Here is a 56,468-nt window from a genome sequence, read left to right as displayed (position 1 = left end):
AGGGTCGTCCGCAATCCCTCGGATGCGCCGTACAGCGCCGCTCCGAGCCCCGCCGGGCCGCCGCCGATGACGACGAGATCGTAGAACTCCTCCGACGGCGAGACGGTCAGACCGAGCCGGTTGCCGAGCTCGGCGTCGGACGGTTCGATCAGCGCGTCCCCTTCGGTGGTGATGACCACCGGAAGCTTGTCCTCGGCCACGCCTGCCGCAGCCAACAGTCGCGCGCCCTCGGACTCGTCGGACATGTACCAGCGGTAGGGCAGCTGATTGCGAGCCAGGAACTCACGGATCTCCGACGACCGCGCAGACCAGCGATGCCCGACGATCTTGGTGTCCTCGACGGCTCGGTGGTCGTACGCGCACCAGGCTTCGAGCTGGGCGTCGAGCACGGGGTAGAGCTTTTCCTCGGGCGGATCCCACGGCTTGAGCAGGTAGTAATCGAGATCGATGACGTTGATGGCGTCGATCGCCGCGTCGGTGTCCGCGTAGGCGGTGAGCAGAATGCGGCGGGCCGTCGGGAAAAGGTCCATGGCCTGTTCGAGAAATTCCATGCCGCTCATCTGCGGCATGCGGTAGTCGGCCAACAGAATGGCCACCGGGGTGCCGCGCAGCGTGAGTTCCTTCAGCGCGTCGAGCGCACCGGCACCCGATTCGGCGCGCACGATGCGGTACTGCTCACCGTAGCGGCGGCGCAGGTCGCGGGCGACCGATCGCGATACTCCGGGATCGTCGTCGACACTGAGAATGACCGGTTTCATGACCCTCCAGAACTGATGCTCACCAACGACATGAGCATGCCACCGCGTCGCCCAGAATGGGAGGCAAGCAGTCCTGGAACAGCGGGGTCAGATTCGGCCGCGTCTGATCAGATCGAGTTCCGCAGGGGTGAGGAGTCGTTCGAGCTTCTCGGCCGGCCAGGTGCGTGGGCTTCCGCTCATCCTGGCGGTCTTCAACAGAGGTAGATCACTGCTGGTACGACGCATAATCGACTGTAATTTCACGGTGGATCACTCCGAACAATTTCTTCGTTGGTCCCGACACTCCGCTTGCTACATCGATCAGTGTCCGCTCGGTGTTAACGCCGCGGTGGGATCTCGTGCGGCGTTTCGCAGCTCGAGACAGTTTCCTTCACCTTCGGCCGGGGTAAACGACTGCCCAAATCTACTGATCGGGGAACGCAAGTGAACACGTCGAGCAAATCGGTGGCCGATTCCGTACAGGACAACGGCGCCTTCGAGAAAGCGGCGCGAGCCGGCCACTTCGTCAGCGGAGTGCTGCACATCCTGATCGGCTACATCGCCGTGCGGCTGGCGTTCGGGCAGGCGGGCAACGCCGATCAATCCGGCGCGCTCGCCGAACTGGCCGACAAGCCCGGCGGAAAGATCGCCCTGTGGGTGGCCGTGGTGGCCTTTGTTGCATTGGCCCTGTGGCGAATCGTTGAAGCGATCGTCGGCAAGAAATCCGACGCCGACGAGGGAAGTGCGCTCGATCGTCTCAAGGCCGCGGCGCTTGCCGTCGTCTACCTCGCGTTCGCGTTCTCCACATACGGGTTCGCGACCGGCTCGGGCAAGTCCAGCGGACAGCAGAACGCCGGCTACTCGGCCCGGTTGATGGAATCCGGCGGCGGCAAGTTCGTGCTGATCGTCGTCGCGCTGGTCGTCATCGGCGTCGGCGGGTACCACGTCTACAAGGGCGTATCGAAGAACTTTCTCGACGATCTCGAAGGGCACCAGAGCGGAACCGTGGTCAAGCTCGGTATCGCCGGATACGCAGCCAAGGGCACTGCCCTCGTGGGCGCCGGAATCCTCGTCGTCGTGGCGGTACTGCAGTCCGATCCCTCGAAGGCCACCGGAATCGACGGTGCCGTCAAGACCCTCGGATCTCAGCCCTACGGACAGGTGCTGCTGATCCTCGCGGGAGTGGGCATCGCGCTCTACGGGTTGTACGCATTCGTTCTCGCCCGCCGCGCTCGCATGTGAGTGGGAGTGGGAGCTCGCTTCGCTCTCAGGGGAGCGGTAACTCGTAGCAGGGTACGAAGTTCCGCTCACCTACGTGGTCGGCTGTGTCAGCCACCACATAGGATGCGCACGATTGAGTGTGACAGTCGGTTGCACTTACCTCACCACCGGAGGCCCACGTTGAGCAAGACCCTCGAAGCCACGATCGATATCGCCGCGAGCCCCGAGACCGTCTGGTCGATCGTCTCCGACCTTCAGCGCATGGGCGAATGGAGCCCGCAATGCAAGAAGATGAAGGTCCTCGGCGGGCCGGTAGGCAAAGGCACCAAGACGCTCAACGTCAACCGCAAGGGCATGCTCGTCTGGCCGACCACCTCGAAGGTCGTCACCTTCGAGCCCAACCGTGAACTCGCTTTTCGCGTCGTCGAGAACAAGACGATCTGGTCCTACACCCTGACCCCCACTGCCACCGGGACGACCGTCGTCGAGAAGCGAGAGGCGCCCACCGGGACCTCGACCGTGTCGTCACTGCTGGTCAAGCGCATCCTCGGCGGCATCGACGAGTTCGACATCGAGCTCGTGGAGGGTATGAACAGCACCCTGCGTCGCATCAAGGCCGAGAGCGAGAAGCTGGGGAAAAAATAATTCTTCTCAGGAAGGTTTCAGGTTTGTTTCTCTCGGGCATCCGGCGTTCCGAACAGACCCGTTCAACAAACACGGAAAGAGGGGGCGCAACATGACACCCACACTCGGCTGGATTGCCTGGATCATCATCGGTGGACTCGCAGGCTGGATCGGCAGCAAGATCATGAAGACCGATGCTCAGATGGGTATCATCCTGAACATCGTCGTCGGAATCATCGGCGGACTCCTGGGCGGATTCCTGCTCAGCGCAGTCGGTGTCGACGTAGCCGGGGGCGGCTTGATCTTCAGCTTCATCACCTGCCTCATCGGCGCATGCATCCTGCTGTTCCTGGTCAAGCTCGTGACGGGTCGCAGCCGCGTCTGATCGCACTTGCACTTCCCGACTGCCGGGGCACCTCACGTACGCTGTGAGGGCCTCGGCAGTCGTGCGTCCGCGCCTCGACTGCTCCAGCACCACGACCTGCCAACACCTGTCCGACGAATAGTTAGAGGAGACCGTGGCACGCCGTCCCGCCCCGATTGATCAACCGCCCCGCACCGGAGTGGCTCACATCGTCGACCTGGTCCGTGAAACGGTTCCACCGCTCCACCCCGCAGGACTGCCGTTCGTCGGCGGTCCGCTCGCCGTCGCACTGCTCGGTCGCCGATCGAAGTGGGTTCGCAATGCCGGGCTCGTCGCCGCCGGAGCCTGTGCCACCTTCTTCCGCCATCCATCACGGGTGCCGCCGAACCGCCCCGGCGTCGTCGTGGCCCCGGCCGACGGTCTGGTCACACTCGTCGACACCGCCGTCCCGCCGGCCGAGCTCGATCTCGGCTCCGAGCCGGTCCCGCGCGTGAGCATCTTCCTGTCGGTCTTGGACGTGCACGTTCAGCGTGTTCCGGTCGGCGGCCGAGTGGTGGAGGTCGTTCATCGCCGCGGCCAGTTCAAATCGGCCGATCTCGCCGAAGCCAGCGAAGTCAACGAACGCAACAGCATGCACATCAGGACCGCCTCGGGTCAGGATGTCGCCGTCGTGCAGATCGCCGGTCTGATCGCGCGACGCATCATCAACAACGCCAAGGTGGGCGATACCCTCTCGATCGGCGACACCTATGGACTGATCCGATTCGGTTCACGCGTCGACACCTACTTCCCCGCAGGCACGACGCTGCTGGTCGAACGTGGCCAACGCGCGGTCGGTGCCGAGACGGTCCTCGCCGAGCTTCCGCAGTAGAGACCGACATGATCACCAGACGCGCCAAGCCGCCTGCTGCCATTCGTCTCCTCCCGTCCGTCGTCACGATCCTGGCCCTGTGTTCAGGGCTGTCCGCGGTCAAGTTCGCCCTCGACGGCCAACTCGGCACCGCACTGGCCATGATCGGTGCCGCCGCAATTCTCGATGCGTTGGACGGGCGAATCGCTCGACTGCTCGACGCCACCAGCAAGATCGGTGCCGAACTGGACTCGCTGTCCGACGCCATCTCCTTCGGTGTGGCACCAGCACTGGTGCTGTACGTGACGCTGCTCGAGGGCAGCAGCGGCGGTTGGATCGTCGCACTGGTCTACGCCGTGAGCATCGTGCTCCGGCTGGCGCGCTTCAACACCTTGCTCGACGAGGACGACACCCCCGCGTACGCACGCGAATTCTTCACCGGGGTTCCCGCACCCGCCGGCGCACTCATCGCGCTGGCCCCGATTGCCGCGTTCGAGGAATTCGGCGACGGCTGGTGGGCGTCGTTCTACGTCGTCGCCGGGTGGTCGATCTTCACCGCAGCCCTGATCGTCAGCCGGATCCCCACGTTGGCCCTCAAGACGGTCTCGGTGCCGCCGCGGCTGGCCGCGATCCTGCTGGTTCTGGTGGCTCTGCTCGCCGCCGCACTCATCACCTTCCCACTCGTTCTGCTCATGGGATTGGTGCTGGCATACCTGGTGCACATCCCGTTCGCGGTGCGTTCGCAGCGCTGGACGGCCGCGCGCCCGTACACCTGGGACGCCAAACCGGCCGAACGGCGAGCCGAGCGACGGGCCATCCGACGCGCGCCGGGTAACAATCGGCGGTCGCAGGCTCGACTGGGACTGCGCCGACCTCGTAGTTAGTGCCTCGCAGCTAATGTTGGGAGTGGAGCCTGCGGAATGACCCCAGTAGGTTGGGTGTGTGACCGAATCTCGCTCGACGACGCCTGAGCTCGTTCTCACTGCCCGCCTGAACACCTCGGCCGCCGATGCCAGGCGCGGCGTTGTGCGCCTTCATCCAGAAGTTCTCGCAGCCCTGGGGCTGCGGGAGTGGGATGCGTTGTCGCTCATAGGTTCTCGACGCACGGCCGCCGTCGTCGCCGCGGCTCCCGATGGATCACCTCAGGGCACCGCCTTGCTGGACGACGTGACGCTGTCCAACACCGGCCTTCGCGAAAACGCCTCTGTCGCAGTTGGACCCGTCACCGTCTACGGTGCAAGGAGCGTCACGGTGACAGGCTCGTCGCTCGCCACCGGTTCCATTTCCGACGCCACCCTGCGCCAAGCGTTGCTCGGCAAGGTGTTGACGGTGGGCGATACGGTCTCACTACTCCCCCGCGATCTCGGACCCGGCACCTCGACGACTTCTGCGACGCAGGCGCTGTCGAGGACCTTCGGGGTGGCGTGGACCACCGAGTTGCTGACGGTCTCGGCCGTCGAACCGTCGGGTGGTCCGGTGAGCGTGCAGCCCAATTCGGCGGTCGGGTGGGGGTCGGGAACCGTCACCGCCGCACAGCCGCAGGCAGCGTCGATTCCCGCGCCGAAGGCTGCGGCCCCGCGAGTGAGCGTGGCAGATCTCGTGGGAGTGAGCGCTCAGCAGGCGAAACTCACCGAATGGCTGCGTCTGGCACTGGACGAATCGGAACTGCTGGCCACGCTCGGTGCATCGCCACATCTCGGGGTGTTGATCACCGGTCCGGGCGGGGTGGGCAAGGCGACGTTGGCGCGCGCGGTCATCGGTGAACGCGCATGCGTCGTGCTGGACGGGCCGTCGATCGGTGCGCTCGAGGCGTCGGCCCGGGTCGATCGGGTCACCGCGGCAGTGGACGAACTCGCCGGCTCCGGGGTGCTGCTCATCACCGACGTCGACGCGTTGCTGCCCTCCGACCCCGAACCGGCGTCGACCTTCGTGCTCGATGTGCTGCGCGGGGCCGTCGACACTCCCGGTCTGGCTCTGATCGCGACGACTGCCCATCCGGAGGCGACCGATGCGAGACTGCGCGGTCAGGACCTGTGCGATCGCGAGCTCACTCTCACCCTCCCCGATGCGGCAGGCCGCAAGGGTCTGCTGGAGCATCTGCTGCGCAAGGTTCCGCAGGGCGACGTCGACCTGGGCGAGATAGCTTCACGGACACCAGGTTTCGTGGTCGCCGACCTGGCCGCATTGACGCGGGAGGCGGCGCTGCGGGCGGCGGCGCGTGCATCGAACGATTCGGCCGCGGCCTCGTTGACGCAGGACGATCTGGTGGGCGCCCTTCAGGTGATCCGCCCGCTGTCGCGATCGGGCAGCGAGGAGCTGGCGATCGGCAGCCTCACGCTCGAGGATGTCGGCGACATGGTGGAGACCAAGCAAGCACTCACCGAGGCGGTCCTGTGGCCGCTTCGCCACCCGGATTCGTTCGCGCGCTTGGGAATCGAGCCGCCGCGAGGTGTGCTGCTCTACGGTCCGCCCGGGTGCGGCAAGACGTTTCTGGTGCGGGCGCTGGCCAGCTCCGGGCAGCTGAGCGTGCACTCGGTCAAAGGTGCCGAGCTGATGGACAAGTGGGTCGGCTCCTCGGAAAGGGCTGTGCGAGAACTGTTTCAGCGCGCCCGGGACTCTGCACCCTCGCTGATCTTCCTCGACGAGGTCGATGCGCTCGTGCCCCGACGCGGTCAGAGTTCGGATTCCGGCGTCGGCGATCGGGTCGTCGCGGCGCTGCTGACCGAACTCGACGGCGTCGAACCGTTGCGTGACGTCGTCGTACTCGGGGCGACCAACCGACCCGATCTGATCGACCCGGCACTACTGCGCCCCGGCCGGCTCGAACGCCTGGTGTTCGTGCCGCCGCCGGATTCCGATGCCCGCGTGGACATCCTGAAGGCGTCGGGCAAGTCCATTCCGCTCGCCGAGGACGTGGATCTGGAAGCACTCGCCCGCGATCTCGACGGCTACTCCGCAGCCGACTGCGCGGCACTGCTTCGCGAGGCCGCGTTGACGGCGATGCGTCGGTCGATGGATGCCGCCGACGTCACCGCCGCCGATGTCGCCACCGCTCGGGCGACGGTGAAGCCGTCACTCGATCCCGAGCAGGTGGCGCATCTGCGGGCTTACGGGTCGTGAACGGAAACTCGTAGCAGGCTACGAAGTTCTGTGCACGTGCGGCGAAGCCGCTCTCACTTCCAGCGCGCGAGGACCTCTTCGGCGCGCTTGGCGAGCACCATCTGGAAGATCGGGCCGAAGCTGATGCGTCCGACACCGAGGGACGCGAAGTGCGACAGGTCGCCCTCGGCCGGGTTCGCGATGGCGTTGATCGGCAGTGGGAGCTCCTCGGCGAGACGCTTGTAATCGGCGTCGTTGTGGAAGCCGACGGGGTACAGCGAGTCGGCTCCGGCTGCGGCGCAGAGCTCGAGCCGCGCGATGGCGCGGTCGACGCGATCGTTCTCGTCGCCGATCGCCTTGACGAACAGGTCGGTGCGGGCATTGATGACCACGTGGACGTCGGTGGCGTCGGATGCTGCGCGCAGTGCTCCGACGAAGTCGGCGTGCTCCTGTGCTTCGCGGAGGCGTCCACCCTCGCTGTGCACGGTGTCCTCGATGTTGAGGCCGACGGCTCCAGCCGAGATGAGCCCGTCGATCAAGCGCTTGGGGTCCTCGCCGTAGCCGGATTCGATGTCGACCGAGAGCGGTGCGTCGACGGCTCCGGAGATCTGGGAGATGCGGGCCAGCAGTTCGTCGAAGGTGATGCCTTCGTTGTCCGGCTTGCCGATGGAGTCAGAGACGGGGTGGCTACCGACGGTCAGCGCAGTGAAGCCTGCGGAGACGGCCAGGTTGGCGGACCAGGCGTCCCACACGGTCGGTAGTACGACCGGGTTTCCCGGCTTGTGCAGTTCGAGCAGGGTGGTGGCTTTCTGGGACAGGTTCGTCATGAAGACTCCTTCGCGGTGACCGGAAGAGAACGTACGTTCTCCCGTCACCAACATACGCGCTTCAATCGATCAAATCGAGCGCTTTCATTCGCTCGAACACCATCAGCGACCCCGGAGCGACGTCGGGCATCGCGGCGTACTCGTCGCGGGTGAAGTATGCGATCTCGGCGATCTCGCTGGTCGGCCTGGGATCACCGGACAGATCGGCCAGGAAACAGGTGATCTCGAGCGGCGTCCCCGCCGGGTGCCCCCATGCCTCGCACTCGAATACCCCGAGGAGCCGGGCACCGATCACCGCGGCGTCCAGTTCTTCCCTGATCTCCCGGTGCAGTGCCTGTTCGGCGGTCTCACCGGGGTCGATCTTGCCGCCCGCCATGTAGAACGCGGACTTGCCGACCGATCGCGTCTGGATCATTCGACGATCCCGAACGTAGGCCAATCCGGCAGTCCGAATGAGTCTCGGATTGCTCACCGACGCGCCCCCTCTCACTGACCCGCTTCGACCGTTTTGTACCGCTTGGCACGCCGCCGACCTCGCAAAGTAGGATGGAACTCGACAACTAGCGCGCTGCCGTTCGGGAGCCGCTTCGTTATTTCACAAAGACACACATCGAATTTCACACGGATTTCCAGACCCTACTCATCGCCGCCCTACGACCACCGCCTCGGCCTCGCCGCCGATGCGACCGAGACGACGGAGTGATTTTTGCTCGCCATTCTTCTTGCGCATGCCGCGGCTGCGCTACTTGCGCCGCTCCTCGTCCGGTGGTGGGGGCGTAACGCTTTCTTCCCGCTGGCCCTCGTCCCGTTACTGAGCCTGGTCTGGGTGTTCGGTAACTGGAACACCGAGCAGAAGTTGAGCATCGAATGGGTCCCGGGCCTGTCGATGAACATCGACATGCGGTTCGACTCCCTCGCCGCCATCATGTCGCTGTTGGTGTTGGGCATCGGCGCGTTGATTCTGCTGTACTGCGCCCGTTACTTCGAGGACGACGAGCCGCGCCTCGGGCTGTTCGCCGCCGAGATGGTCGCTTTCTCCGGCGCGATGTTCGGCCTCATCACCAGCGACAACATGCTCGTGCTCTACATCTTCTGGGAAATCACGACGGTTCTGTCGTTCCTGCTCGTCGGCCACTACGCCGAGCGTGCCTCGAGCAGGCGAGCAGCCACCCAGGCTCTGCTCGTCACCACCGCAGGCGGCCTGGCGATGCTGGTCGGCATCATCATCCTCGGGCAGGTGTCCGGCACCTACAACCTCTCCGAGCTGGTCGCGAACGCGCCGGGCGGCTGGTTGCCCGGTGTCGCGATCGTCCTGGTCCTCATCGGCGCACTGAGCAAGTCGGCCATCGTGCCGCTGCACTTCTGGCTCCCCGGGGCCATGGCCGCACCGACGCCGGTCAGTGGTTACCTCCATGCCGCGGCGATGGTGAAAGCAGGCATCTACCTGGTGGCGCGGTTGGCACCCGGTTTCGCCGATTCCGGTCCGTGGCGCGCGACCGTGATCACCCTCGGGCTGCTGTCGATGATCCTGGCCGGATGGCGAGCGCTGCGCGCGTTCGACCTCAAACTGATCCTTGCGTTCGGCACCGTCAGCCAGCTCGGCTTCCTGATGGTGTTGGTCGGAATCGGCTCCGAGAAGGCCATGCTCGCCGGCCTCACGATGGTGATCGCGCACGCGATGTTCAAGGCAACTCTGTTCATGGTCGTCGGCGTCGTGGACCACACCACCGGCACCCGCGACATCCGCAAGCTCGCCCACCTGGGCAAGAAGGCCCCGTGGCTGGCCGCCATCGCCGCGCTCGCCGCTGCGAGCATGGCGGGCCTACCACCGCTGCTGGGGTTCGTCGGCAAGGAAACGGCACTGTCGGCTGTGATCAGCACGCCGACGCTGAACCCCACGGTCGCGGCATTCGTCGTCGCGGGGCTGGTCATCGGCTCGATCCTGACGGTTACCTACAGCATCCGGTTCGTCTGGGGCGCGTTCGCGCGCAAGCAGCTCAAGCGTCCGAGCCCGTCGGTGCGAGCAATGCACGCACCGTCCGCTCTGTTCCTGGCTGCCCCCGCATTCCTGGCAGTACTCGGGTTGATCGCCGGGTTCGCCTCCTCGATCGTCGACCGCATCGTCAGTCCGTACGCACGCACCTTGCCGTCCTACGGCCAGGAGCCCTACCACCTGGCACTGTGGCACGGCTTCAACCTGCCGCTCGCTCTGACGGTCGTCGTCGTCACCGGCGGTGTCGGGTTGTTCATCGCCCACCGCGTGGTCAACCGGCTCAAGTTCGAGCACCCCCCGCTCGGCAACGCAGACCGCATCTACGACAACGTGCTCAAGTCCATGGACACCCTGTCCATTCGCCTCACCGGCACCACGCAGCGCGGTTCTCTCCCCCTCACCCAGGGCACGATCCTGTTGACACTGGTGCTGTTGCCGATCATCGTGCTGATCGTCGGGCAGAAGCCGGATCTGGACTACACCCTGTGGAACACCCCACTGCAGCTGGTCATCGGGGTGATCATGATCGCAGGCGGCCTCGGCGCGACCGTCATGCGTAACCGCCTGGCCAGCGTCATCCTCGTCGGACTCACCGGCTACGGCTGCGGCGTCATCTTCGCCATCCACGGCGCACCGGACCTGGCGCTGACACAGTTCCTCGTCGAAACGCTGACCCTCGTGGTGTTCGTGCTGGTGCTGCGCAAGCTCCCGGCCGAGGTCGACGACCGGGGATCGGCCGGATCTCGCGGACCGCGTGCCGCACTCGCCGTGGCCGTCGGCGCCACGGTCAGTGCGTTGGGCGCATTCGCGATGAACGCCCGCAGCGCCGCACCGGTGTCGTTGCAGTTCCCCGAGGCGGCGTACGAACTCGGCGACGGCAAGAACATCGTCAACGTTCTCCTCGTGGACATCCGCGCCTGGGACACCCTCGGCGAGATCTGTGTCCTCCTCGTCGCGGCCACGGGCGTGGCCAGCCTGGTCTTCCGCAACCGCCGGTTCGGCAGCGCTCCGCGGGTGTCCGACGCCCCCGCATCGAATGCTTCCGCCTCGTCCTCGGATGGGAACTTCGCGGCGGAGACGACGTGGCTGCTCGGCGGTGATCTGATCGATCCCCGGCATCGCTCGTTGATCCTCGAGGTCACCACGCGGTTGATCTTCCCGACCATCATGGTGCTCTCGATCTACTTCTTCTTCTCCGGCCACAACGCCCCCGGCGGCGGTTTCGCCGGCGGCCTCACGGCCGGTTTGGCGTTGGTGCTGCGGTATCTCGCGGGTGGCCGCTACGAGCTCGGCGAGGCAGTGCCGATCGATGCCGGAAAGATCCTCGGTCTCGGGTTGATCTTCGCGGCCGGCACCGCGGTGGCGTCGATGTTCCTCGGCGCGCCTGCGCTGTCCTCGGCGACGTTGGAAGTGACACTGCCGATTCTCGGTGACATCAAGCTCGTCACCGCATTGTTCTTCGACCTCGGTGTCTATCTCATCGTGGTCGGGTTGGTACTCGATGTGCTCCGAAGCCTCGGAGCGCGTCTCGACGCACAGGTGGAAATGCAGAGCCAAGGCCGAGTGAGCGCCCCATGACCGCTGATCTCGGAATGCTCGTCATCGTCGGTGTTCTCGTCGCCGCCGGTGTCTACCTGCTGCTCGAACGCAGCATCACCAAGATGCTGCTCGGCCTCCTGCTGTTCGGCAACGGCGTCAATCTGTTGCTGCTCACCGTCGGTGGGCCGGCCGGTACGCCGCCCATCGTGGGCCGGGACAACTCGCTGAGCCAAAGCATGGCCGATCCGTTGGCGCAGGCGATGATCCTGACGGCGATCGTCATCACCATGGGCATCGCGGCCTTCGTCCTCGCACTCGCCTATCGCTCGTTCACGCTCAACACCAAGGACGACGTCGAGAACGACCCCGAGGACACCAAGGTCTCCAAACGCCGGTCGATGGCCGAGGCACCCGACCGCGACCGCTCCGACGACCCGGTGACGGGCGAGCCGAGCTTCGGCGGCGATGCATTCGACTCGAAGGGCAACCCGATTCCCCTCGAGGAGATCAGGAACCTCGAAGACCTCGAGTGCTACGAGGATCTGCACGACGGCGACTTCGACAACGACGACGACAACCCCCAACTCCGCGGGCTCGACGGTCTCGATACGGCAGAGAAGGACGACAGCCGCCCCGACGACCGCAGCACAGAGGACCACAGCACCGACGACACGAAGGGAGACGACAAGTGACGATCTCCCCGGGCGTGATCGATGCCCTGACTCCACTACCCGTTCTCATTCCGATGCTCGCCGCGGCACTGACGCTGGTGCTGGGGCGTCGACCTCGCGCGCAGCGCTTCATCACGCTCGTCGCGCTGACCGCAGTGGTCGCGATCTCGTCGACGATGCTCTACCTCGCCGATCGCGACGGCACCAGCGCACTTCAGGTCGGCGGTTGGGATTCACCGCTCGGCATTTCCCTTGTGGTGGACCGACTTTCGGCGATGATGCTCGTCGTCTCGTCCATCGTGCTGCTCGCGGTCATGGTGTATTCGATCGGTCAGGGCATTCGTGACGGCAGTGAGAACCAGCCCGTCTCGATCTTCCTGCCGACCTATCTCGCGTTGACCGCAGGTGTGTGCAACGCATTCCTCGCCGGCGACCTGTTCAATCTGTTCGTCGGCTTCGAGGTACTGCTGGCGGCCTCGTTCGTGCTCCTGACTCTGGGAGCCAGCGCCGACCGCGTCCGTGCTGGCGTCTCGTACGTCATGGTCTCGATGGTGTCCTCGCTGATCTTCCTGATCGGTATCGCGCTGGTCTACGGTGCCACCGGAACGCTCAACCTGGCTCACATCGCGGTACGGATGGACGACATCCCGCCGGGCACGAGAACCGCGATCTTCGCCGTTCTGCTGGTCGCCTTCGGTATCAAGGCCGCAGTGTTCCCGCTGTCGACGTGGCTCCCCGACTCGTACCCCACGGCCCCCGCTCCGGTCACTGCGGTGTTCGCCGGTTTGCTCACCAAAGTCGGTGTGTACGCCATCATCCGCGCGCACACCCTGCTGTTCCCCGACGGCTCACTCGACAACGTGCTGATGGTGTGCGGTCTGCTGACGATGCTCGTCGGCATCCTCGGCTCCATCGCCCAGAGCGACATCAAACGACTGTTGTCGTTCACCCTCGTCAGCCACATCGGTTACATGATCTTCGGTGTCGCGCTGTCGACGCAGTCGGGGCTCTCGGGCTCCATCTACTACGTGGCGCACCACATTCTGGTGCAGACGACCCTGTTCCTCGTCGTCGGCCTCATCGAGCGTCAGGCCGGTTCGTCCTCGCTGCGACGCCTCGGAGGGTTGGCCGCGGCCAGCCCGGTGCTGGCGATCGTGTTCCTGGTGCCCGCCCTCAATCTCGGTGGCATTCCCCCGTTCTCGGGCTTCATCGGCAAGGTCGCTCTGCTGCAGGCCGGCAGCGAACAGGGCAGCGTGTTGGCCTGGCTGCTCGTGGCGGGCGGTACCGTCACCAGCCTGCTGACGCTGTACGTGGTGGCCCGGGTATGGACCAAGGCGTTCTGGCGGGCTCGCGCCGACGCTCCCGAGGGCGACCTGGCCGACAACAGCCCGTCCGCTCTCCTCGACGACTCGTCCGACATCCAGTTCGGTGACCGCGAGGACGTCGGACGGATGCCGGCCTTCATGTTGATCCCGACGATCGGGCTCGTCGTCGTCGGTCTGGCGATGACGGTGTTCGCCGGCCGCATCATCGACATCAGCGATCGCGCGGCAGCGGATCTACGCGACCGCTCGGTGTACATCGATGCGGTGCGCGGTGCGGAATTCGTCGGCGATCAGGCCTACGAGCAGTCGCACACGAACGAGGAGGGCACCCGATGAAGATGAACCGCTCCGTTCTGCTTCGCCTGTGGACTCTCGCGTGGCTGACGGCCATCTGGGTTCTGTTGTGGGGCAATGTGTCTGCAGCGAACATTCTCGGCGGTATCGCGGTGGGGCTGCTGATCATGGTGCTGCTGCCGTTGCCGCGGGTGCCGGTCGAGGGCCGAATCCACGTGTTCTCGCTCGTCAAACTCGCGGTTGTTTTTCTGTACTACGCAGCGGAATCGAGCGTCAGCGTGGCCTGGTTGGCGATCAGGCCGAAGGCCCCGCCGGTCACCGGAGTGCTGCGCTGCCGCATCGCGATCAAGTCCGATCTGGTGCTCACGCTGTTCGTCGACGCGATGAACCTCGTGCCCGGAACCATGGTGCTCGAGATCGACCGAACCAGACGCCTGCTCTACGTGCACGTACTGGACATGGGCACCCAGAAGGCCGTCGACGGCTTCTACGCCTACGTGCGGAACCTCGAGAAACTCTTCATCGCGGCATTCGAGCGAGACTCCGACTGGAAGCCGAGCCCGCTGCACTACCAGGAGTACGAGCAGTATCACGGGGTGCTCGGCGACGATCCGGTGTCGAGTGATCCCGCTACCCCACGCGATGACAAGAAGACCGACGACAAGAGGAAGGGGGACTGGACGTGACCGTCGTTCTCGCCATCTCCGGCGCCCTCCTGATTGCCGCCGCGATCCTGACCGCGTACCGCCTGCTCGACGGTCCCAGCACGCTGGACCGACTCGTCGCGATGGACACGATTCTCGCGGTCTCGATGTGCGGCCTCGGCGTGTGGGCCGTCTACAGCCGCGACACCACCCTGGTGCCCGCCATCGTCGCGCTGTCACTGGTCAGCTTCGTCGGGTCGGTCAGCATCGCACGCTTCAGAGTGAGGGACGAATGAGCACCGTTGCGCAGGTCATTGCCTCCATCTTCATTCTGCTGGGGGCACTGCTGGCGTTCACTGCCGCCGTCGGCATCGTGCGCTTCCCCGATACCCTCTCGCGGATGCACGCGGCCACCAAGCCACAGGTGGTGGGGCTGATCCTGGTTCTGATCGGGGCCATCATCAGCCTGCGCGGCAACGTCGACATCTGGATGCTCGTGCTGGTGGGCATCTTCACTCTGGTGACCGCACCGGTCATCGCGCACACCGTCGGTCGCGTCGCCTACCGCGAACAGAGGGGCCGCGACGGCCTGCTGATCGTCAACGAGATGGAACCGAACGAGTCCGATCAGTAGCGAGCGGCCACCGGATCAGGACCGAAGCTCGGCCACCAAGGACTCGACGACGGCCCGCAGATCGCCGTTGGATTCCTCGGCCACCGCACGCTGACGCTGGTACGACGCCCCGCGCCGGGGAATGTCGGCAACGGCAGCCAACTCGTCGACGCAACCGAGCCGGACGGCCGTCGGCGTCAGCTTTTCGAGCAGGTCGTGCAGATCGTCGGTGACCAGGCGCTCGTTGCTGTCCGAGTCGAGGATGATCTCGGCGTCGAGGCCGTACCGGGCGGCTCGCCACTTGTTCTCCTGCACGTGCCACGGCGGGATGGACGGCAGCGTCTCTCCTGCTTCGAGTCGCTCGTCGAGGTGGACGATGAGGCAGTGCGTCAGCGCGACGAGGGCTGCCAGTTCACGCTTGCTCGACGCCCCGTCGCACACCCGGACCTCGATGGTTCCCCACTTCGGTGCCGGTCGGATGTCCCAGTGCATGCCGCCGAGTTGTTCGATGACACCGGTCTTGAGCTGATCACGGACGAATCCCTCGAACTGGGACCAGTCCTCGAACTGGAAGGGCAGCCCTGCCGTCGGCAGTTGCTGGAACATCAGCGCACGGTTGCTGGCGTATCCGGTGTCGTTGCCCGCCCAGATGGGCGAGGACGCCGACAGGGCCAGCAGGTGCGGGTACTGCAGCAGCAGCGAGTTCAGAATGGGAAACACCTTGTGTGGGGACGAGACTCCCACATGTACGTGCACGCCCCAGATCAGCATCTGCCGACCCCACCACTGGGTGCGCGCGATCAGCTCGTCGTAGCTCGGTGAGCTGGTGAGCTGCTGGGTGGACCATTCGGCGAACGGGTGCGTGCCCGCCGAGAACAGATCTATACCCAGCGGGTCCGCGGCGCGCCGTACCAACTCGAGGGAGCCTCCGAGGTCTTCCATCGCTTCGCCGACGTTCTCACACACTCCGGTGACGAGCTCGACGGTGTTGCGCAGCAGCTCTTTCGTCACTCTCGGGGTGTCCCCGGCCAGATCGTGGACGCCGGACATGACCGCCTCGGCGGAGTTGACCAGGTCCCGCGTGTTCTTGTCGACCAGAGCGATCTCCCACTCGACGCCCAGCGTCGGGCGCGGCGAACTCGCGAAGTCGATCCGGGGAGCGCTCAAGCTACTGCAGTACCGCGCACGCTGCCCGAGCACCGGCGTCGCCGGTCATCAGGGTCGTCATGTCCGGCACAGCGGCACCGTCGGGAAGCGTGTACCGCGGCGGGATGTTGGCGAAGTTGTCGGCACCCTCGTGCACGATCACGGACGTTCCGGCACCGCCGGCGCGCAGATCGTCGAGCGTGATCGTGTCGGTGGTGGTGACGAGTCGTCCGGTGCCGTCCTCGCCGACCTGAATGGACGTCAGGTCACCGCTGGCCGGGTGCTCGGTACGGCCGTCGACCTGCAGGTGTCCGCCCGCAGACAGGAACGCGCCCGGCTCGCCGCCGGTCGGTGCCACCGAATTCGGCTCGCAGGCCGCGACGGTATGAACGTGGAATCCGTGGAAGCCGGGAGTCATGCCCTCGACCTCGGCGGTGACGGTGAGCTTGTCGCCCTCGGACGCGAACGAGACCGTGCCCACCTCGGCACCGGCAGCGTTGCGCAGTGTTCCTTCGATGGCATCGGCGGAGCCGGACTCGGCCCGACCGTCACCCGCGACGGCTGCTGCCGACGGATCGGCTTCGCCGCTCCAGACCGGCGGGACCGTACCGGGTACGTCGGACGCCACTTCACCGTTGCTGCAGGCGGAGAGACCGAGCGCTGCGATCGCGAGGACCGGTGCCACGTAACGCAACGATCGGGTCGCAGCAGTGCGTCGCTTGAACTTGTCCATCGGAAATCGCTCCTCTTTCAGGCAGTTTCGCCGGGCTCGGAAAATGATAACGTGCCGCCCGATTCGACCGAACCGGGCACGTCGTCGACGTGCTGAACTACTGGGTCACGAAAGCTACTGGGTCACGATGACGACTACGCCGACCGTGGATTCGAGCGAAGTCGGCTTGGGCTCGGCCGGCACACCGAGTTGGGTGGCGATCGATTGCGCGGCCTGCTCTTCGCCTGCAGCGGTCCCGTAATACACCGCTGTCTGGGCGAACTGCGCTTCGCTGAAGTTGCCCGTCTCGGCGACGTTCCACCCCTCGGCGGTCAACGTGCTCGCTGTGCCGGCCGCCAGGCCGGAGACGTTGGAGTTGTTCAGCACCCGCACTTCGACATCGGCGGGAGTGCCCGACGTGGTGGTGGTCGACGCGGAGCCGGTGGGCGCGGTGCTGGTCGACGCGTCGCCTGCCGGAACCTGAGCTACCGGGGCCTGCGATGTCGGTGCAGCCGCGGCGGGTGTGCTGGTCGTCTCGACTGCGGACGGCTCGGCCGCGGCGTCCTCGGAACCGGAACCGGTGAGCGAGAGCGCGCCGATCGCTGCGAACAGGATCGCGAGCGAGATCAACACCATGGCCAGGGCACGGAGTGGTGGCCCGGTCTGTTCCGGGTTGGGGCTGCTCACGTACTCGACCCTAGCCGACCGTCGACGACGACTCGGAACACGTGAATCGTGAGGCGATCAGACGTCGAAACCGAGCCGCCGCGCCGCACGGGCCTTCTGCCGACTCGCACGCAGGCGTCGTAGACGTTTGACCAGCATCGGGTCTGCCGCGAGAGCTTCCGGACGATCGACCAATGCGTTCAGGATCTGGTAGTAGCGGGTGGCCGACATGGAGAAGAGTTCCTTGATGGCCTCTTCCTTCGCCCCGGCGTACTTCCACCACTGCCGCTCGAAGGACAGGATGTCGTGCTCTCGTCGACTCAGTCCGTCCGCACCGACCTCGTTCGGATCCTGAGAGCTATCCGATTGTCCCGGCTGCTGAGACTGGTTCGAGTCACGCGCTGCTGCGCCGTCCATCCCACTCCTCGACTTCTCGACTCCCCTGGGCCGGATCCATCACCCGCCCCGAGGGAGTCTGCTTCCCCCAGCACTGCCGGCACCCGTACGGGCACCGACCGAATTACACACTTGTACTTCGGAGATCATTCAACCACGTTCGACGCCGGGGACACGGCTCCTACGGACTGCCCGCGCGTGGCGTGTTCCACCTACTCGACCGCGTGCGCGACCCACACCACTGGGTCATTCCGCAGGCTCCACTCCCGCACCACTGGGTCATTCCGCAGGCTCCACTCCCGCACCACTGGGTCATTCCGCAAGCTCCACTCCCTCACCTGCTGGGTCATTCCGCAGGCTCCACTCCCGGTATCCTTGTCGACCATGGCAATTCTTCCCATCCGGATCGTCGGCGATCCGGTGCTGCACACCCCAACCGCTCCCGTCACCGAGTCACCCGCCGAGCTGGCCGAGTTGATCGCCGACATGTACGAGACCTTGGCCGCCGCCAACGGTGTCGGTCTCGCCGCGAATCAGGTCGGTGTCGGCAAGCGTCTGTTCATCTACGACTGCCCCGATCAAGGCGAGGACGGCAAGATCTTCCGCCGCCGCGGCGAGGTCGTCAACCCGGTGCTCGAGACGTCCGAGATTCCCGAGACGATGCCCGATCCCGAAGACGACGACGAGGGCTGTCTGTCGGTCCCGGGCGAGCAGCACCCCACCGGCCGCGCCGAGTGGGCTCGGGTGACCGGCACGGATGCCAAGGGTGATCCCGTCGACATCGAGGGCCGCGGCTTCTTCGCTCGCATGCTTCAGCACGAGGTGGGTCATCTCGACGGCTTCCTCTACACCGATGTGCTCATCGGCCGACATGCGCGAGCCGCGAAGAAGGCCATCAAGCGGGCCGGCTGGGGCGTGCCGGGACTGAGCTGGACACCGGGGACCGTCGACGATCCGTTCGGGCACGACGACGAAGACGAGGACTGACCCGCTCGATGGCCGGCACATGGTGAGCGTTCCGGTGGGAACGCGGGTGATGCTCCGATATCGGTTGCCGCCCGGGCACACCCATCCGATGACGGACGTGATCGGCGAACTGCTGGCACTCGACGCCGATGCGGTCTCGGTCCGCGGCCGGGACGGTGCACTGGTGCAGGTCGCCACCGATCGCGTCGTCGCCTTGAAACCGTTGGGCCCGAAGCCGATTCGAACGTCGGAGATCAGGGCCCTCGAAGCCGCCGCCGCCGACGGGTGGCCGGGCGTCGAGCGCGAATGGGTCGACGGTTGGCAGCTGCGCTTCGGCCACGGTTTCACCGGTCGCGCCAATTCGGCGGCACCCCTCGAACCCGGCGCGTCGACGACGCCCGAGACGCTGGCGAAAATCTCCGATCGATACACCGCACGGGGTGTGACGCCGACGCTCTCGCTTCCCGACCGCCTCGGCGTCGCTCCAGCCGGATGGTCGACGTACGACGAGAGTGCCGTCATGGCAGCGGACATCTCGAATCTCGTTCTGCGCGAAGGCGACTCGGCGATAACGGTCACCGCGCAGCCGACCGAGGACTGGTTGCGGTCCCTGCACTACCAGGGCCGTGCGGCACCGGCTGGTGCAGCCGAGGTGGTCTCCGCCGTCCACGACGGAACACTCGGCTTCGGCGCGATCGGCTCGCTCGCGGTCGGACGCGCTGCCGTCACCACCGCCCCCGACGGACGTTGCTGGGTGGGAGTGACATCGCTCTGGGTGTACCCCGAGCATCGGCGCAACGGTCTCGGCACGCTGATGTGCGGCGAGTTGGTGCGGTGGGGACGCGAGAACGGTGCCACCCACGCGTACCTGCAGGTGGCCGTGGAGAACACCGACGCGCTGGCCCTGTATCGAGACCTGGGCTTCGCCGACCACCACCGTTATCGCTACGCGCGACCCGACGCCGCGATCGGCTGACCACCCTGTCGGAGGCGTTCTATAAGGTTCCTTCCCGTGCGCTTGGCTACTTGGAATGTGAACTCCGTCCGCTCTCGTCAGGATCGAATCGTCGATTGGCTGCAGCGGTCCGACGTCGATGTGTTGGCAATGCAGGAAACCAAGTGCAAGGACGCACAGTTTCCGTATCAGCGGTTCACCGATATCGGGTACGAGGTGGCCCACGTCGGGCTGAGTCAATGGAACGGTGTCGCCATCGCGTCACGGGTCGGCTTGGACGATGTGCAGGTCGGATTCGAGGATCAGCCCGGATTCAGCAAAGATCCCGAGATCGATCCCGCCCAGGAGGCACGCGCCATCGGAGCCACGTGCGACGGCGTGCGCGTCTGGAGCCTGTACGTACCGAACGGCCGTGAACTGGCCGATCCGCATTACACCTACAAGCTCGAATGGCTCGCCGCTCTGAAAGCCGATGCGCAGGCATGGGTGGCGGCCGATCCTCAGGCGCAGATCGCGCTCGTGGGCGACTGGAACATCGCACCCACCGACGACGACGTCTGGGATCCGGCACTGTTCGAGGGCAAGACCCACACCTCCCAGGCCGAGCGTGACGCGTTCGCCGCGTTCGCCGACGCCGCATTCACCGAGGTGACGCGGCAGTTCACCCCCGAGCCCAGGACGTATACCTACTGGGACTACACGCAGCTGCGTTTTCCGAAGAAGCAAGGCCTCCGCATCGACATGGCCCTGACCTCGCCCGCCCTGACTTCACGGGTGACCGGTGCGTCGATCGACCGCGAAGAACGCAAGGGCAAGGGAGCCAGCGATCACGCTCCGGTGATCGTCGAGATCGGCTGAGCGGCGCGATCCGAACTACCGGCCACCGCTCGGGCGGCGATGATCGCCCCCACGGCAATCAGCAGTCCGTGAGCGATCCGCACGGCCGGCGGGGTGTAGAACTGCGGCAGAAACAACACGAATCCTGCGGCCAGCACCATCGCGTAGCGGTTGCGTAGAGCAAATATCACCAGTCCGGCGGCGATCGAGACGAGACCGACGCCGAACATGACCATCTGCACCGTCGAGTATCGAATCGGATCGGCCAGATCGATCAGGCCGGGATTCGAGTTCGCTGCGGCATCGACGCCCAGGGCATGTAGCGCGAACGTCTCCGCACCGTAGTACGGCAGAACCAACCCGACGCCGATCCAGGTGGCGACCACTGCGGGGTCGGACCGTCGACCGCCGTAGACCACGGCCAGCCCGAGCGCGACGAAGCCGAACATGGCGAAGGTATGGGCGAGTACCCAGTTGGAGGACGCAAAGGCGTCGGCGCCCGCGCTGCCCACCTCGCTCGAGTAAGGCCGGAGGGCGGGGTAGGCGGCGAACATGATGCCGACGAACAGGTAGAGAGCTGCACGCATCGGGAATACCAACCTTCCGAGAGCGGCGCTCTCTACAGGGAGCAGTATTCACCTTGCGGGCAGCCAGGACAAGAGCAGTGCTCTCTACTCGACGATCAAATCCAGGAACTCCTGATGTTGCGCCAGGTATCGCCGCACGTACGTGCAGATGGGGACGATGCGCCACTGGCGATCCCGAGCGGTGTTGAGCGAGGCTCGCACCAGCACACCGGCCCATCCGCGGTCGCCGTACTCCTCCTTGACGACGGTGTGCATGAGAGCGACGACGCGATTCTCGCCCACATCCCCGTCACCGAAGCGGTAGCCGAGAATGCCGACGAGCTCGTCGTCGACGAAGAGATCGAACCTGTTGTGATCGACGTCGTCCTCGATACGAACGACGGGACGCTCGACCGGTATCACCGTGTCGATGCGACGAGGAATGATGTGACTCATGTCACCTATGAGACCAGTGTTGCTAACGTGACGCGAGGTGAGTGCATCGATCGTCGCCGAGTCGAGCCCCTAATGTGACCGGCCCCGATGTGACCGGCCCCGATGTGACCGGACGGTGCGCGCCGAGAACAGCGTCAGAGCGCGACGAGCATGTCGTTGTACTCCGGATTCGCGGCGGCGAACCGCTGCACGTAGGTGCAGACCGGCCTGACTTTCCACCCGTAGGAACGGGCACTGTCCAACGCGCGACGGACCAGAATGCCGGCCAGGCCCTGATGACCGAAGTCCTCGGTGATGACGGTGTGCATGAAGGACACGACGTGCGTGCGGGTCGCGCGCTTACCGTTTCCCTCCACCTCGAAGAATCCGACGATCCCGACGAGATCGCCGTTCAATCGAAGCTCGAACCTGTTCTGATCTTTGTTGATCGAGACATCAGCGCTAGGAGAACTCGCAAGCATGGGACGCCTCCTTCGCTGTGTATGGGGTGGTGAACGAGTGAATCGAATGTGACGTGCACCACTATTAAACATGCGTGCGGTGGCTCTGTCACCTTTTCTACCAACAAACCTTCGGATGCGTAGGTTTGTCCGTCCATCCCGACTCGAATGCTGGTATCGGTCATAAGCTGCCCTGTTCGACGTTGTGATACAACAACATTCGAAGCCACGTCGTGTTTTCACCGAATATTCACAGGTTCGGATTCGGCCGCCGAGACGGTCGTCTCCGTCCCGCCGGTACTGTCGTCTCTCGTGAAGTTCCTACCGCTCACGCCCAACGGCGAGACTCCTGTCCGCGCGCTGACGATCGCCGGAACCGACTCCGGTGGCGGGGCCGGAATCCAGGCGGACAGCCGCACGATGGCCATGTTGGGCGTCCACGCATGCGTTGCCGTCGCAGCGGTGACGGTCCAGAACACCGTCGGCGTGACCGGCTTCCACGAGATCCCGCCAGAGATCGTGGCAGCCCAGGTTCGCTCGGTGGTCTCGGACATCGGCGTCGGCGCAGCGAAGACCGGGATGCTGGCGTCCACCGCCATCATCGAGGCGGTCACGGCCGTGTGCACCGAGGTGGGCATCGGCCGCGACCGGCCGGTCCCCCTGGTCGTCGATCCGGTGTGCGCGTCGATGCACGGCGACCCACTTCTGCACGCCGAAGCCCTCGACGCCATCCGGCACACCCTGTTTCCCATCGCGTCGCTGGTGACCCCCAACCTCGACGAGGTCCGGTTGATCACCGGCATCGAGGTGATCGACGACGCGTCCGCACACCGCGCGGCCGAGGCCCTGCACGGCTTGGGCGCGCAGTGGGCGCTGGTCAAGGGCGGTCATCTGCGTACGTCCACGCACAGCACCGACTTGCTGTTCGACGGCGACACGTTCCTCGAATTCACCAGTGATCGCATCGACACCGGCAACGATCACGGCGGCGGCGACACCCTCGCTGCGTCGATCGCGTCAGCGCTGGCACACGGGTACTCGATGCCCGACGCGGTGGCATTCGGCAAGGACTGGGTCACTCGCTGCCTGGCGGCTTCCTACGATCTGGGTGCCGGCCACGGCCCGGTGTCACCGCTGTGGCGACTGCACGAGTCGGAGGATGCGTAGGTCGTCGGGTGCGCCCTTGATCTTCGGAGCGAAAAAGCTGCGGCGATAAGGCTTGGAGACCACGCTCAAGGCGTCGAGCACCTCCGGCGGGACTGCCTCGAGGGCTGCCGCGGAAATCATCACGTTGCCGTTGCCGCCGGTCTGCATCACGCGGGCGGCGACGGTGACGTCGACGCCGAGCCAGTCCGACCCGACCTGGCGTGGGCTGCCGGTGTGGATGCCCACTCGCATCGTCGGGGTGTAGCCGTCGACGACGACGCTGCTCATGGCCTCTCGTGCCGCGAACACTGCGTCGACTGCTCTGCCCGCATCGGTGAACACGGCCATGATGCCGTCGCCCAGTCTCTTGACGACGTGCCCGCCTCGGAACACGACCTCGGGTTCGACCGCTTTGGACACCTGGCGCAGCAGCGTCAGGGTCGCGGTGTCACCCGCACGGAGTGACCACGACGAGAACCCGACGAGATCGGTGAAGACGATCGTGACGTCCTGTTCGCCGCGACCACGGCCGGCTCGCTCGAGAATCGCCTGCCACACCTGCAGGGCACCGAGGCCGACTTCGCGGGATGCGCCCGGTTCGTCGTCGAGTCCGTTCGCAGCCAAAAAACGATCGGCCACACGTGCGACGGCAAGTGCGCGTCCCGGACCGTCTATCGACAGTGGATCGCCGAACGTGGGGTCACCGGGCAATGCTCGACGCACCCGCCGTACCGCGCCTACCACCTTGGGCGCTCGGTTGGTGGTGCGAACCCACTCCACCACCGAATCGACGACTGCGTTCACAGCATCGAGCGTAACTCACAGTTACACATACTTGCTGTCACCCTTCGGCGCGGGCGGCCTCGCGCTCGGCACCGACCGGCACCCCGTTGGGGCCCTCGACCGACTGCGCGTAGACGCCGATTCCGTAGGCCACTGCCGCACCGTTCTTCGCCAGCGCAGCGCGGTCGACGTTTGCCAAGGTGTCCTGATCGGTGTGGTAGTTCTCGTCGAAGGTCTGGTCCGCGGTGCCGCCCCACTTCGCAGCTTGCTCGGCGGTCTTGTTCTCGTCCGCGCCGCTGAAGACTCCGCCGGCAGGGATACCGACCTCGATGAACGGGCCGTAATCGGAGCGCCCGTCGAAATCGGTGCCGTCGGCGGCGACACCGTCGGCGGCCAGCCGCTCGACGAAGGTGCGCTCGATGGCGTCGGATCCGGCCGGTCCCGCGGGCTCACCCACCTTGTCGGAGTCGTCGCCGTCGTACGCGAGGTAGCCGGGGTTGTGCGAACCGATCATGTCGAAGTTCAAGTACAGCGCGATGTTTCGCTTGTCGTCGTCGGACAGGCCCTCGACGTACTTGGTGGAACCGACGAGCCCGTTCTCCTCGGCACCCCAGAACGCGAAGCGCACCGCATTGGTCACCTCGGGCGCGCTGCCCATCTGCAGGGCCGTCTCGAGCACTGCAGATGTGCCGGTGCCGTTGTCGTTGATACCGGGGCCTTCGGGGACGCTGTCGAGGTGGGCACCCGCCACCACGACGTTCTCGGTGGAGCCGGTGGTGGTCTGGGCGATGATGTTGCGACTTGTGGTCGTGTCGGTTGTGGTGACGAGCGTCAACGTGACCTCGGGTGCCGCGAGGACCGCTGCGCCGTCCTCCTGGCTGACACCGCCGGTCGGAATCTTTGCGGTCTCGGGATCACCGAGTGTCCCCGAATCCAGTGGTCCCGGTTCGTTGTTGACGATGATCGCGGCGGCCGCACCCAATTCGGCGGCGACGGCCTGCTTCGCACCGAACGGGCACACGCCGCGCGGCACGACGGCGACGGCACCGGCCAGGTCGAGGCCGGCGTAGTCGGCTGCCTCGCACCCGTCCGCACCGGCGGGGGCTCCGACGACGCGGGCTGTGATGCCCTCGGCCGTGGTGGTCGGCGAGTAGCTCAGCGCGAACACCGGAATCTCGGTGCCTGCGAGCGACAGGGTTTGGGTCTGCGCCTCGAAGGTCTCGAACTCGAACTCCGGCGTGGTGACCTCGAACCCGGCGGATTCGAGTTGCGAGACAACATAATCGACGCTCGCGTCGTATCCGGCGGTGCCGGCCGCACGGTTTCCGTCGTGCGCGGCGGCGATTGTTTCCAATTCCTGGAGGTGCCCGACGAGAGCGTCCTCTGTGACCGCTTCCGACAGGCCCGGCCCATCGGGCGTCGCGAAAACTCTGGCCGGTTCCTCGTCCGACGTGGACGAGCAACCGGCCAGAATCAGCACAGTGACGGCGCTACCTGCAAGCAAGGAAATCCGCATAGCGGACACCCTACCCAGACAAATCGCGGGGTGTCAGGCGTCCCGACGATTGACGACGAACACGGCCGCTCCGAAGATCACCGCGGTGAAAACGACGAAGTAGATCAGGCTGCCGACCGGACCCCAGTGGAAGTCGGTCCCCGCCGAGCCGCCCAGGAAGTGGTCGGCATTCTTGAAGGGCAGGAACGGCTGAATCTTCTCGCCGACCTTCGGGATGACTCCGACGAGGCTCTCGATCAGCAACGGCCACAACAGCAGGACGGCGATGGCACCGGCGGACTGCCGGATGAGCGCACCCACCGCGACAGCGAGAACGATCTGAACGAACGCCAGGACGGCGGTGCCGTAGATGACTCGCCACGTGCCGTCGACGTCGAAGCTCAGGAGCGCGCCTGCTTCTTCACCCGCGATCGATTTCGCGAGGAAGAATGCACCGAACGCCAGGATCAACGACAGCACCGCGCCGTACACTCCGACGATCAGCGCCTTGGCACCGAGCACCGAGGCCCGGTTGGTGACCGCCTGGAATGTCGTCCGGATCAGGCCGAAGCGGTATTCGCTGGTGACAGTGAGGGCCGCCAGGATCATCAGCACCATGATCCCCAGGCCACCCACACCGCTACCGACGACGTCGTACGCGGTGGTCGGCGGAAGCCCCTCGGGAGCATCCGGCCCGATGGCCGTCTTTGCGGCCCAACCGAGGATGGCTCCGAACCCGAGGCCGAACACCACCACGATCGCGCTGCACCACCACGGCGATTTGGTCGAGGTGAACTTGATTCTTTCTGCTGCCAAGACGCCCATCAGAGTGACCCGCCCATCGCTTGCTGAGTGTTCTGGTCTTCGGCGCCCGCGCCGTGGTACTGCACTGTGTCTCCGGTGAGTTTCATGAATGCTTCCTCGAGCGAGCCTCGCTGAGAGGCCAACTCGTGCAGGGTGATTCCGGCCCGTCCGGCGATATCGCCGATCGTGTCGGTCGTGGAGTTCAGCACCACGAGCGAGGGCTGAAGTTCATCGGTCTTGTCCGGCTCGCGCACGGTGAGCCCTGCTGTGGTCAAGGCCTGTCGGAGACCGTCCAGCTGCGGGCTGCGCACGCGCACCGACGCCTCGGAGGCATGGTCGATGAACTCCTGCACCGAGGAGTCCGAGATCAACTTGCCGCGTCCGATGACGATGAGATGCTCTGCGGTCTGCGCCATCTCCGAGAGCAGGTGGCTCGAGACCAGCACCGTGCGGCCCTCGGCTGCCAAGCGCTGCATGAACTTTCGGATCCAGACGATGCCCTCGGGATCGAGGCCGTTGACCGGCTCGTCGAACAGCAGCACCTTGGGATCACCCAGCAGAGCACCGGCGAGACCGAGCCGCTGCGACATGCCGAGCGAGAATCCGCCCGCATTCTTCTTCGCGACCTCGGACAAACCCACCAGACGCAGCACCTCCTCGACACGTGACTTGGGGATGCCGTTGGACGCAGCCATCCACTCGAGATGTGCGCGTGCCGAACGATTGGGGTGCACCCACTTGGCGTCGAGCAGAGCGCCGACGGTACGCAGTGGCTGCTTCAGGTGGCTGTAGCTCTTGCCTTCGATGGTCGCCGTGCCCGAGGTGGGTCGGTCGAGCCCGAGGATCATCCGCATGGTGGTCGACTTGCCTGCGCCGTTGGGGCCGAGGAAGCCGGTCACGATGCCGGGTTTGATGGTGAAGGTGAGGTTGTCGACCGCCGTCACCGCGCCGTATTGCTTGGTCAGTCCTGTCACTTCGATCATGGGTACAACCTTCCCCGATCGACAGCGTCCGCACATCGACCGACAGTCGCCTTTTCCATCATCCTTTCGGATGACACACACCCTGAGACAGTCGGTCACAGGGCGGCACGCGGTCGCAAACGCGTGCGCGTTCGTCAGGTGCGCGCGGAATCGCCCCCGTACTCGCCACTATTCCGCACGCGTTTCACGAATGCGCGCGCGTTTGCCGGATACGCAGAACCACAGGAGGTGCTGCGCCGCCGACGCAGCCGCTCACATGGGCGAGCTGGCCTGCGCCCAGAATCGTTTCGGGATGCGGCCCGCATGTCGCGCCTGGTAACCCGCCGCCACCGCGTTCCGCATCGCCGACGCCATCAGCGCCGGATCCTTCGCGCGGGTCACCGCGGTGGCGAGCAGCACCGCATCGCAGCCGAGTTCCATCGCAAGGGTGGCGTCACTGGCGGTGCCGATGCCCGCGTCGAGTATCACCGGTACCGTTGCCGCGTCGACGATCATCTCGATGTTGTGCGGGTTGGCGATGCCGAGGCCCGTGCCGATGGGTGAGCCGAGCGGCATGACGGCCACGCAGCCGATGTCTTCGAGACGCTTGGCCAGCACCGGGTCGTCGGTGGTGTACGGCAGCACCTGGAAGCCGTCGTCCACGAGTTGTTCTGCGGCCGTGACCAATTCGATGGCGTCGGGCAGCAGGGTTCGCTCGTCGGCGATCACTTCGAGTTTCACCCAGTCGGTCTCGAGCGCCTCACGGCCCAGTTGCGCGGTGAGCACTGCTTCGGCCGCGCCGCGGCAGCCTGCGGTGTTGGGCAGCGGGGCGATGTTCAACCGGCGCAGCAGATCCAGCACTCCCGTCCCACCGGCGGCGTCGACGCGGCGCATCGCAACGGTGGTCAGTTCGGTTCCCGACGCGACGAGGGCGTCCTCGAGTACGGCGAGATTCGCTGCTCCTCCGGTGCCGGTGATGAGCCGGGAGGTGAAGGTGCGGCCTGCGATGGTCAATCCCGTCATGACCTCAACCGCCTTGCACGGCGGTGAGAATGTCGATGGTCCAACCCTTTTCGACGGTGGTGCTGTCCCAGCGACTCTTGGGCAGCACCGCTCCGTCGACGGCGACGGCGATACCCTTCTCGGGCATCCCCAGGAACTCGAGCAGTCGACGCATGGTCATGTCCTCGGTGAGCAGGTGGTCCTCACCGTTGACGGTGATGCCGATGGCAACCTGTGTCATGGTGTCCTTTCGATCTGTGGGCTGTAGATGTGCGAGAAGCGTTCGGGGTCGGCTGCTTTCGCCTCGGGAATGCTCTCGCCGGAGATCAGTGCGGCGACCGCGTCGGCGGTGATGGGGGCGAGCAGGATGCCGTTGCGGCCGTGGCCGGTGGCGGCGATCAACCGGGGAGACAGCCTGCCGATGAGTGGCAGGCCGTCCGGGCTCATGGGCCGCAGGCCGGCTGCGGTTTCGTACAGCTCGTATTCGCCGATGCTCGGCATGAGGCGTTCGGCGTCGGCTATCAGGTCTCGTACCCCGGCGACGGTGACCTGGGTGTCCTGGCCCGATTCGTATTGTGTTGCGCCGACGACCAATCCGTCCCCGCGTGGCACCAGGTAGATCGGCCTGCCGTGCACGGTTCCGCGAACGGTGCGGTGCGGCGGGGGCGCGGCGCTCGGTCGGCGACGCAGCCGGAGGATTTCACCCTTGACCGGCCGGACCTCGAGCGTGGGCCACAGCGCCGCCGACTGCGCACCCGCGGCCAGGACCACCTGATCGGCGTCGGGAATGGTCTCCACCGGGGCGTTCACGAACTCGACTCCCGCATCGAGACACCCCTGCTCGAGCGCGGCGATCAGCGCCCGATTGTCCACCGATAACTCGGTCGGTGCCAGCAGCCCGAGTCGAATGTTCTGGGCCAGAGCAGGTTCGAGCTCACGCAGCTGTGCGCGGCCGAGAATCTCGAGTTCGTGTCCCTGTTCGCCCACCCATTCGGCGATGGTTCGTAGATCGGCGGCATCGGCCGAGTCGAGGGCAACCGTCATCGACCCGGTGGCGGAGAACACCGAGGGGCCGGGGAGCCGTCGGGCAAACTCCGGCCAACGCGCCAACGACGCCGCGCCCAGGTGCAGCAGTTCGTGTTCGCCGGGCCAGCCCTCGGACAGCGGTGCCAACATCCCGCCTGCGACCCACGATGCGCCCTTGCCCAACGCGGGATCGTGCACGACCACCCGGTGACCGTCCTGGCTCAGGCGCAGCGCCGTCGACAACCCGATGACGCCTCCGCCGATAACGACGATGTGCACGCGATTCACGTCCTCACTCCCTGCGCCCGCATGATCGGGTTCAGGTATTGACGGTAAGGGCGGCGAACCCACTCTCAGCCCCACGATCCTCGGGACTCCCGCGATTTCTCGGCCACTCCGTCGTCGGTGGCGGCCACCATGAGAATACAGTTCGCTCTGTGCATCCATCTCAGACCGCCCGCAACCAGACTCCCCGTGAGCGTCTTGCGTCCGCTCGCCTGTACCTGTGTACCGATGCCAGGCGCGACAAGGGCGACCTCGCGCAGTTCGCCGAGGCCGCGTTGTCCGGTGGCGTCGACATCATCCAGCTGCGTGACAAGAATTCCGCAGGCGAGCGCGAGTTCGGGCCCCTCGAGGCCAAGGACGAGCTCGCGGCGCTGGCGATTCTGCTCGCCGCGACCAAGCGGCACGGTGCGCTGTTGGCAGTCAACGATCGCGCGGATCTGGCGTTGGCCTCCGGCGCAGATGTGCTGCATCTCGGTCAGGGCGATCTGCCGGTGCACTACGCGCGGCAGATTCTCGGTCCGGATGTGGTGATCGGGCGCTCGACGCAGAACCGCGCCCAGTCCTCGCTCGCCGCGATCGAGGACGGCGTCGACTACTTCGCCGTCGGTCCGGTGTGGCCGACGCCCACCAAGCCCAACCGCAAGGCCGCGGGGCTGGAGACGCTGCGGGCCACCGCGGACTCGCTGCCGGAACGGCCGTGGTTCGCCATCGGCGGCGTCGACGCGACCAACGTGGATCAGGTTCGGGCAGCCGGTGCCGACCGCATCGTGGTGGTCCGCGCCATCACCGAGGCCAGGGACCCACAAGCAGCCGCTCGTTCGTTGGTGCAGGCGCTACAGCCCTAGAGCCCTAGAGCCAACCCAGCACGGACGACGGCGTCAGGACCTGCACGGATTCCGGCAGCCGGTCACGCAGTCCGCGGTCGGCGGTGACCAGCGCTGTCAGATCTCCGCCCCGGTGGGCCTGGTCGGCGAGGGTGTCGTCGCCGCTACCGTCGGCGAGAATCACCCGGGTGCGCGGATCGTCCACCACGGCGTCGCGGGCCTGGCCTTCGAGAACCGCTTCGATTCGGGTGAGCCATCCGTACTGGCCACCGGGTAGCTCGACGGTGCGTGGCAACGTCTCGGCGAGCGAGGCGAGCAGTGCACCGGTGGACCCGGCGCGGTCCTTCCACCACCCGTTCGGGCGGGACCCCAGCACGTTCGCGGTGTCCAGCAGCACTCGTAGTGGGACGGTGCGCAACGACGGCCAACTCGATGCGAACCCCGGGTGCAGCGGGAGATCGGCGACGATCGATTCCGGCACCCAGCGCAGTTCGGTGCTCTCTCCGTTGGGCACGGTGGTCAACGGATGATCGGTATCGGCGACGACGGTGGTGTACGACCAGCCGCTCGCGACACTCGCAGTGACCCGCTCACTGCGAACGCACAGCTGTCCGGCTGCGATACCTGCTTCCTCGTTGGCCTCGCGTACCGCTGCGTGCTCGGTGCTCTCGTGGGAGTCGCGAGCCCCACCGGGCAGCGCCCACGTTCCACCCTGATGACTCCACAGGGCTCGGTGCTGTAGCAGCACCACAGGTTCTCCGGTGTTCGACGGTGCCCGCAGCAACAGCCCGGCGGCACCATGCTTTCCCCAGTGCCGAGAACCGTCCGCACCGATCAGCCAACCGTCCCCGTCACCACGCATGCTCTTCAGCGTAAGGGAACCGTCCTTCCGCAGTGACTGTCCTTCCGTAGTGACTGTCCTTCCGTAGTGACTGTCCTTCCGTAGTGACTGTGCGGTAGTGGCTGCAGTACGACCCGCCTGCTTATATGCTCGGATGCGTGATCGCGGCCGGCGTTACCCCCTCCGCTGCCGTCCCCCCGACAACGGCTTCACACGTCGGTGCCGCTGCAGGCAAGCCACCGGTTCGATACACGATGCGTTCGACGCCTGCGCGGTTGGTCGCGATGGGAGCCGCCCTGGTGCTCCTGGCATTGACGGTCGGCAATCTGGCCTCCACTGCCGTGACCGAACGGGTCGACACCCTGGGCACACTGTTGGTGCGGACCGAACCGTTCGCGAACTCGGCGCAGAACCTGTACGGAGCCCTGTCGGTGGCCGATGCGGCGGCCGCGACCGCGTTCATCGCGGGAGGTCTCGAACCGGCCGAGGTGCGCGAGCGCTACTCGCAGGCGCTCGGCGAGGCGTCGTCCGAACTCATCGCGGCCTCGGCAGGGGTGACCGACAACGACGAGGCCACCAGCGCTGTACTGACTCAGATCGCGGCCGGCTTGCCGGTGTACAGCGGTCTGGTCGAGACGGCCAGGGCCAACAACCGGAGCGGGAACCCGGTCGGCGCGGCGTATCTCGGCGAGGCGTCGACGATGATGCAGACCAGTTTGCTGCCGCTCGCCGAGAAGCTGTACACCGAGCAGGCATCGCGGGTGTCCGCCGATCAGGAACGGTTCACCAGTCCCCCGCTCTTCGCGATCGGGTCGGTGGTGTTCCTGTTGGTGATGACGGGCCTCGGCCAGTGGTACCTCTCGCGGACGACGCGCCGCACCCTGAACGTCGGATTCCTCACGGCCACAGCCGCTGTCGTGGGCCTGCTCGGCTGGATGCTGGTGGTGGGACTGATCTCGTCGATCGCCACCGACCGCGCGCTCGACCGCGGTGTGTCGCCACTGAAGTCGTACACGACGGGTTTCATTCTGGCGCAACAGGCGAGGGCGGACGAGACACTCGACCTCGCGCGTCGCGGCGGCAGTCAGGACTACGGACAATCGTTCGACGCCAACGTCTCTCGCATGTCGGAGATGTTCGAGGGCGATACCGCTGTGACCGATGCCCTGAACAACTGGTCCGCCTCGCATGCGCGCATCGATTCCGCGCTCGAGGTCGGCGACTTCAACGGCGCGGTCGCCATCGCCACCGGTACCGGACAGTCCGATTCGGCGGCTGCGTTCAACGCGCTGGACAGCGTCCTGGTCGACGGGATCGAGAATGCCCGACGCGAACTGCGGACCAACATCGACCGCTCGGTGTGGGTGCTGTCGGGCCTGTCCAACGGTGCGTACGTCCTCACCGTTGCCGCCTCGGTGGCATTCTGTGTCGGCCTGTTCCCCAGGCTGCGTGAGTACCTGTGAAGCGCCTGCTCGCCGTCGGCATCCTGACCACCGCCCTGTTGGTCGGTTGCGCGCCGCCGGAAAGCCCAGCGCCGCAGGTCGATACGACGTTCACCGAGCCGCCACTACCGGACGGCGCGTCCGTCGCAGCTCGACCCACCGAGACTCCCGCCGACGACGAGTGCGCTCGGCCCACCGCCAGCCTGCGCCCGCTGCAGGCCGGTGCCGATGCTCCGCCGGTGCCGCAACCGACCCTGGACGCGCTGCGCGCCAAGGGCCGCTTGGTCGTCGGACTCGACACGGGCAGCAATCTTTTCAGCTTTCGCGATCCGATGACCGGCCAATTGGTCGGGTTCGACGTGGACATCGCTCGCGAGATCTCGCGGGACCTGTTCGGCGATCCGAACCGGTTGGACTTTCGTATCCTGACCTCCGCGCAACGGCTGGAGGCCCTGCAGGATTCGTCGGTGGACATCGTGGTCAAGACCATGACCATCACGTGCGCTCGCCGCAAGGACGTGCAGTTCTCCACCGTGTATTTCCAAGCGCAGCATCGGGTTCTGGTGGTACAGGGTTCGGGCATCCGCGGCGTCGAGGACCTGGCCGACAAGCGGGTGTGCGCGGTGGAGGGCACCACCTCGCTGCGCCGCCTGCAGCGGCTGCAACCCGCCGCGACCGTGGTGACGGTACCGATGTGGTCGGATTGCCTTGTGGTGCTGCAACAACGCCAGGTCGATGCCGTCAGCACCGACGACGCGATCCTCGCCGGTCTCGCCGCACAGGACCCGTACCTCGAGATCGTCGGAGACAGCCTGAGCCCGGAACCGTACGGCGTCGGGATCAACAGGAACAGTGAGGATCTGGTGCGCTTCGTCAATGGGACTTTGGCCCGCATTCGCTCCGACGGCACGTGGAACCGCATCTACAACCGGTGGCTGACGGTGCTCGGCCCCTCCCCCGGTCCGCCCAGCGCGTCGTACAGCGATTAGAGGACCGAATGGACGACGACGAACAACAACCCACCGCCCCGGCGGAACGAACGCAAGCAGTCGTGCGAGCCGACACCAGCGAGCGCACCCAAGCAGTATCGCGGAAACCGGCCGGCTCGAACGACCGCGCAGCAGCGAAATCCACTGCAGCACAACCCCCGTCCACTCGGGCCAGAACCGGGCGGTCACGATCGGGTCGATCGCGCAGCACCGGCATTCGGCGACGCCTCGGCGGCGGCCTGGTCGACGTACCCCGGGTCGACCCGGTCGACCCCGAAACTGCGGTGATGTCGGATCCGACGGTGCCGCAGCACAAGCGGTTCTGTTGGAAATGCAACGCGAAGGTCGGCCGCAGCGAACCGGGCGAGCCCGACGTTGCCATGGGCACATGTCCGCACTGCGGCTCGACGTTCGACTTCACCCCTCTGCTCGAGCCCGGCGATCGCGTGGTCGGTCAATACGATGTGCAGGGCTGCATCGCGCACGGCGGACTCGGCTGGATCTATCTCGCCATCGACCGCAACGTCAGCGACCGCTGGGTGGTTCTCAAGGGGCTGCTGCATTTCGGCGACGAGGAAGCCCATGCCGTCGCGGTCGCGGAGCGACAGTTCCTTGCCGAGGTAGCGCATCCCGGTGTGGTGAAGATCTACAATTTCGTCGAACAGCCGCGCGGCGACGGCACCAGCGTCGGTTTCATCGTCATGGAGTACGTCGGTGGACGCTCGCTACGCGAGATCCTCAGCACGTGCGACGGTGACCGCCTGCCCGTCGAGCAGGCACTCGCCTACGTCCTCGAAGTGCTTCCCGCACTGGGCTACCTGCATTCGATCGGCTTGGTCTACAACGACCTCAAACCCGAGAACATCATGGTCTCCGACGACCAGATCAAACTCATCGACCTCGGCGCGGTCGCGGGTATCGAGGACTACGGCTACCTGTACGGCACAGTGGGCTACCAGGCACCGGAGATCGTCAAGACGGGACCGACGGTGGCGTCGGACATCTTCACGGTGGGCCGCACGCTCGCGGTCCTCACGTTGGACATGCCGTCGAAGAACGGCAAGTATCTCGAAGGCCTGCCGTCGGTGCAGGATTCCGAAGTGCTGCAGCAGTTTCCGTCCCTTCATCGACTACTGCTGCGGGCCACGCACGAGGACCCCACTCGGCGGTTCCGGTCCGCGGACGAATTCGCCGGGCAGGCAACCGGTGTACTGCGCGAAATTCTTGCCATCCGAACCGGCGTCGAGCGGCCCGGTCTGTCGACGGTGTTCAGCCCACCCCGCACGACTTTCGGCACCGAACAGTCGGTGGGCCGCACCGATACCTACGTGGACGGCACGGTGCGCCACGAACGAATGACGGCGGCAGAAGTCGTTGCTGCGCTTCCGGTTCCGCTGGTGGACCCCAACGATCCGAGTGCGCCGCTCCTCGCGGCTGCGGTACACGTCGAACCCAGGCAGACTCTGGACTCACTGCAGCACGCCAAGCGCAACGGCATCGAGCGAGTCACCGCAAGCGCGGGCGGATCCGCTGACTCCACGACCACTTCCGTTCCTGCCGAGACGGGTGTGGAAATCACCCTGGCCGAAGTCAAAGCCCACCTGGATCTGGGTAACATCGTCGAGGCAACGGAGATTCTGGCCAAGGTGCAATCCGACGACAGCGCCGCCGATCCGTGGCGGGTGCAGTGGTACAGCGGCCTGCTCGCTTTGCTGCACCACGAATACGATTCTGCGTTCACGAGTTTCGACAACGTACTCGGAGCGATGCCCGGCGAGCTCGCCCCCAAACTCGCGCTCGGCGCCACCTCGGAGCTGCTCGGCCATGTGGCCTCGGGGAACCCCGAGGAGGCCGAGAAGTGGCGAGCCCGAGCGGAGGGTCTGTACCGAGCGGTATGGCGGACCAACCGCGGCATCGTGAGTTCGGCGTTCGGCCTGGCCCGGCAATTGCAGCGGCGCGGCGATCAGACCGGAGCCATCGCCGCCCTCGACCAGGTGCCGATCAGCTCGCGACACTACTCGATGGCGCGCATGACCAGTGTGTTGACGCTGCTGATGGACCGCTCGCGAGCCGAACTGTCCGAGGCGGACTTCCGCTCCGCCGCACGCCGAGTCGCGTTGCTACCCAAGGCCGAGAGTCGGGCCCTGCAGATGCGGACGCTGGTGCTGGCGATGGCCCTGGACTGGATCGTCTCCGGCCACGCGGCCACGGCCGAACGAGAGCCCATACTCAGCGTCCCGTTCACCGAGGACGGACTGCGACGCGGCACCGAGAAGGGTCTGCGCGCCCTGGCCCGCAACGCCAGCGACCGCGCACACCGCTTCTCGTTGGTGGACCTGGCCAACGCGATCAGGCCACGGTCGTTGTTCTAGTCGGCTGCTCGAACCAGATCGTTCGTCGCGCGCGCAATGGCCAGCTCCTCGTTGGTCGGCACCACCAACACCGTGACGGTCGACGAGTCGGTGGAGATCACCCGGGCGTGCTTGCTGCGCACTGCATTACGCTCCGGGTCGACCTCGATGCCGAAGCCTGTCAGGTTCGCGAGCGCGTCGGCGCGCACAGCCGACGCGTTCTCGCCGACACCAGCGGTGAACGTGATGACGTCGAGTCGGCCGAGACCGAGCATGTACGCGCCGATGTACTTGCGCAGGCGGTGGATGTAGACGTCGTAGGCCAGCCGCGCGCTCGCGTCGCCGTCGTCGATTCGTTGCTGCAGTTGCCTGAAGTCGTTGACTCCGGACAGCCCGATCAACCCGGAACGACGGTTCAGTAGAGCATCGATGTCGTCGACACTCATGTCTGCGCTGCGGCGCAGGTGCATGATCACGCCGGGGTCGATGTCGCCGCTGCGAGTACCCATGACGAGTCCCTCGAGCGGGGTCAGGCCCATGGACGTGTCGACGGCTTTGCCGCCCGCGACCGCCGATGCCGAGGCACCGTTGCCCAGGTGCAGCACGATCTGGTTCAGGTCAGTGAGATCGCGGCCCAGGAATTGCGCCGCCTGGTCCGAGACGTAGTGATGCGAGGTGCCGTGAAAGCCGTATCGCCTGATGTCGTGCTCGGCGGCGACGGTCGCGTCGATGGCGTAGGTCGAGGCCGCATCGGGCAGGGAATGGAAGAAGGCGGTATCGAACACTGCCACGTGCGGGACGTCCGGCAGCTGCTTCCTGGCGACGTCGATTCCCAGTACGTTCGGTGGATTGTGCAGTGGAGCAAGGTTACTCAGGTCGGATATCTGTTGCACGACGGCGTCGTCGATGATCGTCGGACGGTAGAACACCGTACCGCCGTGAACGACGCGATGCCCGACGGCGGTGACATCCGACCCGAGTTCGACGCCTGCGTCGGCGAGCATCTCGAACGCCAGAGCCAGACCGTCGCCGTGGTCCTCGATGCGCTGGATTCGCTCGCTGCTCTCGCCCTGATAGTCGAGTTCGACGCGGCCGTCGGACTCACCGATGCGCTCGACGAGCCCACTGGCCAGTGCCTCGCCCGAGTCGGGTTCGACGAGTTGGAACTTGACCGAGGACGACCCGGAGTTGACGACGAGGATGCTCACTTGCCCTCCCCATCGGCCGCGGAGATGCCCTGGGCCTGGATCGCGGTGATGGCAACGGTGTTGACGATGTCCTCCACGAGGGCACCCCGGGACAGATCGTTGACGGGCTTGCGCAGACCCTGCAGAACCGGTCCGACGGCGACGGCACCGGCGCTGCGCTGCACGGCCTTGTAGGTGTTGTTGCCGGTGTTGAGGTCGGGGAATATGAAGACCGTCGCTCGGCCCGCGACGTCGGAATCGGGCAGCTTGGACGCGGCGACGGATGGCTCGATGGCCGCGTCGTACTGAATGGGCCCTTCCACGAGCAGCTCCGGATTACGTTCGCGGACAATTGCGGTGGCCTGCCGAACCTTGTCGACATCGGCTCCGGAACCGGACTCACCCGTGGAATACGACAGCATCGCCACCCGCGGCTCGATGCCGAACTGAGCCGCGGTCTGCGCCGAGGACACGGCGATGTCGGCCAGCTGCTCGGCCGTCGGGTCGGGTACGACGGCGCAGTCACCGTAGGCGAGCACCCGATCGGACAGGCACATCAGGAAGATCGACGACACCGTCGACACGCCTTCGGTGGTCTTGATGATCTCGAACGACGGTTTGATGGTGTGTGCGGTGGTGTGCGCCGCACCCGACACCATGCCGTCGGCAATTCCCTTGTGCACCATCATGGTTCCGAAGTAGGAGATGTCGGTCATGATCTCGCGGGCGCGATCGATGGTCATGCCCTTGTGCTTGCGCAGTTCGGTGTATTCGACTGCGAACTCTTCGGCGTAGTCGCAGTTGTTCGGGTCGAGGACGGTGGCCTTGTCGAGGTCAACGCCCAGTTCCGAAGCGCGGCGGCGGATCGGTCCTTCCTCACCGAGGATGGTCAGGTCCGCGACCTGACGCTGCAACAGTCGACCGGCAGCCCGGAGAATACGATCGTCACCACCCTCGGGGAGGACGATGTGCTTGCGGTCGGCGCGGGCCCGGTGAATCAGCTGGTACTCGAACATCTGCGGTGTCGTGATGGTCGGAATGGCGATATCCAGCCGTCCGAGGAGGGTTTTCGCATCCACCCGCTGTTCCATCAGGCCAAGTGCGGTGTCGACCTTGCGCTGCGATCCCACCGCGACCCGGCCACGAGTCTGCGCTGCGGCGGAGGCGGTGTCGAAGGTACCGAGCTCGGTGGTCAGGATCGGCAGTCGCGGGCCGAGGCCCGCCACCAGTCGGGCGATCGCCGGGTGGGGCTCGATCCCGCCGTTCATGATGATGCCGGCGAGCGACGGAAAGCCCTCGGCTTCATGGGCATTGACGAGTGCGAGCAGTACGTCCGATCGGTCTGCGGGCGCGATGACGACGACGCCCTCGGTGAGGCGTTCGAGGATGTGCTCGGCGGTCATGCCGCCGACCATGACCCGCAACGCTTCTCGCTGCAGCAGCGACGAATCACCGCTGTACAGCGTGCCGTCGACCGCGTCGAGCAGCTCTGCCATCGTCGGGGCGACGAGCAGGGGAATCTCGGGCAAGCTCCATGCCGGTACCCCGACGGCCGCCAGCGCGTCGGTGACGGCATCGAGATCGTCGGGCGCACAACGGTTGGCCACGATCGCGGCCAGGTGCGCGTGATGTTGGCGCAATTCGGCCTGGCACAGGCCCGCCAACTGCGCGATCTCATCGGGTGTACGTCCGGATCCGCGCAGCGCAAGCAGCACCGGGGCACCGAGATTGACTGCGATGCGGGCATTGAACCCGAGTTCACTGGGGCTGCCGACATCGGTGTAGTCGCTGCCCACGATCACCACGGCGTCGCACTGGGCAGCCACCTCGTGGTACCGATTGACTATGTCGCTGAGCGCTGCGTCCTGATCCGTGTGCACCTGCTCGTAGGTGACGCCGAGCGACTGCTCGTACGTCAGATCTGCGGTGGTGTGCTCGACGAGCAGCTCGAGAATGTAATCGGGTTCGTCGGTCGAGCGTGCGATGGGCCGAAACACCCCCACCCTGGCTGCGGTGGCAGCAAGCATCTGCAGTACACCGAGCGCGATGGTCGACTTCCCGGAGTCCCCTTCCGGTGACGCGATGTAGATGCTGGAGGGATACATGTCCGACGCGTCGGTGCCGCTGGGCTCAGCCATGGCACCAAGCTTAGTAGGTGGGGTGTTGACACCGGGCTCGGTCGGGTTGTCCTATGAACCATGGCCCAATCACCGTTCCCGGATGTGCGCTGGGGCAGCGAGACCTCGTTCATCCGCAAGCCCGCTGTGAAGTTCGCGTCGACCAAGCCCGGTTCGTGGGTCATCCGCAATCTCGCGGGCGTCGACCGCTGGTTACTGACCAAATCCGACGGTCGCTTCACCGTCCTCGGCCCGATCGCCGCTCCGGTGGTGTTGCTGACCACCACCGGCCGCAAATCCGGCAAGCCGCGGACGAGCCCGCTGCTGTACTACCGGGAGGCCGACAAGATCTATGTCGTGGGCTCCAATTTCGGTCAGCAACACCACCCGGCGTGGACGTCGAACCTCCTCGCCGACCCGAAAGCCGTTGTTGCGATCGGCGGCAAGAAGATTCCGGTGACGGCCACCCGCATCACCGGTGACGAGAAGGCCCGCATCTACCGACAGTTCGACGCGATGGTCGAGGTGTACGGCGAATACGAAACCAGGACCGACCGCGACATGCGATTGTTCGCGCTCGCGGCCGATCTCGGGGGTTCCTCGTAACTAGCCGAGCTTGCGCAGGCGCGGTGCGAGATCCTTCTCGAACAATTCGAGGAATCGCTTCTGGTCGTGGCCCGGCGCGTGGAACACCAAGTGGTTCAGGCCCGCATCGGTGTACTGCTTGACCTTCTCCACTGCCTCGTCCGGATCCGATGCGACGATCCAGCGCTTGGCGACCTGCTCGATCGGCAACTCGTCGGCAGCCTTCTCCATCTCGATCGGATCGTCGATCGAGTGCTTCTGTTCCGGCGTCAGCGACAGCGGGGCCCAGAAGCGGCAATTCTCCAGTGCGAGTTCGGGATCGGTGTCGTAGCTGATCTTGATCTCGATCATCCTGTCGATCTCACCGGCGTCGCGCTCGGCCTTGCCTGCACCCTCTTCCACTGCGGGCAGCAGCTTGTCGGTGTAGAGCTCCATGCCCTTGCCCGACGTGCAGATGAACCCGTCGCCTGCGCGTCCTGCGTAGCGGGCCACCACGGGACCGCCGGCGGCGATGTAGACCGGGATGCCGCCCTCGGGAACGTCGTAGATCGACGCGCCCTTGGTCGTGTAGTACTCGCCCTCGAAGTCGACGCGGTCACCCAGCCACAGCTCGCGCATCAAACGCACCGACTCACGCAGCCGCGCGAAACGTTCCTTGAACTCCGGCCATTCGCCGGTGAATCCGGTGGCGATCTCGTTGAGCGCCTCGCCCGTTCCCACCCCGAGCATGATGCGTCCGGGATACAGGCAGCCCATGGTCGCGAATGCTTGCGCGATGACCGACGGGTTGTAGCGGAACGTCGGCGTCAGCACCGAAGTGCCGAGCTGAATCGTGTTCGTACGCTCGCCGACGGCCGTCATCCAGGCAAGCGAGAACGGTGCATGCCCGCCCTCGTGCCGCCACGGCTGGAAGTGATCACTGACCGTCGCCGAATCCATACCGTGCTGCTCGGCGAGTACACCGAGCTCGACCAACTCACGCGGCCCGAACTGCTCTGCCGATGCCTTGTATCCCAGCTTGAGACTCTGCGCCACGCCGAACTCCTGTCGTTGGTCGTCCTAGTTATTCGATTGTGCACCTGTGGTGGTTCGCCACGCTCTACTGGATCCCCAGAACCGTGACCACTGCGGCCAGCACCGCCACTACGCCGATGCCGACCGCGAAGATCCACAGATCTCGTGACTCCGGCATCGGTGCACCGTTCTCCAGGGCAGCCCGCACACGCATCCACCGCCGCAGGCCGATGATCGGTGCCGCGGCGGCAAGTCCGATCAGAATCAGGCCGAGTGCCGTTCGAACCCATCCCGTACTGAAATCGGGAACGAGGTGGACGATCGCGATACCGCCGGCCAGCAGCCCGAGCGAAGTCCGCAGCCAGGCGAGAAAGGTGCGCTCACTGGCGAGTGTGAACCGCTCGTCGGGCCGCGTCACTGTCGTGCGGCCATGCGCTCGCGAATCAGATCGGCGACCAGGTCCGGATCGTCGGGAGTGAAGACCGGCGAAATGCGGCGGAGGGTGAGCACCACTGCAGTGTCCTTCTTGGGGCGCATCACGTCCAGTGGAAGCCACTGATCGATCCACGACGCACCCCACAGCCGCCACCGACCGTTCCAGTTGCCGAGGACGGCGGTGTCGACGGCGCGAATCCTGTCGTACGCCACGAACTTCTTCGTGGCCAAGGGGAAGTAGTAGTACCTCAGCGTGACGCCTGCCTCGTCGAGACGGACCAGTCCATCGTCGTAGATCACATCGCCATTTATTCGCATAAGTAACGATAGGTCTCCGAGGGTTGAGCGAGCAACAGCGGATCTCGGAACCTATCTCGCGTTCGGCGAGGGCGTTCGAACCAACGTCAGCTGCGATGTCCGACGCAGCTCGAATCCGATGGACAGGTAGAGGTCGATGGCGCGCACATTCGCAGCCGACGCATGCAGGAACGGTTCGTCGCCGCGGGCTCGAATACCGTGACCGACCGCGCGCACCAGGTCCGTGGCCAGACCTTGACCTCGGAATGCCGGGTCGGTGCAGACCGCGCTGATTTCCGTCCACCCCGGTGGGTGCATGCGCTCCCCCGCCATCGCGATCAACGCCCCTTCGCGCCGGACTCCGAGGTACGTGCCGAGCTCGATCGTCCGGGGCAGGAACGGCCCTGGCTCCGTGCGACGAACCAATTCGAGCATCTCGGGGACATCCGCTGCCGTCAGCACGACGGCGTCCGCGAAGGGTCGGGTCTCGAGGCCAGTGCCGATCAGCTGCACCAAGCCGAAGGTCTCCACATGCGACCACCCCGCCGGCAATTCGCGTTCCGGACCGTTGAGCGCCACCACGGTGCGTGGTCCGAACAAGGCGGCGATGTCGTCCCAGTCCTGCGGATCGAGAACGTCCGGGTGCACCAGGAACGGCGACACCTCGGGATCGGCGCGCATGACCCGTCCGCGCCGAACCGCAAAGCGCGAGAGTGCGCCGTCTAGAGAATTGCGGATGGGTTCGTCGAGAGGGTGAGCTGACACAGGAAAGAGAATCGCACGGGCGTCAGCAATCGACATTGCCGGTGTACGTCCGGCGGTATCGAGTACACGGTGTTCGCTTGTCCAGTGATCGTATTCGCGGCGCTCGATCTCATCCCACCTCGGAGCCCGAAAGCTTCCGGTGTCGCCCACAATTGCGACCGAGCGCGCCTCGGCCCGGCGTCGGTGCTCCTTCGTATCCGAACATGTCACCAAGAATTCCACGATGTCGGCACCCGCTGAATTCGCGACGTCTCGCCACGCCTGGCGCGTGACCTCGAGTGGGTTCACGCATTCGACGACCACCGAAATTCCGAACGCGAGATTATCGGCCGCGACGGCGTAAGCGACCATGTAACCGGCCGGCCCGATCGGTTCGGCCGAACCACCACCGCACGCCGCCAGGGCAAGTTGATGTTCTATCGTGTCCACCCGCACGAATGGCAACTGTGCCTCTGCCACGATCGCCGACGCGATAGTCGACTTTCCGGTCGCGGGCAGACCACAGATGACATACAGCGTCGGTCTGCTCAACGCAGCTCGTGTTCCTCCAGAACCGCCAATACCCTCTGCACCAGATCGTCGATGTCGGCTCCGGTGGTATCGATCGTCAGGTCCGGGTTCGACGGCGCTTCGTACGGCGCGTCGATGCCCGTCAATCCCTTCAGTTCGCCGGCCCGAGCTCGCGCGTAGAGCCCCTTGGGGTCACGGCGCTCGCACTCCTCCAACGGAGTGCTGACGGCGACCTCGACGAACGGGAGCTTCGCGGCGTCGTTCAGTGCGCGTGCGATAGCGCGGTCCGATTCCAACGGCGACACGAGCGAGGCGATCGCCACCACCCCGGCATCGGCGAGCAATCGCGTCAAATGCCCCACACGGCGGATGTTCTCGGCTCGGTCGCCCGGGCTGAAACCGAGATCGTCGGACAGTCCGTGGCGCACGTTGTCGCCATCGAGAAGGTATGCAGTGCGGCCCGATTCGACCAATGCGCGTTCGAGCGCCACCGCCACTGTCGATTTACCCGAGGCCGGCAGACCGGTGAACCAGACGGTTGCTCCGCTCTGTCCCGTTGCGCCCCAGCGGTGTGCGCGGTCGAGCGCCGAGGGATGCCACTTGATGTCGTTACGGGTCTGCTCACCCGGCTTGACCTCCCTCGCCTCGGCGATGGTTCCCGCACCGACGGTGTCGTTCGAGGATTCGTCGATCAGAATGAACGCACCGGCATCTCGGTTACCCAGGTACGGATCGGCCACGATCACCGACGACGTTCGGAGAGTCACGGTACCGATATCGTTGAGCGACAACTCGACCGGTAAATCCTTCTCGTCCAGCGTTTCCGGATCGAGCCGGGAATGCAATGCTTGCACTGTCGCACGGACCGTCCTGGCCGTGTGTTTGAGCGACACACGGTCTCCGGCACGTAGTGGAGTCGCGCCGAACCAGCACACCGTTGCGTCGATCTCGCGCGCGAGCACCGGCTCGTGTGCACCGTCGACGCCACTGACCAGGACGTCCCCACGACCGATGTCGATATCGTCTGCCAACTGGACCGAAACTGACAGTGGCGCAACGGCAGTCGTGCGTTCATCGTCCAGAGTGTCGAGTCCGGTCACCGTGGAACGAGACCCCGACGGCAGCGCGATCACCGCGTCTCCGACGGCGAGTGTGCCTGCCGACAGTCGTCCGGTGTACCTACGTCGTTCTCCCACGGTGGGTCGCGACACCCACTGAATCGGCAGTCGGACCTCTGCGGGCTCCGCTGCGGGAGCTGCCAATTCGATGCCCTCGAGATGCTCGAGCAATGTCGGTCCGTCGTACCAGGGCGTGTTCGCCGATCGGTGCACCACGTTGTCGCCGTCCTTGGCAGCCAAGGGGATCACCGTCAGCTCGACGCCTCCCAGACGCTCGGTCAGGAGCCGAAGCTCGGCTTCCACTTCACGGAACCGTTCCTCGCCGTAGCCGACGAGGTCGATCTTGTTCACGGCCGCAACCAGGTGTTCGACGCCGAGCAACGTCGAAATCCTGGCATGCCTGCGTGTTTGACGCAGCACTCCGGAGCGCGCGTCGACCAGCAGAACTGCGACGTCGGCCGTCGATGCACCGGTGAACATGTTGCGGGTGTATCTCTCGTGACCGGGGGTATCGGCCAGGATGTAGCTCCGCGATCCGGTGGAGAAGAATCGGTACGCCACATCGATCGTGATGCCCTGCTCCTGCTCGGCGCGCAGCCCGTCCGACAGTGCTGCGAGGTCGGCGACGCCGTCCTTGGTGACCGCGTCCAGGTGGTCGAGCGGCAGGCTGTCGGTATCGAACATCAGCCGACCGATCAGCGTGCTCTTGCCGTCGTCGACCGAACCTGCCGTTGCCAGCCTCAGAAGTTGCCGTGTCATCAGAAGTATCCCTCGCGCTTGCGGTCTTCCATCGCGGCCACCGATGTTCTGTCGTCGGCGCGAGTTTCTCCCCGTTCGGATACCGTCGCCGCAGAGATTTCTCCGATGACGCCGGCGATGTCGGTTGCGTGCGAGCGCACCGCTCCCGTGATCGTCAGATCGCCCACTGTGCGGTAGCGCACCCATTCCGTCGCCGCTCGCTCGTGCTCGGTAGGCGAGGTGAACTCCGATGTGCTGAGCAGGATTCCGTCCCGCTCGAACACCTCTCGCTCGTGCGCGAAGTAGATGGACGGCAGTTCGAGGCCTTCGAGTTCGATGTAACGCCAGATATCGAGCTCGGTCCAGTTGCTCAGCGGGAAGACGCGAACCTGCTCGCCGCGGCGGATGCGCCCGTTGTACAGCGACCACGGCTCGGGGCGCTGGGCCCGCGGGTCCCACTGGCCGAACTCGTCGCGGAAGCTCAGCACTCGCTCTTTCGCGCGGGCTCGCTCCTCGTCGCGCCGCGCACCGCCGAAGGCAGCGTCGTATCGGCCGTCTTCCAAAGCGTCCAACAGAGTTCGCGTCTGTAGTCGGTTTCGCGAAGCATTGGGCCCACCGACCTCGGTCGAGCGGCCACGATCGATAGAGTCTTGCACCGACGCCACGACCAGCTTGTGACCCGAACTCTGCACGCGTCGATCTCGAAATTCGATGACCTCGGGAAAATTGTGTCCCGTGTCGACATGCAATACCGGGAAGGGCAGCGGCGATGGCCTAAACGCTTTCTCTGCCAACCGAAGCAATACGATCGAGTCCTTGCCCGCAGAGAACAACAGGACAGGCCGTTCGAGTTCGGCTACCACCTCGCGAATGATGTGCACGGATTCGGCCTCGAGTATTCGAAGCTCGTCGACAGTTGCGACACTCGCAGTCATGCGCTCACCCTTTCGGCCGTGTAGCGCGCTATCCAGTCATCGGACCGACTGTTTCCCTGCCTCTTCAGTGCAGGCGGTGGAGCGAGCGCCGGATCGAGACCCAGAGCGTCGAGCACGCGTCCGACCTGCGCGGTGGTATCGGACGCCAGGTCGCGGAAACCGATCTCGAGGGGCTCGACACCGGCGTCGGCGAACCACTGGTTCCAGGACTCTTCCTGCTCGACGAGGATTCGATGCAGATGTGCGATTCCGTCGGCGTTGTACTCGGCGCGAGCATCGACCTCGGGATCGGCGCTGCCGCGCCACACTTGGGTCTGCACCGCTCTCCACATCGATACCGCCTGCGCCACAGTGTCTTCGCGCCTGACGTGAACGAGAAGTACATCGTCGTCGACGACGTCGTGGATGGCGGAGAGCAGATCGTCACCCGATCGGTCGGGTAGTCCGTCGGCCCAACCGGTGAGCAGCGGTGTCTGGTTCCACATCAGTTTGCCGCCCCAGACGCCGTTGTCGCTGCACCCGGCCGCCCGAATTCGATCCCGCCACTGCACGGCGGTCTCGGTAGCCGGGGCGCCCAGGACCAGCGGCGCGAGCAGACGAAGGATGGACTCGTCCTCGACGCCGGTGAACCACTCACGCGGTTGGGGTGCCAGCGACGTACGCGGCAGGTACTGGAAGAACTCCTGCGGCTCGCCCGCTAAACCCGTTGCGCGCAACGATTCGACGAGCAGGGTGCTGCCACTGCGCTGCGATGCAAGCACCAGATAGGAACGTGGGGGTTCGCTCATGGACGAGAGCGTAAACGAACTCCAACGACTGCGCGCAACAGGCTATTTCAATCTCGCAGCGTTTAAACCTTGCCTGATTCGCCGTCATGTGCAGCGTCGATTCCTCGCTCGGAACTGAGCGGAGAACGAGACGTCGGCTTCAGCCCGTGCACGACGACGTAGTCCTGGGTGTAGCGATCGGAGATGCGCGTACCGACGAAGTCCGACGGAATCACGTCGCGGGTGTACTCCCGCCAGGTGTGCAGTCGCATCGCCAGATCCTCGGCAACAGTGCGATACGCCGGGTCGTCGTAGACGTTGACGGTTTCTCCTGGATCGGTGTTGAGGTCGTAGAGTTCCGTTCGTGCTCTCGGGCCTGCCACGGCAGCCGCTACCGCCTGACCGGACGGGCTCTCCTCGATATCCCACGGCAGATCCAGCTCCGGACGGTCCGTGTAGTTCTCGATGTAGCTGAAATCCTTTGTCCGCACGGCCCTGATGGGGTCGAACGAGTCGTGGTAGGTCTTCGACGTGAACACCTGGTCGCGGGCCACCGCGGGATCACCGGTCAGCTGCGCTGCATGCGAAAGCCCTTGCACCTCATCGGGTATCGGAACCCCCAGCAGATCCAACAGCGTCGGCACGAGGTCGACCCCACTGAACAACTCGTCGTAGACCTTCGGTTGCAGTCCGCGCGACTTCGGAGGGCGGACGATCATGGCGATACCGGTGCCCGCCTCGTACAAGGTCGACTTCGCGCGCGGGAAGGCCGGGCCGTGGTCGGTCATGAAGACCACCCAGGTGTTCTCGTCGAGCCTCGTCTCGGCGAGCGTGTCGAGCAGCTCCCCCACCGCCGCATCTGCAACCTCGACGGACCCGTGGAATTCGGCCAGATCGGCGCGGACCTCCGGCGTGTCCGGCAGGTAGTCCGGAACCTCGATCGACGAGGCGTCGACCGGGGTGTATCGCTCCCTCGGGTAGGGCCGGTGCGTCTCGAAGAAGCCTGCCGTCAACAGGAAGGGGCGGGGGCGCTCCTCGCGCAACCACTCGTCCGCCTTCTCCACGACGTACTCGCAGTACGAATTCGAAACATCGAACGTCTCGAATCCCAGCCTGGCAGGAAACGAGGTTTCATGCTGCATCCCGAACAGTGTTGTTTGCCAACCTGATTCACCGAGCAAAGCAGGCAGGGTCTGGACTCCAGGGCGATATTCCCAACCGTGGTGAGCCAAGCCGACGAGCCCGTTGCTCTGCGGGTAGCGGCCGGTGAACAGCGAACCCCGCGACGGCGAGCACAGTGGCGCGGTGGCATGCGCGCGGGTGAACAGGATGCCCTCGGCGGCAAGCGCGTCGACGCGTGGGCTCGACACCGAGCGCACCCCGTATGCGCCCAGATGACGCCCCAGATCATGCCAGTGGACGATCAGGGCGTTTTCTTCACTCATTGTTATTGCCTAGCACATCGTTCGGCACAGGATGCGATCATGAAGACATGTCCGGATGCTGTACACCCGATCGCAACGGAATCGCGGCTGCCCCGACCAGCACGTCGAGGTCCGGTACACCGCCCGCGATGGTGGACCTGAACGGAACTGTGTTTGCGATGGGTAGCGACGATCCACTCAGCTATCCCGAAGACCTGGAGGGACCGGTGCGCCGAGTTGCCGTGAACAGCTTCTCCATCGGTATCACCACGGTGACGGTGCGCGAGTTCGCGTTGTTCGTCGATGCCACCGGGTTCGTCACAGACGCGGAGACCTTCGGAGATTCCCTCGTGTTCGCGGGCACCCTCCCCGCCGCGGACCGGTCCCCCGTTGTTCCCGAGACCCCCTGGTGGCGCGTCGTTCCAGGCGCGACCTGGCGGGTACCGGCCGGGCCGCAATCGTTGCTCGACGCCGTCCGCGACCTGCCGGAGCACCCGGTGACTCACGTGTCCCGACGCGACGCCGCGGCATTCTGCGCGTGGTCCGGGACAGCGCTGCCTTCCGAGGCGCAGTGGGAGTTCGCGGCGAGAGGCGGACTCGAGCAACAACCGTTCCCATGGGGCAGCGAACCGGATCTCTCACGCATGAAGACCTGGCGCGGCGTCTTTCCCGGCTCGACATCGGACACTGTGTACACCTGCGCTACAAGAACATTCGATCCCAACGGATACGGCCTGTACGAGTGCACCGGCAACGTGTGGGAGTGGACGACGGGCGTGTTCGATGCGTCCCGCCGCGACCTGCGCGGGGTGATCCGCGGCGGATCGCACCTGTGTCACGACAGTTACTGTCGACGCTATCGCACGTCGGCTCGCTCAGGGGCGTCCGAGGACACGTCCACTGGCCATATCGGGTTCCGAGTCTGCAGCACCCCGACCTAGAGGTATAGTTATACCGGTATAGTTATCGCATAACCCACGAAAGGCGCCCCATGATCGAAATTCTCCCGCCGAGCAAGATCCCCCTCGCACGCAAATCGGGAGCATTGGTCGCCGAGATTCTCCAGACCGTCCGCGAGCGTGCCACCGTCGGCACCAACCTGCTCGAGATCGACGAGTGGACCAAAGACATCATCCTCGGGGCCGGGGCAACGTCCTGCTACGTCGACTACGCACCGTCCTTCGGCCGCGGTCCGTTCGGCCACTACATCTGTACCTCCGTCAACGATGCTGTGCTGCATGGCCTTCCGCACGACTATGCGCTGACCGACGGCGATCTGCTGACTCTCGATCTCGCCGTGGTCCTCGGCGGCGTGGCAGCGGACTCCGCCATCAGCTTCGTCGTCGGCGAGCCCCGAAAAGAAGACACCGCGATGATCGACGCCACCGAACGGGCACTGGCCGCGGGAATCGCTGCAGCGCGGCCGGGAAACAAGATCGGCGACATCTCGCACGCCATCGGCACGGTCCTCCACGAGGCCGGCTACCCGATCAACATGCAGTTCGGCGGTCACGGTATCGGGTCCACGATGCATCAGGACCCACATGTGTCCAACAACGGACGCCCGGGCCGCGGCTACGGCCTTCGCCCCGGCCTGATGTTGGCACTCGAGCCGTGGATCATGGAAGACACCGACGAACTCGTCACCGACACCGACGGATGGACGCTACGCAGCACGACGGGATGCCGCACCGCGCACAGTGAGCACACGGTCATCATCACCGACGACGGTGCCGAGATCATGACCGTGCGTGTCTAGTTACAAACGCTTCTCGAAGGTGTTCGAGAACGGCAGCACCTCGTAGGGAGGAAACACCGGGATTCGGGCGTAACCGCTCTTCTCGTACAGTCGCACTGCGTCGGGCTGCCGGTCTCCGGTCTGCAGTATCAATCGTGACAGGCCCTGGTCACGGGCGGCATTCTCCGACGCCGCCAACAGGGCGGTCGATACCCCTGTGCCGCGATGGTCGGGATGAACGAACATCCGCTTGAGCTCGAGATCGGAACCGTTCCACCGCAGCGCCGCATGTCCGACGGCCTGCTCTACACCCTCCGAGTCACGGCGATATACGAGGAACGTGCGATGCACACTGCTCTCGTCGACGGCGTTGGCCTGGGTCTTCGCCATCAGAGCGGCTCGGTCGGCGTAACGGGGACCTACCTCGGCGGCCATCGCTGCGCGCAGCGCTTCGGCGTCGGAATGATCCCAGTCGACGGCACGGATCGTGAGTTCGGTTCGTGGTTGGCATACATCGGTCACACCCGATCGCAACACGACGGCGCTCACGGGGTCAACAATTGCGATCACGGTGAGCGCATCTCTGGCGCACGAGCCCGCCGTCGATCACCCTGTGAGGGTGAACAAGAACTGTCGCTGCCCACGCTGACCAACTGCCCAGTATCCGCAGCACACACTTGTCACAGGAGCCGACCAGCCATGAGCACCGAAGCCACAGTCATCGTCCGGATCTCGGATTCCGGCACTTCTTCTCTGCGGGGATTGACCCGCCCACAATTGCACGCACTCGCCGAGGCAGTCCGCAGTGTTACCAAAGGTTTTGCGCCGCAAGCGAAAATCCTCACTCGCTTCGATGTGCAAGCAAATCAGCTGAATGCGCCGCTGGTGATCGACCTGCCCGCGCGTGATGTGATCCTGAGCGGCAAGAGCGTGAGGCTCAGTCACACCGAGTTCGAGATCTTCGCGTATCTGGCTCAGCATCCACGCGTCGTCGTTGCGAGATCCGAACTCAACACATCCGACGGTGGACGCAGCGTCGACGTCCACCTGTCGAGGGTGCGCACCAAACTCGGCCAGTTCGGTCGACTGATCACCACGGTCAGAGGAACCGGCTACCGCTTCGACCCGGAGCCCGGAATCCGCATCATCACCGAGCCGTCGGTATTGCGCAGCGCCTGACGTCAGGCGAGCATCAGACGCTTCATCTCGGCTGCGAAGCTCTCGGCACCGAGCCGATCGACCCTGTGTGGCCCAGGCTCATCCCGAACTGCGAACCACTCGACCGACGCATCGACACCCGGCCACCGAGGAATGACGTGCACATGCAGGTGGGGATGACTGTGCCCGATCGCCGCGACATACACGGACTCGGCACCGAGCCGTGTGAGGGTGCGTGAGACCGCCGTGACCGTCTGCCCTACCTTGGCCGCTTCCACGTCGGTCAGAGTCCCGAAGTTCGGGGTGTGCCGAATCGGCGATACCATCGAATGTCCCCGAAGCACGCGGCCGTCGATCGACTGTTCCGGAAGGTGAAACGCAACAACACTGTTCGATACGGCAAGAAGACCACCGGGCAGTTCGATCTTCCCGGTCACTTCCGCACAGAGCAAACATGTTTCGTTCATGACAAGAATCAACACTAACGGTAAATTGCTAGGTGCACAGCACGACTGGCGAAGGTGGAGTACCACCGGGGAGTGCCGAGCACAGTTCACCGAAGGAAGCGCCGACCGCCTGGGTGTTTCACACGACTTTCGCGCCGTGCTGCTCAAGCAGACGATTACTGCGACAGAGCGGCAACTCGACGGCGGCGGTTTCGCCGCACCACCACGAAGACCAACAAAGCAACCAGAACCACGGCGATGATCGCGCCGAGTGCTGTTGCGCCGCGGAAGCCAGGCGCACTGGTGTCGAGGGTGCGTTCACCTGCGTGGGCCGCGTTGCTGGTGCCGAGAACGATGGTGAGCGTCAACAGGTTCGGAATCGCCGTGACGACAGCCAGAATCACGGATCCGATGGCCAGTTGCTTACCCGCTCGACCCTTGCGGACCGACCAGGCGCTCCAGAAGAACACCAGCGGCGCGAACGTACAGACGATCCCGAACAGCAAGCCCCACAGAATGCCCTTGGTGAACGTGCGGTCGGCCAGTTCTTCGACCCGCAGACTCCACCAGCGCGGAAGAAATGCCGCCAGGATGAAGTACGCGATCAACAACAGGACGATGCCGGCTCCGACGAGGATGCCCCGCCTCTTCCAGTTCGCCGAGCTGGTCGACGGTGCGGGCGTGGTCGGATCGGCAGTCATGAGGCCATCGTAGATCGTGCGTGGCCGTACCCCACGCGAGTCGAGACCCGATCGTTAGCTTCCATCGTCGACACGCGCTCTCGACAGCAGTCTCACGGCCGTGTCGTGCCCCTGAACCCTGATCGATCCACCCTCTCCCGCTCTCATGCCTAACCCGAGATCTGTTCGTTCGCGGCGTCCTGCGCTGCCGTGAGCGCTTCGGGAATCGATCCTGCCCGTCCGGCGAAGATTTCCTTGAATGCGGAGTCGATATCGGCAGCCGCTGCCTGCGCTCCCGGAACCGGGTCGTTCTCGAGCACGCCCTCCTGCACGGCTTTCGGGAACACGCTCGCGTCGACGCCTTTTCCACTCCAGTAGTCGAAGTAGGACTGCTGCGCTCCGGTCACCGCCGGGATCAACGAACCGCTGGCACCGAGGGCAGCGCTGCCTTCGGAGCTACCGATCCAGGCGAGCACCTTCTGCACCGACTCGTTGTTCCCGGACTTCGCATTGGCTGCAGCGATGACGCTGTTGGTAACCGGGATTCGGCCCGCCGGTCCGGCAGGGATGGGAGCCAGTCCCCACTCGAAGTCGGCACCTTCGTCGATCTTGGCCAAGTTGTAGGCTCCGGACTCGAACACCGCGAGCTTGCCCTGCAGAAATTGGTCGACGCTGAAGTCGGCGTTGTCGTTGGTGTCCGCAGCCGACGGCGCGACCTTGCTGTCATCGACAAGTCCTACGGCGTACTGAATTGCCTCGATAGCCTTTTCGTTGCTCCCGAAGACGTACTTGCCGTCCTCCTGGTACAGACCACCGTTCGAGCCGATGAAGTTACCGAGGATGGCATCGAAATCGTAGGCGGCGTTGAATCCGTACTGCGTCACCTGGGATCCGTCGAAACCCGGTTGCTCTGCCGTCCGCCCGGCAGAGTCCACGGTGAGCTTGCGAAGCGCCGGAAGGAAGGTGTCAGCTGCGACGTTTTTCGGATCCCAAGTCAAGTTTTCCAGATCGACACCCGCATCGGCGACGAGCTTCTTGTTGTAGTACAGCACTTTTCCACCGTCGATGAGCTGGGGCACGCCCCATAGCGAATCGTTGCGTGTGTACTGGCGAACCGCGGTGTCCTCGAATCCTGAGACGGCATCGGGCAGAGCTTCGCTGACGTCCACCAGGCTGCCGTTGTCAGCGTAGCTACTGAAGTTCGGCGCGTTGACCCAGAAGATGTCGTCACCGCCGCCGCCGGACAGGTCTGCTCGCAGCTTGTCCCAGTAGTTCACCCACGGAACCTGATTCACCTGGACGGTGATATCGGGATTCTGCTTCGTGAACTCGTCGAACGACGCCTCGTAGGCGGCGGCGACAGCGTCGTCGCTCCAGATTCGGAACGTGACAGTACCCGCGTCACTGTCGTCTCCCGATCCGCATGCAGTCAGCCCTGCGGCCAGTGTCAACGCACCGACAATACCGACTACCCTTTTGAAATAGTTGCGCTGCATCTAATTTCCCCTCCTCAGTTGAATCCGCGGATCGCCAGCGAGTCGACGATGTGTTTGTGGAATGCGATGAACAGCGCGACCAGCGGCACGATGGCGACCGTCGTCGCTGCCATCACCAAAGTCCAATTTCCGTTGTATTGGCTTTGCAGATTCGCCGTCGCCACAGTGATCACCTGCCAGCGCTCCCCGCTGGTGATGATCAGCGGCCACAGGAAGTTGTTCCAGTGCGTGACGACGGTGATGACCACGAGGGTTGCGATGATCGGCCTGCTCACCGGAATCACGATGTGCCACAGGGTACGCAGATGTCCAGCTCCGTCGAGTCGGGCCGCCGCCAGCAGGTCCTCCGGGATACGTAGGAAATGCTGACGCAGCAGAAAGATGGCGTAGGGCGACCCGAACATCGTCGGTAGTACCAACGACCAGAACGTGTTTCGAAGACCGGTTTGCGAAAATATCGCGTACAGAGGGATCAGCGTGACGATCGCCGGAACCATCATGGTCGAAAGGTACACCCAGAACAAGACGTCACGACCCGGAAAATGCAGTCGTGCAAAGGCATAGGCGGCCATGATCGAGAAGGTCACCTGTGCGATCACGATGGTCGCGGCTACTGCGACGGTCACCAGAATCGCGCGTCCGAACGACCCGCTGCCGAGCAACTGTGAGTAGGACTCGGTCGACGGCGGTGAAGGCAACGAGGTAGGCGCGGTGCCGGCGAACTGGCGGGCAGTCTTGAACGAGGTGAGAAAACTGAGCAGGAACGGCACCAGAATCAGCAGGGCGGCTGCGGTCAGCATCACGTACACCACGGCAGTGGACGTATGACGTTTCGAGAACGCCGGAGTCGCCATCAGCTGAGCTCGTAGCTGGTTCGGCGAGAGAAGTATCGCTGCTGCGCAACTGTGAAAACAGCCAGCACGAAGAACAGGACCAGGGCCATCACAGCGGCGTTACCGAAATGAAAAGAACTGAACGCCTCGTAGTAGATACGCCCGCTGACGACGTCGGCAGCCCGCTGCGGTCCCCCGTTGGGAGCCAGGGCGTACGCGGTATCGAAGATCTGAAAAGAGCCGATCATTCCGGTCACCAGAACGAAGAACGTGGTCGGGCGCAGCAGCGGAAGCTTGATGTGGCGGAATTGCTGCCAGGTGTTGGCCCCATCGATCCGGCTCGCCTCGACGATGTCGTGCGGGATGGCACCGAGACCGGCAGCAAAGAAGAGTGATACGTAACCGACGTTGGTCCACACACTGACGAAGATCAGCACGGGCAGAACCAGTTTCGGCTCTGCCAACCATTCGATGCGGTGCCCGATGACGGTATTGAGCAGTCCGTCCGTCGGCGCGACAATCCATTTCCACACTACACCGAGTGCCAACGGCGCACACACCCACGGCAGCAGCAGTATCACTCGAAATACGCTCGCACCTCGGTCTCCGCGAGCCAGCAAAGTACCGAGAAACAGTCCGACGACCGTCTGCGCGGGCAACGCGACGGCGACGAATACGGTTGTGACAAGGAGGGAATGAGCGAATCGGCCGTCCTGGAACACGGAGCTGACATTGTCGAAACCCACGAACGACGGGTCACCGATCAGGTCCCACTTCTGGAAGGCGAGCCAGATCACCACTGCGATCGGGACGAGCAGGAACAGCACGACACCGAACAGGCTCGGCAACAGAAAGAGATATCCCGCCACGGTCTCTCGGCGGGCGGAACGGTGAAGCGTCGACGGCACTCGATGAACTGTAGGGCGAGACGACCCTTCCGCACACAGTCAGAATCATCCGGAGTCGATGGGTTGACAGGACATCGGAGCATCTGACGGAGAACGACGAGGCCGATAGCGGCACGGATTCGCGACCGCGCGCAGGTAGCATCACCGCGGTGAATTCTGCACACCGACAATTGTCGTACGACATACGGTTCGAGTGGGGATTGTCGGGCGCGAAGGCTGTTGCGCCCGAATGTGATCTAGCAGTCGTGGTGGATGTGTTGTCGTTCACCACGACATTGAGCGTGGCGCTGGACGCCGGCATCACGGTATTGCCCTTCCGGGTGCGGGGCGACGAGGCACAGGCCTACGCGCAGCACAACGATGCCGTTCTTGCGGTCGGCCGATCCGTCGCTCGAGGAGGTCAGATCAGCCTGTCCTCGCCGACCATCCGTGATCGAGCGTCGAAACCCGAGCGGCTCGTGTTGCCCTCGCCGAACGGGTCGACCATCTGTTACGAATTGGCCGAGGCGGTCTCGTGCGTTGTCGGCGGGTGTCTACGAAACGTCGACGCGATCGCGCAGTGGGTTGCTGCAGAATTCGCCGACGGCGCTCGGATCTCGGTCATCGCCGCAGGCGAGAAGTGGCCTGATGGGACACTACGCCCGGCCGTCGAGGATCTATGGGGTGCCGGTGCCCTGATCAGTGCTATCGCTGGTCACGGGCGATGCCGGACGCTTTCGCCCGAAGCCCGGATGGTTGGTGCCGCATGGACAGCAATCGAGGCCGAACTCCCGGCAGCCCTCGAAGCATGTTCGAGTGGGCGAGAACTGATCGACGCCGGATATCCGCGGGACGTCTCGATTGCTGCAGAACTGAACGGCAGCGACGTCGTTCCAGTTCTGCGACGCGACCGCTTCGTCCCCGCCTGACTTCTGCCGAGTTCGAATCACGATGAGCCGAACCCTTCCGCTTCGGTCGCCGGAGGGCCATCGTCGGAATTCATGACAACCAGCTCTATTCGAACGTCCGTCGTTCCTTTCGTGATCAATGCCAGCGGCACCGGGGTCGCCCAGCACCTCGTCGCCGAGGGCGATGCAGGCCACCAATTCGACACCGATGCATATCCCGCATTCGGCGGGAAGGACGAGGCACCCAGCCCGTTGTTCTACGCGCTCGGTGCGTTGACCTCGTGCAACCAGGTGACGGCCGCCCTCGTCGCCAAGGACTTGGGAATCGAGCTCGGCGAGTTCACGTTTCGCATCCAAGGCGACCTCGACACCGCAGTGCTCGTGAACGGTGACGAAGGAAATGCGAACTTCGACACCGTGAAGGTTGAGGCCACGGTACAGACCGACGCCGACCAGGAGACCTTCGACAAGTTCGTATCCGAGGTCGCTCGCCGTTGCCCGGTGACCCAGCTCTTCGTGCGCAGTGGGCTGGAGTTCGT

General features: G+C 65.0%; 61 protein-coding genes, 1 pseudogene and 1 riboswitch (2 of these 63 only partly in view). Of the genes and pseudogenes, 26 read left to right on the top strand and 36 right to left on the bottom strand.

The features are described from left to right. Together CH275_RS24415 and CH275_RS29645 are read right to left on the bottom strand one after the other, a co-directional pair. Positions 1-758, bottom strand: partial view of an FAD-dependent oxidoreductase gene (locus CH275_RS24415; protein ID WP_094680748.1) — the beginning only. It extends 898 nt beyond the left edge of the window; the window shows 758 of its 1,656 coding nt (coding positions 1-758); its start codon is at positions 756-758; its stop codon lies beyond the left edge, outside the window. An 87-nt stretch (positions 759-845) separates the two neighbouring features. Then, the gene (locus CH275_RS29645; RefSeq protein WP_179276321.1) at positions 846-983 is read right to left on the bottom strand and encodes a hypothetical protein; all 138 of its coding nucleotides are present in this window, start codon (positions 981-983) and stop codon (positions 846-848) included. A gap of 198 nt (positions 984-1,181) precedes the next feature. Between CH275_RS29645 and CH275_RS24410 the strand changes: the two genes are divergently transcribed. The 6 genes from CH275_RS24410 to CH275_RS24385 all read left to right on the top strand — a co-directional run bounded on the left by CH275_RS24410 (position 1,182) and on the right by CH275_RS24385 (position 6,916). Continuing rightward, entirely contained in the window at positions 1,182-1,979 is a 798-nt protein-coding gene (locus tag CH275_RS24410) for a DUF1206 domain-containing protein (RefSeq protein ID WP_094680747.1), read from the top strand. 159 nt (positions 1,980-2,138) lie between these two features. Further along, positions 2,139-2,603, top strand: coding sequence for an SRPBCC family protein (locus CH275_RS24405; protein WP_094680746.1), 465 nt, complete (start codon positions 2,139-2,141; stop codon positions 2,601-2,603). 91 nt (positions 2,604-2,694) lie between these two features. Next, complete coding sequence (locus CH275_RS24400; protein ID WP_094632631.1) at positions 2,695-2,967, top strand: GlsB/YeaQ/YmgE family stress response membrane protein; 273 nt, start codon at positions 2,695-2,697, stop codon at positions 2,965-2,967. Between the two features lie 133 nt (positions 2,968-3,100). Then, on the top strand, positions 3,101-3,817 hold the full coding sequence (locus tag CH275_RS24395; protein WP_094680745.1) for a phosphatidylserine decarboxylase: 717 nt from the start codon (positions 3,101-3,103) through the stop codon (positions 3,815-3,817). Between the two features lie 8 nt (positions 3,818-3,825). Then, positions 3,826-4,680, top strand: coding sequence for a CDP-alcohol phosphatidyltransferase family protein (locus CH275_RS24390; protein WP_094617611.1), 855 nt, complete (start codon positions 3,826-3,828; stop codon positions 4,678-4,680). Positions 4,681-4,738: 58 nt separating this feature from the next. Beyond that, positions 4,739-6,916: an AAA family ATPase gene (locus tag CH275_RS24385; RefSeq protein ID WP_094680744.1), complete on the top strand. Its 2,178-nt coding sequence runs from the start codon at positions 4,739-4,741 to the stop codon at positions 6,914-6,916. Positions 6,917-6,969: 53 nt separating this feature from the next. On the opposite strand, the gene CH275_RS24380 is transcribed toward CH275_RS24385, so the two are convergent. Next, positions 6,970-7,722 (bottom strand): isocitrate lyase/PEP mutase family protein, encoded by a 753-nt coding sequence (locus CH275_RS24380; RefSeq protein WP_094681103.1) that lies wholly within the window; start codon positions 7,720-7,722, stop codon positions 6,970-6,972. A 61-nt stretch (positions 7,723-7,783) separates the two neighbouring features. Further along, a complete protein-coding gene (locus tag CH275_RS24375) occupies positions 7,784-8,194 on the bottom strand; it encodes an NUDIX hydrolase (RefSeq protein ID WP_373453740.1) in 411 nt (136 codons plus the stop codon). A gap of 234 nt (positions 8,195-8,428) precedes the next feature. On the opposite strand from CH275_RS24375, the gene CH275_RS24370 reads away from it, so the two are divergent. The 6 genes from CH275_RS24370 to mnhG are packed head-to-tail and all read left to right on the top strand — an operon-like array spanning position 8,429 to position 14,822. Further along, positions 8,429-11,293, top strand: coding sequence for a Na+/H+ antiporter subunit A (locus tag CH275_RS24370; RefSeq protein ID WP_094680743.1), 2,865 nt, complete (start codon positions 8,429-8,431; stop codon positions 11,291-11,293). Beyond that, positions 11,290-11,946: a Na(+)/H(+) antiporter subunit C gene (locus CH275_RS24365; protein ID WP_094680742.1), complete on the top strand. Its 657-nt coding sequence runs from the start codon at positions 11,290-11,292 to the stop codon at positions 11,944-11,946. Before CH275_RS24370 ends, CH275_RS24365 begins: the two co-directional genes overlap by 4 nt. Further along, positions 11,943-13,586, top strand: a complete 1,644-nt coding sequence (locus tag CH275_RS24360; protein ID WP_094680741.1) for a Na+/H+ antiporter subunit D — start codon at positions 11,943-11,945, stop codon at positions 13,584-13,586. Before CH275_RS24365 ends, CH275_RS24360 begins: the two co-directional genes overlap by 4 nt. A 2-nt stretch (positions 13,587-13,588) precedes the next feature. Beyond that, on the top strand, positions 13,589-14,230 hold the full coding sequence (locus CH275_RS24355) for a Na+/H+ antiporter subunit E (protein WP_373453743.1): 642 nt from the start codon (positions 13,589-13,591) through the stop codon (positions 14,228-14,230). Then, positions 14,227-14,484 (top strand): monovalent cation/H+ antiporter complex subunit F, encoded by a 258-nt coding sequence (locus CH275_RS24350; RefSeq protein WP_094680739.1) that lies wholly within the window; start codon positions 14,227-14,229, stop codon positions 14,482-14,484. Before CH275_RS24355 ends, CH275_RS24350 begins: the two co-directional genes overlap by 4 nt. Continuing rightward, entirely contained in the window at positions 14,481-14,822 is a 342-nt protein-coding gene (gene mnhG / locus CH275_RS24345) for a monovalent cation/H(+) antiporter subunit G (RefSeq protein WP_094680738.1), read from the top strand. Before CH275_RS24350 ends, mnhG begins: the two co-directional genes overlap by 4 nt. Before the next feature lie 15 nt (positions 14,823-14,837). Here mnhG and CH275_RS24340 read toward each other — a convergent pair whose 3' ends face one another. The 4 genes from CH275_RS24340 to CH275_RS24325 form a co-directional block, all read right to left on the bottom strand. Continuing rightward, positions 14,838-15,968: a glutamate--cysteine ligase gene (locus tag CH275_RS24340; RefSeq protein WP_256991194.1), complete on the bottom strand. Its 1,131-nt coding sequence runs from the start codon at positions 15,966-15,968 to the stop codon at positions 14,838-14,840. Between the two features lies 1 nt (position 15,969). Next, entirely contained in the window at positions 15,970-16,680 is a 711-nt protein-coding gene (gene sodC, locus CH275_RS24335; RefSeq protein WP_094680737.1) for a superoxide dismutase[Cu-Zn], read from the bottom strand. 114 nt (positions 16,681-16,794) lie between these two features. Next, positions 16,795-17,346, bottom strand: coding sequence for a LytR C-terminal domain-containing protein (locus CH275_RS24330; RefSeq protein ID WP_256991193.1), 552 nt, complete (start codon positions 17,344-17,346; stop codon positions 16,795-16,797). Between the two features lie 57 nt (positions 17,347-17,403). Next, entirely contained in the window at positions 17,404-17,742 is a 339-nt protein-coding gene (locus tag CH275_RS24325; RefSeq protein ID WP_094680736.1) for a DUF3263 domain-containing protein, read from the bottom strand. A gap of 363 nt (positions 17,743-18,105) precedes the next feature. Between CH275_RS24325 and CH275_RS24320 the strand changes: the two genes are divergently transcribed. Genes CH275_RS24320 through CH275_RS24310 form a run of 3 tightly spaced genes read left to right on the top strand, consistent with a single transcriptional unit; the run spans position 18,106 to position 20,500 of the window. After that, the gene (locus CH275_RS24320) at positions 18,106-18,708 is read left to right on the top strand and encodes a peptide deformylase (RefSeq protein ID WP_094681099.1); all 603 of its coding nucleotides are present in this window, start codon (positions 18,106-18,108) and stop codon (positions 18,706-18,708) included. Positions 18,709-18,727: 19 nt separating this feature from the next. Then, complete coding sequence (locus CH275_RS24315) at positions 18,728-19,663, top strand: N-acetylglutamate synthase, CG3035 family (protein WP_179276320.1); 936 nt, start codon at positions 18,728-18,730, stop codon at positions 19,661-19,663. Positions 19,664-19,699: 36 nt separating this feature from the next. Beyond that, on the top strand, positions 19,700-20,500 hold the full coding sequence (locus CH275_RS24310) for an exodeoxyribonuclease III (protein ID WP_094680735.1): 801 nt from the start codon (positions 19,700-19,702) through the stop codon (positions 20,498-20,500). On the opposite strand, the gene CH275_RS24305 is transcribed toward CH275_RS24310, so the two are convergent. The 3 genes from CH275_RS24305 to CH275_RS24295 form a co-directional block, all read right to left on the bottom strand. Continuing rightward, positions 20,470-21,066, bottom strand: a complete 597-nt coding sequence (locus tag CH275_RS24305) for a hypothetical protein (protein ID WP_094680734.1) — start codon at positions 21,064-21,066, stop codon at positions 20,470-20,472. The two genes, CH275_RS24310 and CH275_RS24305, sit on opposite strands and share 31 nt — an antisense overlap. An 84-nt stretch (positions 21,067-21,150) precedes the next feature. Beyond that, positions 21,151-21,501: a GNAT family N-acetyltransferase gene (locus CH275_RS24300; RefSeq protein ID WP_094680733.1), complete on the bottom strand. Its 351-nt coding sequence runs from the start codon at positions 21,499-21,501 to the stop codon at positions 21,151-21,153. Between the two features lie 134 nt (positions 21,502-21,635). After that, entirely contained in the window at positions 21,636-21,962 is a 327-nt protein-coding gene (locus CH275_RS24295; protein WP_094680732.1) for a GNAT family N-acetyltransferase, read from the bottom strand. 291 nt (positions 21,963-22,253) lie between these two features. Between CH275_RS24295 and thiD the strand changes: the two genes are divergently transcribed. Beyond that, positions 22,254-23,108 (top strand): bifunctional hydroxymethylpyrimidine kinase/phosphomethylpyrimidine kinase, encoded by an 855-nt coding sequence (thiD, locus tag CH275_RS24290; protein ID WP_094680731.1) that lies wholly within the window; start codon positions 22,254-22,256, stop codon positions 23,106-23,108. On the opposite strand, the gene CH275_RS24285 is transcribed toward thiD, so the two are convergent. The 7 genes from CH275_RS24285 to thiO form a co-directional block, all read right to left on the bottom strand. Continuing rightward, entirely contained in the window at positions 23,070-23,891 is an 822-nt protein-coding gene (locus CH275_RS24285; protein WP_094680730.1) for an adenylate/guanylate cyclase domain-containing protein, read from the bottom strand. The two genes, thiD and CH275_RS24285, sit on opposite strands and share 39 nt — an antisense overlap. A 37-nt stretch (positions 23,892-23,928) precedes the next feature. Beyond that, positions 23,929-25,386 carry a M28 family peptidase gene (locus CH275_RS24280; RefSeq protein ID WP_094680729.1) on the bottom strand — a complete coding sequence of 486 codons (1,458 nt, stop codon included), beginning with the start codon at positions 25,384-25,386 and terminating at the stop codon, positions 23,929-23,931. Between the two features lie 33 nt (positions 25,387-25,419). Beyond that, the gene (locus CH275_RS24275; protein ID WP_094680728.1) at positions 25,420-26,190 is read right to left on the bottom strand and encodes an ABC transporter permease; all 771 of its coding nucleotides are present in this window, start codon (positions 26,188-26,190) and stop codon (positions 25,420-25,422) included. Further along, entirely contained in the window at positions 26,190-27,152 is a 963-nt protein-coding gene (locus CH275_RS24270) for an ABC transporter ATP-binding protein (protein WP_094680727.1), read from the bottom strand. The genes CH275_RS24275 and CH275_RS24270 overlap by 1 nt, the downstream gene beginning before the upstream one ends. 252 nt (positions 27,153-27,404) lie before the next feature. Further along, positions 27,405-28,154: a thiazole synthase gene (locus CH275_RS24265; protein ID WP_094680726.1), complete on the bottom strand. Its 750-nt coding sequence runs from the start codon at positions 28,152-28,154 to the stop codon at positions 27,405-27,407. Positions 28,155-28,158: 4 nt separating this feature from the next. Then, on the bottom strand, positions 28,159-28,374 hold the full coding sequence (thiS, locus tag CH275_RS24260; protein ID WP_094680725.1) for a sulfur carrier protein ThiS: 216 nt from the start codon (positions 28,372-28,374) through the stop codon (positions 28,159-28,161). Next, positions 28,371-29,438 (bottom strand): glycine oxidase ThiO, encoded by a 1,068-nt coding sequence (gene thiO, locus CH275_RS24255; RefSeq protein WP_256991225.1) that lies wholly within the window; start codon positions 29,436-29,438, stop codon positions 28,371-28,373. The genes thiS and thiO overlap by 4 nt, the downstream gene beginning before the upstream one ends. Positions 29,439-29,596: 158 nt before the next feature. Here thiO and thiE point away from each other — a divergent pair, with 158 nt between their 5' ends. Continuing rightward, positions 29,597-30,289, top strand: coding sequence for a thiamine phosphate synthase (gene thiE, locus CH275_RS24250; protein ID WP_094632618.1), 693 nt, complete (start codon positions 29,597-29,599; stop codon positions 30,287-30,289). A 4-nt stretch (positions 30,290-30,293) separates the two neighbouring features. On the opposite strand, the gene CH275_RS24245 is transcribed toward thiE, so the two are convergent. Further along, entirely contained in the window at positions 30,294-31,130 is an 837-nt protein-coding gene (locus CH275_RS24245; protein ID WP_094680724.1) for an NUDIX hydrolase, read from the bottom strand. 137 nt (positions 31,131-31,267) lie between these two features. Here CH275_RS24245 and CH275_RS24240 point away from each other — a divergent pair, with 137 nt between their 5' ends. From CH275_RS24240 to CH275_RS24230, 3 genes are read left to right on the top strand one after another with little or no spacing between them, the layout of a single operon-like run. Further along, positions 31,268-32,572: a hypothetical protein gene (locus tag CH275_RS24240; RefSeq protein ID WP_256991192.1), complete on the top strand. Its 1,305-nt coding sequence runs from the start codon at positions 31,268-31,270 to the stop codon at positions 32,570-32,572. Continuing rightward, the gene (locus CH275_RS24235) at positions 32,569-33,540 is read left to right on the top strand and encodes a glutamate ABC transporter substrate-binding protein (RefSeq protein WP_094680722.1); all 972 of its coding nucleotides are present in this window, start codon (positions 32,569-32,571) and stop codon (positions 33,538-33,540) included. Before CH275_RS24240 ends, CH275_RS24235 begins: the two co-directional genes overlap by 4 nt. A gap of 8 nt (positions 33,541-33,548) precedes the next feature. After that, a complete protein-coding gene (locus tag CH275_RS24230; RefSeq protein WP_094680721.1) occupies positions 33,549-35,912 on the top strand; it encodes a serine/threonine-protein kinase in 2,364 nt (787 codons plus the stop codon). Here CH275_RS24230 and CH275_RS24225 read toward each other — a convergent pair. Together CH275_RS24225 and pta are read right to left on the bottom strand one after the other, a co-directional pair. Next, entirely contained in the window at positions 35,909-37,099 is a 1,191-nt protein-coding gene (locus CH275_RS24225) for an acetate kinase (RefSeq protein ID WP_094680720.1), read from the bottom strand. The genes CH275_RS24230 and CH275_RS24225 overlap by 4 nt on opposite strands. After that, positions 37,096-39,216 (bottom strand): phosphate acetyltransferase, encoded by a 2,121-nt coding sequence (gene pta / locus CH275_RS24220; protein ID WP_179276319.1) that lies wholly within the window; start codon positions 39,214-39,216, stop codon positions 37,096-37,098. The genes CH275_RS24225 and pta overlap by 4 nt, the downstream gene beginning before the upstream one ends. A 60-nt stretch (positions 39,217-39,276) precedes the next feature. Between pta and CH275_RS24215 the strand changes: the two genes are divergently transcribed. Continuing rightward, positions 39,277-39,801: a nitroreductase/quinone reductase family protein gene (locus tag CH275_RS24215; RefSeq protein WP_094680719.1), complete on the top strand. Its 525-nt coding sequence runs from the start codon at positions 39,277-39,279 to the stop codon at positions 39,799-39,801. Here CH275_RS24215 and fgd read toward each other — a convergent pair whose 3' ends face one another. From fgd to CH275_RS24175, 9 genes and pseudogenes are all read right to left on the bottom strand, one after another. After that, positions 39,802-40,815, bottom strand: a complete 1,014-nt coding sequence (fgd, locus tag CH275_RS24210) for a glucose-6-phosphate dehydrogenase (coenzyme-F420) (protein WP_094680718.1) — start codon at positions 40,813-40,815, stop codon at positions 39,802-39,804. Positions 40,816-40,879: 64 nt separating this feature from the next. Next, positions 40,880-41,212: a YidH family protein gene (locus CH275_RS24205; protein ID WP_094680717.1), complete on the bottom strand. Its 333-nt coding sequence runs from the start codon at positions 41,210-41,212 to the stop codon at positions 40,880-40,882. Continuing rightward, entirely contained in the window at positions 41,209-41,529 is a 321-nt protein-coding gene (locus CH275_RS24200) for a hypothetical protein (RefSeq protein ID WP_094680716.1), read from the bottom strand. The genes CH275_RS24205 and CH275_RS24200 overlap by 4 nt, the downstream gene beginning before the upstream one ends. A gap of 69 nt (positions 41,530-41,598) precedes the next feature. After that, positions 41,599-42,327, bottom strand: a complete 729-nt coding sequence (locus CH275_RS29815) for a GNAT family N-acetyltransferase (protein ID WP_094681095.1) — start codon at positions 42,325-42,327, stop codon at positions 41,599-41,601. 135 nt (positions 42,328-42,462) lie between these two features. After that, positions 42,463-42,822, bottom strand: a pseudogene (locus tag CH275_RS30455) (AAA family ATPase); the annotation flags it as partial. Continuing rightward, on the bottom strand, positions 42,819-44,678 hold the full coding sequence (gene cysC / locus CH275_RS24190; protein ID WP_094680715.1) for an adenylyl-sulfate kinase: 1,860 nt from the start codon (positions 44,676-44,678) through the stop codon (positions 42,819-42,821). The gene cysC and the pseudogene CH275_RS30455, both read right to left, overlap by 4 nt. Beyond that, positions 44,678-45,592 carry a sulfate adenylyltransferase subunit CysD gene (gene cysD, locus CH275_RS24185; protein WP_094680714.1) on the bottom strand — a complete coding sequence of 305 codons (915 nt, stop codon included), beginning with the start codon at positions 45,590-45,592 and terminating at the stop codon, positions 44,678-44,680. The genes cysC and cysD overlap by 1 nt, the downstream gene beginning before the upstream one ends. Continuing rightward, complete coding sequence (gene stf0, locus CH275_RS24180; protein ID WP_094680713.1) at positions 45,589-46,380, bottom strand: trehalose 2-sulfotransferase; 792 nt, start codon at positions 46,378-46,380, stop codon at positions 45,589-45,591. Before stf0 ends, cysD begins: the two co-directional genes overlap by 4 nt. A gap of 62 nt (positions 46,381-46,442) precedes the next feature. After that, positions 46,443-47,804, bottom strand: coding sequence for a sulfatase family protein (locus CH275_RS24175; protein ID WP_094680712.1), 1,362 nt, complete (start codon positions 47,802-47,804; stop codon positions 46,443-46,445). 47 nt (positions 47,805-47,851) lie between these two features. Here CH275_RS24175 and CH275_RS24170 point away from each other — a divergent pair, with 47 nt between their 5' ends. Together CH275_RS24170 and map are read left to right on the top strand one after the other, a co-directional pair. Continuing rightward, complete coding sequence (locus CH275_RS24170) at positions 47,852-48,724, top strand: SUMF1/EgtB/PvdO family nonheme iron enzyme (protein WP_094680711.1); 873 nt, start codon at positions 47,852-47,854, stop codon at positions 48,722-48,724. Between the two features lie 50 nt (positions 48,725-48,774). Further along, a complete protein-coding gene (gene map / locus CH275_RS24165) occupies positions 48,775-49,542 on the top strand; it encodes a type I methionyl aminopeptidase (protein WP_094680710.1) in 768 nt (255 codons plus the stop codon). On the opposite strand, the gene CH275_RS24160 is transcribed toward map, so the two are convergent. After that, positions 49,543-50,043, bottom strand: a complete 501-nt coding sequence (locus CH275_RS24160; RefSeq protein ID WP_143546881.1) for a GNAT family N-acetyltransferase — start codon at positions 50,041-50,043, stop codon at positions 49,543-49,545. It abuts the gene before it with no gap. A gap of 177 nt (positions 50,044-50,220) precedes the next feature. Here CH275_RS24160 and CH275_RS24155 point away from each other — a divergent pair, with 177 nt between their 5' ends. Then, positions 50,221-50,700, top strand: coding sequence for a winged helix-turn-helix domain-containing protein (locus CH275_RS24155; RefSeq protein WP_094680709.1), 480 nt, complete (start codon positions 50,221-50,223; stop codon positions 50,698-50,700). 2 nt (positions 50,701-50,702) lie between these two features. On the opposite strand, the gene CH275_RS24150 is transcribed toward CH275_RS24155, so the two are convergent. The 5 genes from CH275_RS24150 to CH275_RS24130 form a co-directional block, all read right to left on the bottom strand. Then, a complete protein-coding gene (locus CH275_RS24150; protein ID WP_094680708.1) occupies positions 50,703-51,146 on the bottom strand; it encodes an HIT family protein in 444 nt (147 codons plus the stop codon). 31 nt (positions 51,147-51,177) lie between these two features. Further along, positions 51,178-51,268: riboswitch (ZMP/ZTP riboswitch) on the top strand. Positions 51,269-51,301: 33 nt separating this feature from the next. After that, positions 51,302-51,826 (bottom strand): permease, encoded by a 525-nt coding sequence (locus tag CH275_RS24145; RefSeq protein WP_094680707.1) that lies wholly within the window; start codon positions 51,824-51,826, stop codon positions 51,302-51,304. Between the two features lie 149 nt (positions 51,827-51,975). Continuing rightward, positions 51,976-53,301, bottom strand: coding sequence for an ABC transporter substrate-binding protein (locus CH275_RS24140; protein WP_094680706.1), 1,326 nt, complete (start codon positions 53,299-53,301; stop codon positions 51,976-51,978). A gap of 14 nt (positions 53,302-53,315) precedes the next feature. Further along, positions 53,316-54,155: a carbohydrate ABC transporter permease gene (locus CH275_RS24135; RefSeq protein WP_094680705.1), complete on the bottom strand. Its 840-nt coding sequence runs from the start codon at positions 54,153-54,155 to the stop codon at positions 53,316-53,318. Then, positions 54,155-55,042 carry a carbohydrate ABC transporter permease gene (locus tag CH275_RS24130; protein ID WP_094680704.1) on the bottom strand — a complete coding sequence of 296 codons (888 nt, stop codon included), beginning with the start codon at positions 55,040-55,042 and terminating at the stop codon, positions 54,155-54,157. Before CH275_RS24130 ends, CH275_RS24135 begins: the two co-directional genes overlap by 1 nt. A gap of 149 nt (positions 55,043-55,191) precedes the next feature. On the opposite strand from CH275_RS24130, the gene CH275_RS24125 reads away from it, so the two are divergent. Continuing rightward, positions 55,192-55,950 (top strand): 2-phosphosulfolactate phosphatase, encoded by a 759-nt coding sequence (locus CH275_RS24125; protein ID WP_179276318.1) that lies wholly within the window; start codon positions 55,192-55,194, stop codon positions 55,948-55,950. Positions 55,951-56,022: 72 nt separating this feature from the next. Further along, a protein-coding gene (locus CH275_RS24120; protein ID WP_094659497.1) for an OsmC family protein crosses the window boundary here: on the top strand, positions 56,023-56,468 show its 5' portion. 31 nt of this gene lie beyond the right edge of the window; only the first 446 of its 477 coding nucleotides appear in the window; its start codon is at positions 56,023-56,025; its stop codon lies beyond the right edge, outside the window.

The sequence above is a fragment of the Rhodococcus sp. 06-235-1A genome, assembly GCF_002258785.1.
GTDB lineage: Bacteria > Actinomycetota > Actinomycetes > Mycobacteriales > Mycobacteriaceae > Rhodococcoides.
This window is presented reverse-complemented; position numbering and strand designations above follow the sequence as displayed.

Excerpts from the sequence above, each read along its gene's own strand:
- CH275_RS29645 (WP_179276321.1), bottom strand. The coding sequence starts at position 983 with ATGCGTCGTACCAGCAGTGATCTACCTCTGTTGAAGACCGCCAGGATG.
- CH275_RS24400 (WP_094632631.1), top strand. The coding sequence starts at position 2,695 with ATGACACCCACACTCGGCTGGATTGCCTGGATCATCATCGGTGGACTC.
- CH275_RS24390 (WP_094617611.1), top strand. The coding sequence starts at position 3,826 with ATGATCACCAGACGCGCCAAGCCGCCTGCTGCCATTCGTCTCCTCCCG.
- CH275_RS24380 (WP_094681103.1), bottom strand. The coding sequence starts at position 7,722 with ATGACGAACCTGTCCCAGAAAGCCACCACCCTGCTCGAACTGCACAAG.
- CH275_RS24365 (WP_094680742.1), top strand. The coding sequence starts at position 11,290 with ATGACCGCTGATCTCGGAATGCTCGTCATCGTCGGTGTTCTCGTCGCC.
- CH275_RS24355 (WP_373453743.1), top strand. The coding sequence starts at position 13,589 with ATGAACCGCTCCGTTCTGCTTCGCCTGTGGACTCTCGCGTGGCTGACG.
- mnhG (WP_094680738.1), top strand. The coding sequence starts at position 14,481 with ATGAGCACCGTTGCGCAGGTCATTGCCTCCATCTTCATTCTGCTGGGG.
- sodC (WP_094680737.1), bottom strand. The coding sequence starts at position 16,680 with ATGGACAAGTTCAAGCGACGCACTGCTGCGACCCGATCGTTGCGTTAC.
- CH275_RS24325 (WP_094680736.1), bottom strand. The coding sequence starts at position 17,742 with ATGGACGGCGCAGCAGCGCGTGACTCGAACCAGTCTCAGCAGCCGGGA.
- CH275_RS24320 (WP_094681099.1), top strand. The coding sequence starts at position 18,106 with ATGGCAATTCTTCCCATCCGGATCGTCGGCGATCCGGTGCTGCACACC.
- CH275_RS24315 (WP_179276320.1), top strand. The coding sequence starts at position 18,728 with ATGGTGAGCGTTCCGGTGGGAACGCGGGTGATGCTCCGATATCGGTTG.
- CH275_RS24305 (WP_094680734.1), bottom strand. The coding sequence starts at position 21,066 with ATGCGTGCAGCTCTCTACCTGTTCGTCGGCATCATGTTCGCCGCCTAC.
- CH275_RS24300 (WP_094680733.1), bottom strand. The coding sequence starts at position 21,501 with ATGAGTCACATCATTCCTCGTCGCATCGACACGGTGATACCGGTCGAG.
- CH275_RS24295 (WP_094680732.1), bottom strand. The coding sequence starts at position 21,962 with ATGCTTGCGAGTTCTCCTAGCGCTGATGTCTCGATCAACAAAGATCAG.
- CH275_RS24280 (WP_094680729.1), bottom strand. The coding sequence starts at position 25,386 with ATGCGGATTTCCTTGCTTGCAGGTAGCGCCGTCACTGTGCTGATTCTG.
- CH275_RS24275 (WP_094680728.1), bottom strand. The coding sequence starts at position 26,190 with ATGGGCGTCTTGGCAGCAGAAAGAATCAAGTTCACCTCGACCAAATCG.
- CH275_RS24270 (WP_094680727.1), bottom strand. The coding sequence starts at position 27,152 with ATGATCGAAGTGACAGGACTGACCAAGCAATACGGCGCGGTGACGGCG.
- CH275_RS24265 (WP_094680726.1), bottom strand. The coding sequence starts at position 28,154 with ATGACGGGATTGACCATCGCAGGCCGCACCTTCACCTCCCGGCTCATC.
- thiS (WP_094680725.1), bottom strand. The coding sequence starts at position 28,374 with ATGACACAGGTTGCCATCGGCATCACCGTCAACGGTGAGGACCACCTG.
- CH275_RS24245 (WP_094680724.1), bottom strand. The coding sequence starts at position 31,130 with ATGCGTGGTGACGGGGACGGTTGGCTGATCGGTGCGGACGGTTCTCGG.
- CH275_RS24230 (WP_094680721.1), top strand. The coding sequence starts at position 33,549 with ATGGACGACGACGAACAACAACCCACCGCCCCGGCGGAACGAACGCAA.
- pta (WP_179276319.1), bottom strand. The coding sequence starts at position 39,216 with ATGGCTGAGCCCAGCGGCACCGACGCGTCGGACATGTATCCCTCCAGC.
- CH275_RS24215 (WP_094680719.1), top strand. The coding sequence starts at position 39,277 with ATGGCCCAATCACCGTTCCCGGATGTGCGCTGGGGCAGCGAGACCTCG.
- CH275_RS29815 (WP_094681095.1), bottom strand. The coding sequence starts at position 42,327 with ATGTCGATTGCTGACGCCCGTGCGATTCTCTTTCCTGTGTCAGCTCAC.
- cysC (WP_094680715.1), bottom strand. The coding sequence starts at position 44,678 with ATGACACGGCAACTTCTGAGGCTGGCAACGGCAGGTTCGGTCGACGAC.
- cysD (WP_094680714.1), bottom strand. The coding sequence starts at position 45,592 with ATGACTGCGAGTGTCGCAACTGTCGACGAGCTTCGAATACTCGAGGCC.
- stf0 (WP_094680713.1), bottom strand. The coding sequence starts at position 46,380 with ATGAGCGAACCCCCACGTTCCTATCTGGTGCTTGCATCGCAGCGCAGT.
- CH275_RS24175 (WP_094680712.1), bottom strand. The coding sequence starts at position 47,804 with ATGAGTGAAGAAAACGCCCTGATCGTCCACTGGCATGATCTGGGGCGT.
- CH275_RS24170 (WP_094680711.1), top strand. The coding sequence starts at position 47,852 with ATGTCCGGATGCTGTACACCCGATCGCAACGGAATCGCGGCTGCCCCG.
- map (WP_094680710.1), top strand. The coding sequence starts at position 48,775 with ATGATCGAAATTCTCCCGCCGAGCAAGATCCCCCTCGCACGCAAATCG.
- CH275_RS24155 (WP_094680709.1), top strand. The coding sequence starts at position 50,221 with ATGAGCACCGAAGCCACAGTCATCGTCCGGATCTCGGATTCCGGCACT.
- CH275_RS24150 (WP_094680708.1), bottom strand. The coding sequence starts at position 51,146 with ATGAACGAAACATGTTTGCTCTGTGCGGAAGTGACCGGGAAGATCGAA.
- CH275_RS24145 (WP_094680707.1), bottom strand. The coding sequence starts at position 51,826 with ATGACTGCCGATCCGACCACGCCCGCACCGTCGACCAGCTCGGCGAAC.
- CH275_RS24140 (WP_094680706.1), bottom strand. The coding sequence starts at position 53,301 with ATGCAGCGCAACTATTTCAAAAGGGTAGTCGGTATTGTCGGTGCGTTG.
- CH275_RS24135 (WP_094680705.1), bottom strand. The coding sequence starts at position 54,155 with ATGGCGACTCCGGCGTTCTCGAAACGTCATACGTCCACTGCCGTGGTG.